At 62.9% G+C, this 54,713-nt stretch carries 52 protein-coding genes and 1 pseudogene (1 of these 53 running past the window's edge); 27 read left to right on the top strand and 26 right to left on the bottom strand.

Annotated features, from left to right (window positions below):
- Positions 1-185, top strand: partial view of a VOC family protein gene (locus HJB83_RS13930; protein ID WP_207583449.1) — the 3' end only. Its footprint begins 595 nt before the window's first position; 185 of the gene's 780 nt are visible here — the last part of the coding sequence; its start codon lies off the left edge, out of view; its stop codon occupies positions 183-185.
- 80 nt (positions 186-265) lie between these two features.
- Here HJB83_RS13930 and HJB83_RS13925 read toward each other — a convergent pair whose 3' ends face one another.
- The 3 genes from HJB83_RS13925 to HJB83_RS13915 all read right to left on the bottom strand — a co-directional run bounded on the left by HJB83_RS13925 (position 266) and on the right by HJB83_RS13915 (position 5,700).
- A complete protein-coding gene (locus tag HJB83_RS13925) occupies positions 266-1,792 on the bottom strand; it encodes an ABC-F family ATP-binding cassette domain-containing protein (RefSeq protein WP_221132150.1) in 1,527 nt (508 codons plus the stop codon).
- A 506-nt stretch (positions 1,793-2,298) separates the two neighbouring features.
- A complete protein-coding gene (locus HJB83_RS13920) occupies positions 2,299-3,894 on the bottom strand; it encodes an ABC-F family ATP-binding cassette domain-containing protein (RefSeq protein ID WP_221132149.1) in 1,596 nt (531 codons plus the stop codon).
- A 240-nt stretch (positions 3,895-4,134) separates the two neighbouring features.
- Entirely contained in the window at positions 4,135-5,700 is a 1,566-nt protein-coding gene (locus tag HJB83_RS13915; protein WP_221132148.1) for a helicase HerA-like C-terminal domain-containing protein, read from the bottom strand.
- Between the two features lie 222 nt (positions 5,701-5,922).
- On the opposite strand from HJB83_RS13915, the gene HJB83_RS13910 reads away from it, so the two are divergent.
- The 3 genes from HJB83_RS13910 (at position 5,923) to HJB83_RS13900 (ending at position 7,335) form a co-directional block, all read left to right on the top strand.
- Entirely contained in the window at positions 5,923-6,315 is a 393-nt protein-coding gene (locus tag HJB83_RS13910) for a hypothetical protein (protein ID WP_207583454.1), read from the top strand.
- Positions 6,316-6,421: 106 nt separating this feature from the next.
- The gene (locus tag HJB83_RS13905; protein WP_207583455.1) at positions 6,422-6,877 is read left to right on the top strand and encodes an NUDIX hydrolase; all 456 of its coding nucleotides are present in this window, start codon (positions 6,422-6,424) and stop codon (positions 6,875-6,877) included.
- Positions 6,878-7,008: 131 nt separating this feature from the next.
- On the top strand, positions 7,009-7,335 hold the full coding sequence (locus HJB83_RS13900) for a hypothetical protein (protein ID WP_207583456.1): 327 nt from the start codon (positions 7,009-7,011) through the stop codon (positions 7,333-7,335).
- A gap of 117 nt (positions 7,336-7,452) precedes the next feature.
- Here HJB83_RS13900 and zwf read toward each other — a convergent pair whose 3' ends face one another.
- The 4 genes from zwf to HJB83_RS13880 all read right to left on the bottom strand — a co-directional run bounded on the left by zwf (position 7,453) and on the right by HJB83_RS13880 (position 12,310).
- Positions 7,453-8,970 (bottom strand): glucose-6-phosphate dehydrogenase, encoded by a 1,518-nt coding sequence (zwf, locus tag HJB83_RS13895; RefSeq protein ID WP_207583457.1) that lies wholly within the window; start codon positions 8,968-8,970, stop codon positions 7,453-7,455.
- A 179-nt stretch (positions 8,971-9,149) separates the two neighbouring features.
- Complete coding sequence (gene tam, locus HJB83_RS13890) at positions 9,150-9,920, bottom strand: trans-aconitate 2-methyltransferase (protein ID WP_221132147.1); 771 nt, start codon at positions 9,918-9,920, stop codon at positions 9,150-9,152.
- Between the two features lie 71 nt (positions 9,921-9,991).
- Positions 9,992-11,266, bottom strand: coding sequence for a hemolysin family protein (locus HJB83_RS13885; protein ID WP_207583460.1), 1,275 nt, complete (start codon positions 11,264-11,266; stop codon positions 9,992-9,994).
- Between the two features lie 579 nt (positions 11,267-11,845).
- Entirely contained in the window at positions 11,846-12,310 is a 465-nt protein-coding gene (locus tag HJB83_RS13880) for a cupin domain-containing protein (RefSeq protein ID WP_221116993.1), read from the bottom strand.
- Positions 12,311-12,651: 341 nt separating this feature from the next.
- Here HJB83_RS13880 and HJB83_RS13875 point away from each other — a divergent pair, with 341 nt between their 5' ends.
- On the top strand, positions 12,652-13,470 hold the full coding sequence (locus tag HJB83_RS13875) for a sugar phosphate isomerase/epimerase (protein WP_221132146.1): 819 nt from the start codon (positions 12,652-12,654) through the stop codon (positions 13,468-13,470).
- A gap of 241 nt (positions 13,471-13,711) precedes the next feature.
- Here the strand turns inward: HJB83_RS13875 and HJB83_RS13870 are convergent, their stop codons facing one another.
- On the bottom strand, positions 13,712-14,755 hold the full coding sequence (locus HJB83_RS13870; RefSeq protein WP_207583464.1) for a zinc-dependent alcohol dehydrogenase family protein: 1,044 nt from the start codon (positions 14,753-14,755) through the stop codon (positions 13,712-13,714).
- Positions 14,756-14,995: 240 nt separating this feature from the next.
- Here HJB83_RS13870 and HJB83_RS13865 point away from each other — a divergent pair, with 240 nt between their 5' ends.
- Positions 14,996-15,883, top strand: a complete 888-nt coding sequence (locus HJB83_RS13865) for a branched-chain amino acid aminotransferase (protein WP_207583465.1) — start codon at positions 14,996-14,998, stop codon at positions 15,881-15,883.
- Between the two features lie 324 nt (positions 15,884-16,207).
- Here HJB83_RS13865 and HJB83_RS13860 read toward each other — a convergent pair whose 3' ends face one another.
- Positions 16,208-17,110 carry a LysR family transcriptional regulator gene (locus HJB83_RS13860; RefSeq protein ID WP_207583466.1) on the bottom strand — a complete coding sequence of 301 codons (903 nt, stop codon included), beginning with the start codon at positions 17,108-17,110 and terminating at the stop codon, positions 16,208-16,210.
- A 138-nt stretch (positions 17,111-17,248) separates the two neighbouring features.
- Between HJB83_RS13860 and HJB83_RS13855 the strand changes: the two genes are divergently transcribed.
- From HJB83_RS13855 to nadE, 4 genes are all read left to right on the top strand, one after another.
- Positions 17,249-18,490 (top strand): HlyD family secretion protein, encoded by a 1,242-nt coding sequence (locus HJB83_RS13855; RefSeq protein ID WP_221132144.1) that lies wholly within the window; start codon positions 17,249-17,251, stop codon positions 18,488-18,490.
- 78 nt (positions 18,491-18,568) lie between these two features.
- Entirely contained in the window at positions 18,569-20,182 is a 1,614-nt protein-coding gene (locus HJB83_RS13850) for an MDR family MFS transporter (protein ID WP_207583468.1), read from the top strand.
- Between the two features lie 30 nt (positions 20,183-20,212).
- Positions 20,213-21,418 (top strand): adenylate/guanylate cyclase domain-containing protein, encoded by a 1,206-nt coding sequence (locus HJB83_RS13845; RefSeq protein WP_207583469.1) that lies wholly within the window; start codon positions 20,213-20,215, stop codon positions 21,416-21,418.
- A 100-nt stretch (positions 21,419-21,518) separates the two neighbouring features.
- Positions 21,519-22,352, top strand: coding sequence for an ammonia-dependent NAD(+) synthetase (nadE, locus tag HJB83_RS13840; protein ID WP_221115353.1), 834 nt, complete (start codon positions 21,519-21,521; stop codon positions 22,350-22,352).
- 202 nt (positions 22,353-22,554) lie between these two features.
- Here nadE and HJB83_RS13835 read toward each other — a convergent pair whose 3' ends face one another.
- The 3 genes from HJB83_RS13835 to HJB83_RS13825 form a co-directional block, all read right to left on the bottom strand.
- Positions 22,555-23,505, bottom strand: coding sequence for an NADP-dependent oxidoreductase (locus tag HJB83_RS13835; protein ID WP_259669661.1), 951 nt, complete (start codon positions 23,503-23,505; stop codon positions 22,555-22,557).
- A 134-nt stretch (positions 23,506-23,639) separates the two neighbouring features.
- Positions 23,640-23,999 (bottom strand): nuclear transport factor 2 family protein, encoded by a 360-nt coding sequence (locus HJB83_RS13830; RefSeq protein WP_221132143.1) that lies wholly within the window; start codon positions 23,997-23,999, stop codon positions 23,640-23,642.
- Entirely contained in the window at positions 23,996-24,679 is a 684-nt protein-coding gene (locus HJB83_RS13825) for a glutathione S-transferase N-terminal domain-containing protein (protein WP_221132142.1), read from the bottom strand. The genes HJB83_RS13830 and HJB83_RS13825 overlap by 4 nt, the downstream gene beginning before the upstream one ends.
- A 128-nt stretch (positions 24,680-24,807) precedes the next feature.
- Between HJB83_RS13825 and HJB83_RS13820 the strand changes: the two genes are divergently transcribed.
- Positions 24,808-25,428 (top strand): TetR/AcrR family transcriptional regulator, encoded by a 621-nt coding sequence (locus tag HJB83_RS13820; RefSeq protein ID WP_207583474.1) that lies wholly within the window; start codon positions 24,808-24,810, stop codon positions 25,426-25,428.
- On the opposite strand, the gene HJB83_RS13815 is transcribed toward HJB83_RS13820, so the two are convergent.
- On the bottom strand, positions 25,387-26,664 hold the full coding sequence (locus tag HJB83_RS13815; RefSeq protein ID WP_207583475.1) for a multidrug efflux MFS transporter: 1,278 nt from the start codon (positions 26,662-26,664) through the stop codon (positions 25,387-25,389). The genes HJB83_RS13820 and HJB83_RS13815 overlap by 42 nt on opposite strands.
- Positions 26,665-26,781: 117 nt before the next feature.
- Between HJB83_RS13815 and HJB83_RS13810 the strand changes: the two genes are divergently transcribed.
- On the top strand, positions 26,782-27,123 hold the full coding sequence (locus tag HJB83_RS13810) for a nuclear transport factor 2 family protein (protein WP_207583476.1): 342 nt from the start codon (positions 26,782-26,784) through the stop codon (positions 27,121-27,123).
- A gap of 16 nt (positions 27,124-27,139) precedes the next feature.
- On the opposite strand, the gene HJB83_RS13805 is transcribed toward HJB83_RS13810, so the two are convergent.
- The 3 genes from HJB83_RS13805 to HJB83_RS13795 form a co-directional block, all read right to left on the bottom strand.
- Positions 27,140-27,871 carry a sulfite exporter TauE/SafE family protein gene (locus HJB83_RS13805; RefSeq protein WP_207583477.1) on the bottom strand — a complete coding sequence of 244 codons (732 nt, stop codon included), beginning with the start codon at positions 27,869-27,871 and terminating at the stop codon, positions 27,140-27,142.
- Between the two features lie 57 nt (positions 27,872-27,928).
- Positions 27,929-28,582: a class I SAM-dependent methyltransferase gene (locus HJB83_RS13800; protein ID WP_221132141.1), complete on the bottom strand. Its 654-nt coding sequence runs from the start codon at positions 28,580-28,582 to the stop codon at positions 27,929-27,931.
- 106 nt (positions 28,583-28,688) lie between these two features.
- Positions 28,689-29,015 (bottom strand): hypothetical protein, encoded by a 327-nt coding sequence (locus tag HJB83_RS13795; RefSeq protein WP_221132140.1) that lies wholly within the window; start codon positions 29,013-29,015, stop codon positions 28,689-28,691.
- Between the two features lie 209 nt (positions 29,016-29,224).
- On the opposite strand from HJB83_RS13795, the gene HJB83_RS13790 reads away from it, so the two are divergent.
- Positions 29,225-29,827 carry a superoxide dismutase gene (locus HJB83_RS13790; RefSeq protein WP_003546549.1) on the top strand — a complete coding sequence of 201 codons (603 nt, stop codon included), beginning with the start codon at positions 29,225-29,227 and terminating at the stop codon, positions 29,825-29,827.
- Positions 29,828-29,968: 141 nt separating this feature from the next.
- Complete coding sequence (locus HJB83_RS13785) at positions 29,969-30,811, top strand: metallophosphoesterase (RefSeq protein WP_221132139.1); 843 nt, start codon at positions 29,969-29,971, stop codon at positions 30,809-30,811.
- A 356-nt stretch (positions 30,812-31,167) separates the two neighbouring features.
- Here HJB83_RS13785 and HJB83_RS13780 read toward each other — a convergent pair whose 3' ends face one another.
- The gene (locus tag HJB83_RS13780) at positions 31,168-31,860 is read right to left on the bottom strand and encodes a YafY family protein (protein WP_221132138.1); all 693 of its coding nucleotides are present in this window, start codon (positions 31,858-31,860) and stop codon (positions 31,168-31,170) included.
- 129 nt (positions 31,861-31,989) lie between these two features.
- Between HJB83_RS13780 and HJB83_RS13775 the strand changes: the two genes are divergently transcribed.
- The 3 genes from HJB83_RS13775 (at position 31,990) to HJB83_RS13765 (ending at position 34,295) form a co-directional block, all read left to right on the top strand.
- Entirely contained in the window at positions 31,990-32,625 is a 636-nt protein-coding gene (locus tag HJB83_RS13775) for a LysE family translocator (protein WP_221115348.1), read from the top strand.
- Between the two features lie 143 nt (positions 32,626-32,768).
- Positions 32,769-33,209, top strand: a complete 441-nt coding sequence (locus HJB83_RS13770; protein ID WP_207583483.1) for a cytochrome c — start codon at positions 32,769-32,771, stop codon at positions 33,207-33,209.
- 171 nt (positions 33,210-33,380) lie between these two features.
- Positions 33,381-34,295, top strand: coding sequence for a cytochrome c (locus HJB83_RS13765; protein ID WP_221132137.1), 915 nt, complete (start codon positions 33,381-33,383; stop codon positions 34,293-34,295).
- 13 nt (positions 34,296-34,308) lie between these two features.
- Here HJB83_RS13765 and HJB83_RS13760 read toward each other — a convergent pair whose 3' ends face one another.
- Positions 34,309-34,803, bottom strand: a complete 495-nt coding sequence (locus HJB83_RS13760) for a GNAT family N-acetyltransferase (RefSeq protein WP_207583485.1) — start codon at positions 34,801-34,803, stop codon at positions 34,309-34,311.
- 280 nt (positions 34,804-35,083) lie between these two features.
- Between HJB83_RS13760 and dmeR the strand changes: the two genes are divergently transcribed.
- The 3 genes from dmeR to bla all read left to right on the top strand — a co-directional run bounded on the left by dmeR (position 35,084) and on the right by bla (position 37,393).
- The gene (gene dmeR / locus HJB83_RS13755; RefSeq protein ID WP_207583486.1) at positions 35,084-35,356 is read left to right on the top strand and encodes a metal/formaldehyde-sensitive transcriptional repressor; all 273 of its coding nucleotides are present in this window, start codon (positions 35,084-35,086) and stop codon (positions 35,354-35,356) included.
- A 23-nt stretch (positions 35,357-35,379) separates the two neighbouring features.
- Positions 35,380-36,375 (top strand): CDF family Co(II)/Ni(II) efflux transporter DmeF, encoded by a 996-nt coding sequence (gene dmeF, locus HJB83_RS13750; RefSeq protein ID WP_221132136.1) that lies wholly within the window; start codon positions 35,380-35,382, stop codon positions 36,373-36,375.
- A 127-nt stretch (positions 36,376-36,502) separates the two neighbouring features.
- On the top strand, positions 36,503-37,393 hold the full coding sequence (gene bla, locus HJB83_RS13745) for a class A beta-lactamase (protein ID WP_221115344.1): 891 nt from the start codon (positions 36,503-36,505) through the stop codon (positions 37,391-37,393).
- A 79-nt stretch (positions 37,394-37,472) separates the two neighbouring features.
- Here bla and HJB83_RS13740 read toward each other — a convergent pair whose 3' ends face one another.
- Both HJB83_RS13740 and HJB83_RS13735 read right to left on the bottom strand, forming a co-directional pair.
- Positions 37,473-39,812, bottom strand: a complete 2,340-nt coding sequence (locus HJB83_RS13740; RefSeq protein ID WP_221115343.1) for a glucose/quinate/shikimate family membrane-bound PQQ-dependent dehydrogenase — start codon at positions 39,810-39,812, stop codon at positions 37,473-37,475.
- 243 nt (positions 39,813-40,055) lie between these two features.
- On the bottom strand, positions 40,056-41,558 hold the full coding sequence (locus HJB83_RS13735) for a YdiU family protein (RefSeq protein WP_207583490.1): 1,503 nt from the start codon (positions 41,556-41,558) through the stop codon (positions 40,056-40,058).
- Positions 41,559-41,817: 259 nt separating this feature from the next.
- Here HJB83_RS13735 and HJB83_RS13730 point away from each other — a divergent pair, with 259 nt between their 5' ends.
- Positions 41,818-43,284, top strand: a complete 1,467-nt coding sequence (locus tag HJB83_RS13730; protein ID WP_207583491.1) for a DHA2 family efflux MFS transporter permease subunit — start codon at positions 41,818-41,820, stop codon at positions 43,282-43,284.
- Positions 43,285-43,318: 34 nt separating this feature from the next.
- Here HJB83_RS13730 and HJB83_RS13725 read toward each other — a convergent pair whose 3' ends face one another.
- Complete coding sequence (locus HJB83_RS13725) at positions 43,319-43,837, bottom strand: DUF1697 domain-containing protein (protein ID WP_207583492.1); 519 nt, start codon at positions 43,835-43,837, stop codon at positions 43,319-43,321.
- 99 nt (positions 43,838-43,936) lie between these two features.
- Positions 43,937-46,045 (bottom strand): S9 family peptidase, encoded by a 2,109-nt coding sequence (locus HJB83_RS13720; protein ID WP_221132135.1) that lies wholly within the window; start codon positions 46,043-46,045, stop codon positions 43,937-43,939.
- A gap of 252 nt (positions 46,046-46,297) precedes the next feature.
- Between HJB83_RS13720 and HJB83_RS13715 the strand changes: the two genes are divergently transcribed.
- Together HJB83_RS13715 and HJB83_RS13710 are read left to right on the top strand one after the other, a co-directional pair.
- A complete protein-coding gene (locus HJB83_RS13715) occupies positions 46,298-46,687 on the top strand; it encodes a DUF930 domain-containing protein (protein WP_007626817.1) in 390 nt (129 codons plus the stop codon).
- A gap of 104 nt (positions 46,688-46,791) precedes the next feature.
- Positions 46,792-47,589 (top strand): polysaccharide deacetylase family protein, encoded by a 798-nt coding sequence (locus HJB83_RS13710; RefSeq protein ID WP_207583494.1) that lies wholly within the window; start codon positions 46,792-46,794, stop codon positions 47,587-47,589.
- Between the two features lie 225 nt (positions 47,590-47,814).
- Here the strand turns inward: HJB83_RS13710 and HJB83_RS13705 are convergent, their stop codons facing one another.
- From HJB83_RS13705 to HJB83_RS13695, 3 genes are all read right to left on the bottom strand, one after another.
- Complete coding sequence (locus HJB83_RS13705) at positions 47,815-49,107, bottom strand: FAD-binding oxidoreductase (RefSeq protein ID WP_221132134.1); 1,293 nt, start codon at positions 49,105-49,107, stop codon at positions 47,815-47,817.
- A gap of 18 nt (positions 49,108-49,125) precedes the next feature.
- A complete protein-coding gene (locus tag HJB83_RS13700) occupies positions 49,126-50,292 on the bottom strand; it encodes an AI-2E family transporter (RefSeq protein WP_221132132.1) in 1,167 nt (388 codons plus the stop codon).
- 262 nt (positions 50,293-50,554) lie between these two features.
- Positions 50,555-51,520: a VOC family protein gene (locus HJB83_RS13695; RefSeq protein ID WP_221132131.1), complete on the bottom strand. Its 966-nt coding sequence runs from the start codon at positions 51,518-51,520 to the stop codon at positions 50,555-50,557.
- 186 nt (positions 51,521-51,706) lie between these two features.
- Here HJB83_RS13695 and HJB83_RS13690 point away from each other — a divergent pair, with 186 nt between their 5' ends.
- The 4 genes from HJB83_RS13690 (at position 51,707) to HJB83_RS13675 (ending at position 54,351) form a co-directional block, all read left to right on the top strand.
- Complete coding sequence (locus tag HJB83_RS13690) at positions 51,707-52,126, top strand: universal stress protein (RefSeq protein ID WP_207583498.1); 420 nt, start codon at positions 51,707-51,709, stop codon at positions 52,124-52,126.
- Positions 52,127-52,251: 125 nt separating this feature from the next.
- Positions 52,252-52,920, top strand: coding sequence for a PAQR family membrane homeostasis protein TrhA (gene trhA / locus HJB83_RS13685; RefSeq protein WP_221115337.1), 669 nt, complete (start codon positions 52,252-52,254; stop codon positions 52,918-52,920).
- A 99-nt stretch (positions 52,921-53,019) separates the two neighbouring features.
- A complete protein-coding gene (locus HJB83_RS13680; RefSeq protein WP_207583500.1) occupies positions 53,020-53,529 on the top strand; it encodes a GNAT family N-acetyltransferase in 510 nt (169 codons plus the stop codon).
- A gap of 120 nt (positions 53,530-53,649) precedes the next feature.
- Positions 53,650-54,351, top strand: a complete 702-nt coding sequence (locus HJB83_RS13675; protein WP_207583501.1) for a pentapeptide repeat-containing protein — start codon at positions 53,650-53,652, stop codon at positions 54,349-54,351.
- 159 nt (positions 54,352-54,510) lie between these two features.
- Here the strand turns inward: HJB83_RS13675 and HJB83_RS13670 are convergent.
- Positions 54,511-54,713, bottom strand: a pseudogene (locus HJB83_RS13670) (IS110 family transposase); the annotation flags it as partial.

Genomic DNA, 54,713 nt, shown 5'->3' with positions numbered 1-54,713 from the left:
ACATCCCGATGCCGTTCTGGAGCTATTATTTCATCGTGCCGACCCTCGATGCCGCGATTGAACGCGTCACCTCAGGCGGCGGCAAGGTCGTCCACGGCCCGATGGAAGTCCCCGGCGGCAGCTGGATCATCCAGGCCATGGACCCACAAGGCGCCTTCTTCTGCCTGGTCGCACCGAAGCGGTAGTTTTGGGCTGCTTTTGGCGTCGTGCCACCGGCCCCCTCATCCGCCCTCACGGGCGGCTGAGGGGGCTGCACGGCACACCCTCAAACCCCACTCGCCACCGATGCAAAAAAACCTTCCGGGCTCCCCATCTCCACCAGCCGCTTCCTCTCGATCAGCCAGAACCGGTTGCCTACCGCCCGCACGAAACTGCGGTCGTGCGATACCAGCAGGCAGCTGGCTTCGTGCGCCATCAGCTCGCTCTCCAGTGCTTCCTGTCCCTCGATGTCGAGGTGGTTGGTCGGCTCGTCGAGCAGGGTGAAGTTCGGTTCGGTCAGCCTCAGCACCAGCATGCCGAGCCGCGCCTTCTGGCCGCCGGAAAGCTGGCCGATCGGTTTTGCCTGCATGTCGATCGTCATGCCGGCACCGGCAAGCAGCGCGCGTGCCCGCTGATCGCCGACATCGAAGCGGCGGATAATCGTGCCGATCGGCGTGTCGGTGTCGGCAAGATCGGCAAGCGCCTGGTCGCCATAGCCGAGAACCAGCGACGGCGTCGCCTTGATGCTATCGCGCGCGGTCTCCGGTCTTTCGATCGCCTGCTTCAGCATCAAGACCAGCCGCGACTTGCCGGCGCCGTTCAGGCCGAGCAGCACGATCCGGTCGCCCTGGCAGATGAATTGCCGGCCGGTCTTGAACAGCAGCGTTCCATCCGGCGTCGTCACCGCCGCATCCTCCAGCGTCACCAGCACCTTGGCATGCGTGCCGCGGTTGGTAAGCCGGATGGCGCCGGCCGAGCGCTCGAGATGCGCCGGTTTTGCTGCATCCTCCAGCTTCTCCGCCCGCTGTTTCAACTGCTTGGTCTTGACGACGAGCAGGTCGCTGCCGGAGTTGATGCCGATATTGTTGAGCTTGGCCGCCTGCCTGCGCAATTGCTCCGCCACCTTGATGTCACGCTCATAACGCCGGGCTTCGGATGCGTCGGCCTCGTCGAGGGCGGCGCGGGCCCGGGTATAGGGCAGGGCGAAGACCGGCGATTGCTCCGGCCGCAGGAATAGCGTCCGGTTGGTCGTCGCATCGAGGAAGGCGCGATCGTGGCTGGAGAGGATAACCGGCACGTCGCGGGGGAGCGCATTCAGCCAGCCCTCCAGCTGCGCGATCTTTTCGAGGTCGAGATGGTTGGTCGGCTCGTCGAGCAGCAGCACGTCGGGTTCGCTGACCCAGCTGTGGGCAAGCATGGCAAGCCGCTGCCAGCCGCCGCTCAACTGCTTCAGCGGCCGCCGGCGCATGACCTCCGGCACCTCGAGCGATTCCAGCACCACGTCGACGCGCCAGCTTTCGCTTTCGGCCTGATCGGCAGGCAGCGCCTGCAGCACCGCATCGTAAAACGGCGTATCGAACATTGCGGGCGGCACATTCTGCGCGACATGGCCGATAGTCAGCCCTCGCGCTTTGGTGATCTCGCCCTCGCTTGGTTCGAGCGCGCCGGTGATACAGGCAAGCAGCGTCGATTTTCCCCGCCCATTGGCGGCGACAAGGCCGATGCGGTCGCCGGAATTGACGACGAGATTGAGTTTGGAAAACAACAAATTGCCCAGCGTCACGCCGAGATTGCGGATAGCGATGAGTGTCATGATCGTTCTCTGGTCCTGATCGGGTATCGCGCGCGACCCGGGGCGTTCAACCATCACGGGATTGCGGGAAATTGGCCCGGGAAATTACAGGAATGCGCGCTCGAACCTTAGGATACGGCGCCGCATTGGCCACGAAGGGCAGACCACGAGGAGATGTCGAGAAACGGTCTCTGGTCAGCCCTGCAAACGCATTTGCAGGGCGTTGACGGGACCACGCTGGCGATTAAACCGAAAATAATATTGCATTACGTGATCCTCCTTTCTCGAACGGTTGCAGGATTGAAATAACATCGCCCGCAGAAAGAGGCAAGAGAACCGCAGCAGCCGGGATTTCCGGTGGCGCTGGCGGCGTCGGTGATCGACGCCAACGCGAGCCTCATCCTGAGGTGCCCCGCAGGGGCCTCGAAGGACGAGGCGGGTGCACTGGCGGTTGTGGACACAAGGAGCAGCGGCGAGCGCGTCCTTCGAGGCTTCGGCCTTCGGCCTGCGTGGCTGTCTCTCTGCGACTACCCCACCAGATCACCGCCCGCCAGCTCCAGCCGCCGTTCTATCCCGATGCTCTCGAGAAACGTTTCGTCATGGCTGACGACCAGCAGGGCGCCGTCATAGGCGCGCAGTCCGGCTTCGACCGCTGATATCGAGTCGGTGTCGAGATGGTTGGTCGGCTCGTCGAGGATCAGCAGCGGCGGCGGTGCTGAACCGAGAACGCAGGCAAGGCCGGCGCGCAGCAATTGCCCGCCGCTGAGCGTCGAAACGGCCTGCAGCGCCGCATCGGCCCGGAACATGAAGCGGGCAAGGGCGGCCCGGCAGGTGTTTTCATCGGAATGCGGATTGATCCGGCGGAAATTATCGCGGATCGAGGCTGAGGGATCGAGAAGGCTGACCTTCTGATCGAGCATCGCAAAGTCGGTCAGCACGGTGACCGTGCCGGCCCAGGGCTTGAGTTCGCCGGTGATAAGCGAAAGCAGCGTCGTCTTGCCCGAGCCGTTGCGGCCGGTGACGGCGATCCGTTCAGGCCCCGTCACATCGAAGGAGAGATCGCGGATGACGGGGTCGCCCGGCCGATAGCCGGATGTCACACGATCCACCCTCAGCACCATCTTGCCGGCCGCCAGTCCGGTCGGCGGCAGGGTCACCGACAGGGGCTGCAGGATCTCGATTTTCTCGCGCGCAGCCTTTCCCTCGTCCAGCGCTTGGGCGCGCCGGCGCTCGGCAAGGCGGACATTGTCGCCACCCGTCGTTTCGCTGCGCTCCTTCATGCCGCCGAGCATAATGCGCGGGATGCCGCCCTTGGCGGCCATTTTCCGCCCCGTGCTGTCCCGATGCGCCTGACGTTCCACCGTCGCCTGCGCCTTCCTCGCGACCTCGGCCATGCGTTTCTCGGCATCGGCGAGATCGTGCTCCGCCGCCGCAAGCTCCAGCGCTTTGCGCTGGCGATAATGGCTCCAATTGCCGCCGTAGCGCGTGGCACTAAGCGATGTCAGTTCGACGATCGCATCGACGCTTTCAAGCAGTTCCCGGTCATGGCTGACGATGATCGCGCCGGCCCGCAAGCTCGAAATCAGCGCGATCACCGCCTCGCGGCCATCGCGATCGAGATTGTTTGTCGGCTCGTCGAGCAGCAGAAAATCCGGTTCGGTGAAAACAAGCGCGGCAAGCCCGGCCCGCGTGCGCTGCCCGCCGGAAAGCGCGGCAAGCAACGTCTGCGGTGGCGCGTCGAGCCCGGTGCGATTGAGTGCTGCGGCAATGCGCGCTGGGAGCATCCAGTCCGCCGATACAAGCTCGTCGGCCGTTGCCTCACCGGCTTCGGCGCGCTGGAGAACGCCAAGCGCATCCGTCACGCCGAAGAGATCGGCTATGGATTCATCGGCCGCCACCTGCACGCTTTGGCGCAGGATGCCGAGGCTGCCGCCGACCGATACGGTTCCCGAATGCGGCTTGATCTCACCGGAGACGAGCTTTAGCAGCGTCGTCTTGCCGACGCCGTTGCGCCCGACGAGACCGATGCGCTCCGCCCCGAAACTTAGATCGAGATCGGAAAAAAGCGGCCGCCCGTCAGGCGCGGACCATGAGACTTGGGAGAGGGTGATTGATGCAGGCATGGATATGGATTTCTCCGTTGGCAAGGCGAACTGGCGTTGCGATCGGGTTGAAATCCATTGCGGCACACATCCTGTTGAAATGGTCGATGGCAGGTAATCTAGGGAATAAACGCTTCCGAATCAAGGCGGGGAACGATCTTGCCTCCCTGCTGGCGGGCGTCCGAAGGACGGGTCGAGACCCGTGGCTCGACCCCGGTCGGTGCCGGCAGGTGGATGAGGGCCATGTCGCCCGTGAAAACCCTACCGCTTCAGGCTCCCCAATATCCCGCGCACCAGCGCCCGGCCGACTTGCGTCGCCACCGTGCGGGCCACGCTCTTCATTGCCGCTTCCACCACCGTTTCGCGTTGGTAACCGGAGGCTCGGCCGCGCGATTGGCCGCGGTCCTTGTCGTCGTCATTGCTGCCGCCGAAGCCCGGCAAGGTCCAGCCGGAGGTGGTGGTGCCCGGCTGCTCATGGGCGGCGTCGTCTTGCGCCCGCTTGGCGGCATCGGCATCGGCCGCTTTCCTGGCGCGCGCGGCCAGTAGCTCGAAGGCGGATTCGCGATCGATGTCCTCGTCATAGACGCCAAGGACCGGGCTCCGGTCCATGATCTGCTGGCGCTCGGCATCCGTTACCGGCCCGACGCGGCCGGATGGCGGGCGGATCAGCGTGCGCTCGACGATCGAGGGGGCGCCCTTGGCCCCCAGCGTCGAGACCAGCGCCTCGCCGGTGCCGAGATTGGTGATGACGGTGGCGCAATCGAAGGCCGGGTTGGGGCGGAAGGTATCGGCCGCCGTTCTCACCGCCTTCTGCTCGCGCGGCGAATAGGCGCGCAACGCATGCTGGGCGCGGTTGCCGAGCTGGGCGAGCACCGTTTCCGGCACGTCGAGCGGGTTCTGCGTCACGAAATAAACGCCGACGCCCTTGGAGCGGATCAGCCGCACCACCTGCTCGACCCGTTCGGTCAGCACCTTCGGCGCGTCGTTGAAGAGCAGATGCGCCTCGTCGAAAAAGAAGACCAGCTTCGGCTTGTCCGGGTCGCCGACTTCGGGCAGTTCCTCGAACAATTCCGATAGCAGCCAGAGCAGGAAGGTGGCGTAGAGTCGCGGGTTCATCATCAGCTTGTCGGCGGCCAGCACGGAGATCTGGCCGTAGCCGTTATTGCTGGTGCGCATGATGTCGGAGATCTTCAGCGCCGGTTCGCCGAAAAAATGCTCGGCGCCCTGCTGTTCGAGAACGAGCAGCGCCCGCTGGATCGAGCCGACCGAGGCCTTGGAGATCAGCCCGTACTGATTGGAAAGCTCGGTGGCATTCTCGCCCATATAATTCAGCAGCGAGGTGAAATCCTTGAGGTCGAGCAGCGGCAACCCGCCCTGGTCGGCGATCTTGAAGGCGATGTTGATGACGCCTTCCTGCGGTTCGGAAGCATCCATCAGCCGGGCGAGCAGCAGTGGCCCCATCTCGGCGATCGTGGTGCGCACCCGGTGGCCCTTCTCACCGAACAGATCCCAGAAAATCACCGGAAACTGATCGAATTCATAGTCGGTGAAGCCGATCTGCTCGGCCCGCTTGGTGAGGAAATCCTTGGGCTCGCCCTTGGCGGCAATGCCGGAAAGGTCGCCCTTGATATCGGCGGCGAAGACCGGCACGCCGGCCCGCGAGAAGCCCTCGGCCAGCACCTGCAGCGTCACCGTCTTGCCGGTACCGGTGGCGCCGGTGACGAGGCCGTGGCGGTTGCCGAACTTCAAGTCGAGATATTCCGGCTTGTTGATGCTGTCGTCGGGATTGCGGCTCGCGCCGATGAAAATCTTGCCATCCTCGATCATCCGCAAATGCTCCCTTCGGCTATGCCGGTCTTTGTTGAGAAGGCTGGCTCCTGCCGCCTTCATCGAACCATCGTTTCCCTGTTATAAGCAGGCTGGCGGATGCGGACAACTGTTTGCATCGAAAGCAAAACTGGACAATGTGCCGCCGTGCGCGCCCGGCTTGAGTTGCGCTCGAATCTCGAATAACGTTGACGTTAACGTCAAAATAACAGGAGGCTGACGATGAATGAAATTGTGACCCAGATCGCCGATCGTGTGGGCATTGCGCCTGATCTGGCCGAAAAGGCGCTCGGCATGATGCTCGGCTTCCTGCAACGCGAGGCCGCTGATGGCCCTGTCGCCCGGATGATCGAAGCAATCCCCGGCGGCGCCGATCTCGTCGCCCAGTACAATGGCGCAAGTGCTGGCGGTGGCGGTCTGCTCGGCGGGCTGATGAGCTCGCTCGGCGGCGGCGGCATCATGGGTCTCGGCCAGCAGCTGATGGGCGAAGGCCTCGGCATGGGCGAGATCACCTCGCTCGCCAAGGAAACCATCGCCATCGCCAAGCAATATGCCGGCGAAGAGGTGGTCGACGAAGTCGTTGCCTCCGTCCCGGGCCTCAGCCAGTTCGTCTGAGACGAGAGATCGGCAGGAGCCTCGCTTCGTTGCGGGGCTCATTGCTCTCGTGCCGGAAAAACCGGGGTGAACAGCAACGTTGCCTCTCGAATGGAAGGAGAGCCGGATGACCGTCTGGCGCCCGTCGCAGCAGATCAGGGTGAAGGTGATCGGCCTCGCCTGGCGGGAAGACCGGTTGCTCGCCGCGGAGGTCGAGGAAGATAGCGGCCGCATCAAGGGTGTTCGCCCGCTCGGCGGCGCGATCGAATTCGGCGAAAGCCGCGAAGAAGCGCTGCACCGCGAATTTAGCGAGGAACTTGAGACGGCGATCCGCATCGTCGGTCCCTGGCTCCTGCTTGAAAACATCTACGAGCATCATGGCGAGACCGGTCACGAATTCATCTTCGCCGCCGAAATCGAACTGGCGGATGCATCGCTCTATGAGCGCGACGAAATCCGCTATTCCGAACTTGACGAGACGGCGGCGACGGCGCGCTGGTTCGGCCGCGATACACTGCGTGACGCCGGCATCGATCTCTATCCGACAGGCCTCGACAGACTGCTGTCACGCTGGCGCGATTGAGCTGGAAACACCGCCGGTGCAAGGCTCCCATACAGCGCGCCAAACTTTGATCGTCAGTGACGGTAACGAAGGAACAACGAGGTCGTATTCGCTGTTCTATCAGCATCGCTGAAATCAGAAGGAATAGCATCATGCGCAGGTTTATTGCAGCAACGACGATCGCTCTCCTCAGCCTCTCCGCCCCGGGTCTTGCCCAGTCGAACATGGGCATGGACGCCAGCGGCCGGATCGACGGCACGCCGCCGCTCGGCACCGCGCCGGGCGTCGAAACACAAAGCGGACTGATCATCCCGCTCGACTCGATGGAAACCGGCAGCATTAACGACAATGGAACGTCGAGCGGTCGCGTCGACTGGGCGCGCTGCCCGCCGCGCAAGACCCGTGGAGCGCTTGCGACCGAGGGCGGCAACAGCGGCGCCTCCACCAGCGCCGCCTGCCGTGACAACGGAAAGCAATAGAGAAATTCCAGCAAAAGTGTGAAGCGGTTTTGCGTTCGGAATTGCGTAAAACAAAGAGCTAAAGCGCGTCGCATGAATCACGTTAACTGCGACGCGCTTTAGCGTTGGGGAAGGGCGCTATTTACCGTCCTTCTTGTCATGGTTCAGGATGACACCGAGTTCATGCCACCGCCGCCCGTCACGCTGGATAAGCTGGTCGGCGCAGGCCGGTCCCATGCTGCCCGGCGCGTAGGCCTCGGGCACGCTCTCATCCGTCTCCCAGATGTCGAGGAAGGGCTGCACCGCCGCCCAGCCGGCCTCGATGCCGTCGGCGCGCTGAAACAGCGTCTGGTCGCCGATGAAGAGATCGTAGAGCAGCGATTCATAGCCGGTGGTCTTGCCGATATCGAACTTGTCGGCATAGCGGAAGTCGAGAGAGACCGGCGTCGTATCGACCGAAAGCCCCGGCGACTTGATCGAGATTTCCATGCTCATGCCCTCGTCCGGCTGCACCTGGATCACCAGCCGGTTCCGCGGCAGGCGGCTCTGGACGTCGGTCTCGCGAAACTGCGCGAAGGGCACAGGCTGGAAGGTGATGACGATCTCGGTGTCGCGCGCCGTCAGCGCCTTGCCGGTCCTGAGGTAGAAGGGCACACCCGCCCAGCGCCAGGTATCGGCATAGAGCTTCAGCGCCACATAGGTCTCGGTCCGGCTGTCGGGCGAAACGTCCTTGCTATCGCGATAGGCCGGAAGCGCAGCACCGTTGAGCGGGCCGGCGGCATAGGCGCCGCGAACGCCATGTGTCTTTGCCTCCTCGGGCGTATAGATGCGCAGCGCCTTCAACACCTTGCTCTTCTCGTTGCGGATCGCTTCGGCATCGAAGCTGTTCGGCGGTTCCATGGCGATCATCGCCAGGAGCTGGAACAGATGGTTCGGCACCATGTCGCGCAGCGCGCCGGTCGCATCGTAGAATTTGCCGCGGCTGCCGACATCGACGATCTCGGCGGCAGTGATCTGCACATGGTCGATGTAGCGGCTGTTCCACAAAGACTCGATCATCATATTGGCAAAACGCGCCGTCATCAGGTTCTGCACCGTCTCCTTGCCGAGGAAATGGTCGAGCCGGTAGACTTGGCTTTCCGCGATCTGGGCGAGGATTTGCGCATTGAGCGCCTTGGCGGAGGCGAGATCGGTACCGAATGGCTTTTCGATGGCGACGCGACGGAAGGTGCCGTCCTTTTCATCGGTCAGGCCATGGGCGGCGAGCTTTTCGACGATCGAGCCGAAAAAGGATGGCGGCACCGCCAGATAGAAGGCGGCATTGGCATCCGGCCCCAGCCGCTTGCCGATCTCGGTGAAAATTTCGACCTTGGTGAAATCGCCCGCCATATAGGAAATGCGCCGGCGCAGGCTTTGCCAGGCCTCGTCTTTCACCGTCGGCTGTTCGCCACTGAGATGATTGAGAAATTCGTCGAGCCGCCCGCGCAGAAACGCGTCGTCGCCCGGTTCGATGCCGACGCCGAGAATATGAAGATCGTCGCCGACGAGGCGCTCACGCGTCAGGTTGATGATCGCCGGCACCAGCAGGCGGCGCGTCAGGTCTCCCGTGGCGCCGAAGATGACGAGGGTGACCGGCGGGGTAGGGGCAGCGTTCATGTGTGTCATCTCCTGAGATTTTCGGGCCGACTATTTCGGGCCGACTATAATGCGCATCGGTTTCGCCGCAACATATGAGGGCGGGGATAACAGGCATTTGACACTATCTGAGGCGGCCTGGGTGCCGAGGCTCCTCATTCGGCTGCGGTCCGAACCGGAGAGCAATGATTAGCCTCCGGTTACCCCTTCACCGCCACTATGAAAATCCGCGGAAACCGCAGCAGCACCCGACCATCCGACATCTTCGGATAGGCCTTTTCCACCCGCGCGAGATAATCCGCCAGGAAGGCCTGGCGATGCTTTTCGCCGGCATGGGTGAGATAGGGCATCAGCCCGGTGCCCTTCACCCATTCGACGATCGCCGCCGCATCCGCCATCGGATGATTGTAGGTGGTGTGCCAGATATCGACGCGCGCGGCTTTGGCGATCAGCTTGGAATAATAGGCCGAAGGCGGGGCCAACGCCTGGCGGCGCACGCTCTTTTCCTCGAAGGCGGCCTTCCAGGCCCCCGCATGCGCCGTCTCCTCCATCATCAGATGCGAGGGTTCGCCAAGATTGTCGGGCATCTGCACCGCCAGCACGCCGCCTGCGGAAAGCCCGTCCATCAGCCGGTCGAAAATATCGAGATGATCGGGCAGCCATTGGAAGACCGCATTGGCAAACAGCAGGTCGGCCGGCTCCGTCGGCTGCCAGCTGCCGAGATCGGCTTCGACGAAGGCCGTGCCTGGAAGCCGCTTGCGGGCCGCCTCCAGCATGTTCATGTCGCTATCGAGACCGGAGACGCCGTCGGCCCCATAGCGCTCGATGATCAGTTCTGTCGAATTGCCCGGCCCGCAACCGAGGTCGACAGCGCGGCGAAGGCTTTGCAAAGGCACCTGCGCCAGAAGATCGCGCGCCGGTCGTGTGCGCTCATCCTCGAATTTCACATATTGATGGGCGGACCATGCCATGGGCGGTACCTCCTGATGTTGTGGCCGTCGAGCTTGACGATCTTATAGGCGATGCAAGCGCCCGCCGACCTTCACTCCGCAGACACAAGTATTTTGTCCACGCGCCTTCCGTCGAGATCGACGACTTCGAAGCGCCATCCGCCTCTCGTGAAGCTCTCACCCAGCTCCGGCAGATGTTTCAACTCTTCCAACACCAGGCCAGCCACGGTCTGATATTCGAGATCGTCATCGAGCTTGAGATTCAAGAACTCGGCGAATTCGTCGATCGGCGTCCAGCCGGACACCAGGTACGAACCGTCGTCTCGACGAGCGATGGCCTGCTCGTCGATAGGTCCCTCCTGGAGCGCCCCCATGATCGCTTCCAAAATGTCACCCGACGAGACAATCCCCTCGAAATGGCCGTACTCGTCAAAAACCAGCACCATGTGGACTGGCGATTTCCTGATGGCTTCAATCACATTGATCGCCGTTGAAAGGTCTGAAACCACCGGGACGTCTTGCGTCAGAGCCTTGATATCGGCAGTGCCGTGTTCCGACATCGAGTCGTAAAAGTCCTTGACCGGAAGGATGCCGATCACCTCGTCCGAACTGCCTTTCCGAACCGGCAGCCGAGACCGTTTCGTCCGGTGCAACTGAGTTCGAATTTCATCAAGGCTGTCGTCGATATCGATAATTTCGACGTCTCGTCGCGGCGTCATAAGCGCTCGGGCGGTGCGGTCCGCCAGGCGCATAACGCCGGATATCATCGCGGACTCTTCGCTTTCGATAACGCCGGCCGACTGCGCCTCGGCCAGAACAGTTTTGATCTCTTCGTCAGAGACGTTATCGCCACCTTTTCCGGCTTGGCCCAAGAGCTTGAGCACAAGATTTCCGGAGGCGTTCAGAAGCCACACGAGCGGCAGCGCGATTTTTGAAAGCACCGCCATAGCCGGTGCGACCTTCGCTGCAACGGCTTCGGGTTCTCGCAACGCGATCTGCTTTGGAACAAGTTCGCCGACAATCAAAGAAAGATAGGTGATTGCCACGACGACTGAACCGACGCCAATCGCGTCGGCGACCGTCGATGACATTCCCTGTGTCTCCAGCCATCCGGTCAAGCGGCTGCCGAGCGTGGCCCCTGAGAAGGCGCCCGAGAGAACACCGACCAGTGTGATGCCAATCTGAACCGTAGAGAGAAAACGACCGGGGTTTTCGGCAAGTTTGATTGCTTGCGCTGCACCCTTGCTCCCATGGTCAGAGAGAACCTTGAGGCGGGCTGTTCGAGAAGACACAACAGCCAACTCCGACATGGCGAGCACACCATTGACGATGGTGAGAAACGCCACAATTCCAATTTCCAGAAACACAGGGACCCTATTCGTTGAGGTTTCAATGCCGCATCGACAAGGCGACGCAGCGAGGTGTTCGACGAGGCGCTACATACGCGTCGCCCATCGTCATTCCGTCGTCGTATTACATCAGTGTCGCTTCCATCGGTCCTCAGAATTCCGTGAGGCGGCAAGCCCGACCCGGGTGGAAGGGTCGGAAATGCGGTCGAAAAACATCCGTGATTCGGCAAGAGCCGGCTATGCGGCGGCGCGTCGTTCGCAATGATCTGGAAGCAGGCCGCTCTCTGCGGGATGTACCCTGGGCGGGGCGGACACGAAGCCGCCTACAGTGGTCGCCAGCTTCCTCGGCCGGAAGATCTCGGCTGGAACGGGCGGAACTTGTACTGGATGGGTCGCTGTCAGGCATGTCGCAATTTTGGCGGTGAAACGGTGCCGGCGCAAGAGGCACCGGGCAAAAATCCTCATAGCCTACTGATGTGACAGTTTTGAAAACGGCGGCAGTACCGCGTTCTGATTGAAGGTTTTAAAAGTATTGTTCGTGTTTCCGCATGATGCCGAAAGCCGCTCGAAGCGGCCCGGCATCACGCGCTCGCGCCATCAAGCCGCCAGAATGGTGATCCCGTAAGCATTGGCCGCCGCGGTCATGCGGGCGATGGTCTCAGGCGAGGGGGCTTTCAGCGGCTCGGTCGTGCCTTCCGCTTCGATGAATTCGGCCATGTCGCGATCGACGATCGCGGAAAAGACAGCCGGGGCTGTCCCGCGGTTGGAATAGCCGTGCACCATGAAGGGCGGAATGGTGACGATATCGCCCGCGCCGGCCTCGATCTCTTCGGGGCCGTTGTCGGTGAGCCGCCAGATCGTCAAACGTCCCGCGAGGATGCGAAACACTTCCGGGCTCGCATGCGCGTGTTTCGGGGTGCGGCTGCCGGGCGGCACGGTGACGTCGAAGATGTTGAGCCAGGTTCCGCGGATACGGACCTGTCGCTCGATCCGGTCGCCGAGGACGAAAAAGCGCTTCGCGCCTTCGCCGGCAGGCATTGTCACAAATGAGTTGGACATCATGTCCCTTTCTTTTTTCGGGCTTTTCTCCCGGGGCTTTTTCTTGCGGGCGCAGCCGTTAGACCTTTGCACCGCCTTTGACAACAGCCTTGTTACCGAAGGCACCGTCGCCACATAGCTCGGGCATGGGACATGCCTCACGAAGCTGAGAGGCTGATATCGGTGCGACGGATCTATTTCGCAAGGTCCGCCAGCGCTGTGCCAGCCGTGCGGAAAGACAGGGCTGCGGCGTTTCGAAAGGCTCCGCGCCTGTAATACCGCCGACACAGAAGGGGCGCATAGAACGCGGCGGCTGTTCCGGCCGTCCCTTCACGCCGTCACGGCGTCATCGATGGAGCGCATCCATGTCTTCTCTTCCCGTCGTCGGCGCCGCCATGACGCTCGTTGAGCTCGAGCTTCACCGAAGCTGGCTCTTCGAAAAGTCCCGCGATCTCGAATTGCAGAGTTTCGTCGATGCCGAGGTTCTGAACGGCGACTGGGCGCCGCTCGCTGCGCGCGCCCGCAGGCTTCTCGACGGCCATACCGGCCGCCTCGGCATTCACGGCCCGTTCTGGGGTTTTACCATCGCCTCGGAAGATCCGGATATCCGCGCTGTCGTCACCCGGCGGCTGCTGCAGGGCCTCGACGTCTGCGCCGCCATCGGCGCGACGCAGATGGTCGTCCACAGCCCTTACACCTCGTGGTCTTACAACAATCTCGACAACAATGACGGTGCCCGAGGGGATCTGGTCGAGCGCGTGCATCTGACGCTGCGTGACGCCGTCAGACGCGCCGAGGATATCGGCTGCACCATGGTCATCGAAAACATCGAGGACAAGGATCCCAGCATCCGCGTGGCGCTGGCCGAAAGCTTCAATTCGCCCGCCGTCGCCGTCTCGATCGATACCGGCCACGCCCATTATGCCCATGGTTATACCGGCGCGCCGCCTGTGGATTATTACGTCAAGGCCGCCGGCAACCGCCTGCAGCATGTCCATCTGCAGGATGCCGACGGCTATGCCGACCGCCACTGGAGCCTCGGTGAAGGCTCGATCCACTGGCACGCCGTCTTCGCAGCCCTCGCCAAGCTCGAAAGCAATCCGCGCCTGATCATCGAGATCAAGGACAAGTCGAAGATCCCGGCTTCCGCGGCCTATCTCGCCTCGATCGGCTTGGCCGAATAGGGTTCGTTGTCCGCCCATTCCCTCTTCTCCCCAGCGGGGAGAAGGTGGCCCGAAGGGTCGGATGAGGGGGCCGCACGGCACGCCATTCATGATTGCCCTTCGCATCCGCTCCGTGCATTCGCGGCTTCGCCGCTCACCCCCTCATCTGCCTGCCGGCATCTTCTCCCCGTTGGGCAGAAGGCAATCGTGGCGGCACCTTACTCCCTCCTGTGCTTGCCACAGGCGAGAGGGTGGAATTCCCTCATGAAAACCGGGTGATCACACTGATCCCCGTCGCCTCTGCCTTGTCGAGCGCCATCAGCGCCGGCACGGCCTCCTCCAGGCTGACCCGACGTCCGATCAGCTTCTGCGGCGCGATCTTGCCGGCGGCGAGCATCGACAGCATGGCGTCGTAGCGCCAGGCCTGCATGCCGTGGCTGCCGTAGATCTCCAATTCGTGGCCGATCACCTGCGCCATCGGAATCTGCGGCGTGGCATGTTCGCCGAGCATCAGCCCCACCTGCACATGCCGGCCGCGCCGGCGAAGATTCTTGATCGAGTTGAAACAGGTGGCGGGATGGCCGAGCGCGTCGATCGAGACATGCGCGCCACCCTTGGTGATCTCGCGCACCGCCTCCGCCACGTCGGCGACGCCTGAGGCATCGACCGTTGCCACTGCCCCGCATTCTCTGGCGAAGGCAAGTTTCTCCTCGGAGATGTCGATGCCGATCGCATTCGCCCCGAGTGCGGTGGCGATCATGATCGCCGACAGGCCGACGCCGCCGCAGCCATGCACGGCGATCCATTCGCCGGGTCCGGTCCTCGCCTGGTCGGCGACGGCTCGAAACGAGGTGGCGAAGCGGCAGCCGAGGCTTGCCGCCGTCGCATCGTCGATCGTATCGGGCAGATGCACCAGATTGGTGTCGGCATAATCGATCGCCACATATTCGGCGAACGATCCCCAATGGGTGAAGCCCGGCTGGAACTGGTTGGGGCAGACCTGCTGGTTGCCGGAATGGCATTCGCTGCAATGGCCGCAGCCGGAAACGAACGGCACGGTCACCCGGTCGCCCATCTTGAAACGCATCACGCCGCGGCCGGTGGCGACGATCTTTCCGGCAAGCTCGTGCCCCGGCACATGCGGCAGGCGGATATCGGGGTCGTGTCCCATCCAGCCGTGCCAATCGCTGCGGCAGAGCCCGCTGGCGCCGACCGATATGACGACGCCGTCCTCGGAAGGCGTCGGATCGGGCAGGATGCGAATCTCGGGCGCCTGTTCAAAGGCTTCGTAGAACATGGCTTTCATCGGTGTCTTCCTTGTTCAGTGATTGCGCCCATGATGCATCCGCCAAGCTGCCATTCCAACATCCATTCCCATCACTTTTGCTGATGCACCCATCGCTCAAGTCACCGTTGTCGCGCACGAAAATTGCGGCCAGGCGTCATCCTCCGGCATTTTCTTGCTTCCATGTTTCCGGTCTGGATTTATCCTTGACCCGGCTTGCCGACGGGGTTTTTGCTCAACCAGCTTTTTAGGGAGGGCAGCATGGCCGTCGATACATCACCGCGTTCAACCACCTGGACTCACGTCGACGGGGAATGGCTCCCCGGCAATCCGCCGCTGATCGGGCCGACCTCGCATGCCATGTGGCTGGGCTCGACGGTCTTCGACGGCGCCCGCTGGTTCGACGGCATTGCGCCGGATCTCGACCTGCACTGCCAGCGCATCAACCGCTCGGCGCTGGCCATGGGCCTGAAACCGGTGAAATCGGCTGAGGAAATCGCCGCACTCGCCTGGGAGGGTGTTGCCAAATTCGAGGGCGCGACGCCGATCTACATCAAGCCGATGTATTGGGGCGAACATGGTTCGCCGGGCAGCGTCGTTTCCGTCGATGCGGAATCGACCCGCTTCGCACTCTGCCTGTTCGAGGCGCCGATGGGCGGCCATGGCGGCACCAGCCTCACCGTCTCGCCCTATCGCCGCCCGTCGCCGGAAACGGCGATGACCGAGGCGAAGACCGGCTCGCTCTATCCGAACAGCGGCCGGATGATCGCCGAGGCCCGCAGCCGCGGCTTCGACAATGCGCTGGTGCGCGATCTCAACGGCAACGTCGTCGAGACCGCCTCCTCGAATGTCTTCCTGTTGCGTGACGGCGTGGTGATGACGCCGGCCGCCAACCGCACCTTCCTGGCCGGCATCACTCGCGCCCGAGTCATGGGCCTTTTGCGCAAGGCCGGTTTCGACGTCGTCGAAGCAACGCTGTCGGTCGAGGACTTCCTCGCAGCCGACGAAATCTTCACCACCGGCAACTATTCCAAAGTCGTCGGCGTCACCCGCCTCGACAGCCGCGATTTTCAGGAAGGCCCGGTCACCCGCAAGGCGCTGGACCTCTACATGGACTGGGCCCACGGACGAAGCGAGAGTGAAGAGTGAGAAGTCGCTGCAATCGATCCAGTCAATCGATTGCAGCGACGAACGCCCGAAGCGCAAGCGACGGGCTGGCGCGATCCCGCCGGCAAATCCCAGCCTGCGTCCACCCCCCTCTGCCCTGCCGGGCATCTCCCCCACAGGTGGGGAGATCGGCAGGAGGTCATGCCTCGCTCTAAAATGACGACGTCTGTAAGGCCCGTTGTCTGGGGAAACCATCGCCCCATCCGATCTCTCCCCTTGTGGGGAGATGCCCGGCAGGGCGGGGGGGGTGCCATCGACCCCCGAGCCCATTCTAAAAAAATGTGAGAGCAGGCCTGCTTCAGGCCCTCACGTCATCCACTTCCGATGCTCCGCAAATCTCTCCGCCAACAGATCGATGAACAGCCGGACCTTGGTCGGCAGGTGGCTGCGGTTGGGGTAGACGGCGTTGATGTTGAATTCCACCGGCCGGTAGTCGGGCATGATCTTCACCAGCCGCCCTTCGGCGATGTCGTCGAACACCACGAAGCTCGGCGCCAGGAAGATGCCCTGCCCATTCAGCGTCAGGAAACGCAGCATTTCGGCGCTGTTGGAGACGACGTTGCCGCCGATCTTGACACTCTCCTGCTTACCCTCGCCATCCTCGAAGCGCCATTCGTCGCCATAGGGGTAATAGGCATATTGCAGGCAATTGTGATCGGCGACCTCGGCCGGGCTTTTCGGCATCGGGTGGCTCTCGAAATAGGCCGGCGAGCAGACCAGCATATGGCGCCAAGGCGTCAGCTTGCGGGCGACCAGCGACGAATCCGGCGGCGGCACGGTGCGCATCACCAGGTCGTAGCCGTCTTCGATCATGTCGACCATCCGCTCGCCGACGCTGAAATCGAGCGCGATCGACGGGTAAAGCTCCATATATTCGCTGACGACAGGCAGCAGGAACCGCACGATGGCGCTGCTGGTATAGACCTTCAGCGTGCCGCGCGGCGTCGTGTTCAGCGCCCCAGCCGTCCGATCCGCCTCGTCGAGTTCGGCGAGGATCTGCGACGAGCGCTCATAGTAATATTTGCCGGTTTCCGTCAGGCTGACCTTGCGTGTCGTGCGGTTTAGCAGCCTGACGCCGAGCCGGTCCTCCAGCGATTGCACGTGATTGCCGACCATGGTCACGGACATGTTGAGCCGGCGCGCGGCAGCGGAAAACCCGCCGCATTCCACCACGCGGCCAAAGACGGCGAGGCTTGTCAGTCGATCCATATTGTCTCCGGATTATCCGCTGAGAGTTGATGATCCTTCCCGATATAAGCAGATTATCAGAATGATTGGCAGGGTGCATTTTCCTTCGCATCGAACAGGGCCCCGCAGAAACGGGGCGACAGACGAAGGAGAAGGACGATGGTCGAGTTACCCCGCAAGGATGTTTTCGAAACTGCCGGACAGGCCGAGTTGATCTTGGCTGACGAAACCGCCCGGGCGCCCGTCGCCGAGGCGGCTCCCATGCCGGTCGCCGAAGCGCCGGTTTCCGACGCTCCCAAAAAGGCCGGCCGCGCGATATTCAAGCGCGCCGTCGTTGCCGCCGCGCTGCTTGCCGGCGTCGCCTTATCAGGCGATTTCGGCTACCGCTACTGGACGGTCGGCCGCTTCATCGAATCCACAGACGATGCCTATGTGAAGGCCGATTACACCACCGTCGCCCCGAAGGTCGCCGGCTATATCAGGCAGGTTCTGGTCAACGACAACGACGCGGTCAAGGCAGGCCAGGTTCTTGCCAGCATCGACGATCGTGATTTCCAGGCCGCACTTTCCCAGGCGAGAGCCAATCTGAAGGCGGCCGAAGCCGCCATCGCCAATATCGATGCCCAGATCTCCCTGCAGCAGTCGGTCATCGGGCAGGCGAGGGCGACGATCGATGCTTCGCAGGCCTCGCTGGATTTTGCCGTCTCCGACGCCGCCCGCTCGGCCCGCCTCATCAGCAATGGCGCCGGCACCCAGTCGCGCGCCGAACAGACCCAGTCGGCCCGCGACCAGGCAGCTGCCGCCGTCGAGCGCGACCGGGCGGCGCTCGTTGCGGCGGAGAACAAGGTGCCGGTGCTCCAGAGCCAGCGCGAACAGACGGTCGCCGAGCGCGACCGGGCAGCTGCGGCGGCCCAGCAGGCCGAACTCAATCTGTCCTATACTGATATCGTCGCCGCCGTCGACGGCACGGTCGGCGCCCGGTCGATCCGTGTCGGCCAGTATGTCACCTCGGGCACGCAGCTGATGGCGGTGGTGCCGCTGCATGCCGTCTATGTCGTCGCCAATTTCAAGGAAACGCAGCTGACCTATGTCCGTCCCGGCCAGTCGGTCGAGATCAAGGTCGACAGCTTTCCCGATATATCGATCAAAGGTCATGTCGACAGCGTTTCGCCGGCAAGCGGCCTGGAATTCTCGCTGCTGCCACCGGACAATGCCACCGGCAACTTCACCAAGATCGTCCAGCGCATCCCGGTCAAGATCGTCATCGACGACCAGGCGCTGAGCGGCCTGTTGCGCTCCGGCATGTCGGTCGAGCCCGAAATCGATACCAAGGCTGCCCAGAGCGGGGCTGTTCAGGCGTCCAAGGCAGCCGAGGGGGGATTATCCAGCCACGCTGGATGATCCTTCTCCAAATTCCCGAATTATCACCCGAACCTCGTCATGAGACAGTTTTCCGCAAGAGCCGGAAGGAGATACGTCATGGCCACTCTTCAGATCGCCGCCAACAGCAATTCGCGCAAGCCCGCCGCTGCAGCGCCCGTGCCCGCAGCCCTGAGCCCGCTTCGCATGTGGACGGCCGTTGTCGGCTCGACGCTCGGCGCCTTCATGGCGGTGCTCAACATCCAGATCGTCAATGCCTCGCTTGCCGATATTCAGGGCGCCATCGGCGCCGGCAGCGATGACGGCGGCTGGATCTCGACCTCCTATCTGATTGCCGAGATCGTCGTCATCCCCTTGAGCGCCTGGCTGGCGCGGGTCTTTTCCCTGCGCAACTATCTGCTTGTCAACGCCATCCTCTTCCTGATCTTCTCCATCGCCTGCGCCTTTGCGGCCAACCTGCAGCAGATGATCATCCTGCGCGCCATTCAGGGCTTTTCCGGCGGCGTGCTGATCCCGATGGCCTTCACCATCATCATCACGCTGCTGCCCAAGGCCAAGCAGCCGATCGGCCTTGCCCTCTTTGCCCTGTCGGCCACCTTCGCGCCGGCGATCGGCCCGACGATCGGCGGTTACCTCACCGAGAACTGGGGCTGGGAATATATCTTCTACGTCAACCTGGTGCCGGGCGCGCTGATGGTCGCCATGCTGTGGGCCTCGCTCGACCGGGCGCCGATGAACCTGAAGCTGCTTGCCAAGGGTGACTGGCCCGGCATCGCCACCATGGCGATCGGGCTCGCAGCCCTGCAGACCGTGCTGGAAGAAGGCAACAAGGAAGACTGGTTCGGCTCCGATTTCATCCTCCGCCTGTCGGTTATCGCCGCCGTGTCGCTGACCCTGTTCATCGTCATCGAGCTAAGGGCGGCCCATCCGCTCCTCAACCTGCGCCTGCTGCTGCGCCGCAACTTCGGCTTCGGCATCGTCGCCAACTTCCTGCTCGGCATCGCGCTCTATGGTTCGGTCTTCGTGCTGCCGATCTATCTGACCCGCATCCAGGGCTATAATTCCGAGCAGATCGGCATGGTGCTCGCCTGGACAGGCATCCCGCAGCTGCTGCTGATCCCGCTGGTGCCGCAGCTGATGAAACGGTTCGACGTTCGGCTGCTGATTATCGTCGGCTTTGCCCTCTTTGCCGCCTCGAACTTCATGAACGTGCATATGACCGGCGACTATGCGAGCGACCAGCTGTTCTGGCCGAATATCGTCCGCGCCATCGGCCAGGCGCTGGTCTTCACCCCGCTCTCGGCGATCGCCACATCAGGCATCGAGCAGGAGAATGCCGGTTCGGCTTCGGCGCTCTTCAACATGATGCGCAATCTCGGCGGCGCCGTCGGCATCGCCTCGCTGCAGACCTTCCTGTCGAAGCGCGAACAGTTCCACTCGAACATTCTGACCAACTCGGTCTCGGTCTTCGAGGAAGCCACCCGCGATCGTATCGCCAGGCTCACCGGCTACTTCATGAGCCACGGCGTCAGCGACCAGGCGCTCGCCGGCCACAAGGCCGTCGTCGCCATCGCGCTCAAAATACGCAAGCAGGCCAATATCATGGCCTTCAGCGACACCTTCTTCCTGCTCGGCGTCGCCCTCGTCGTCGCCCTGGTTGCAAGCCTGCTGCTCAGGAAACCCGGTCAGCTCTCAGGTGGCGGTGCTCACTAACCCCCGCGCGCCCTTAAGGAGGACAACGCCATGATATCAGCGATCCATGCTCCCGATCTCGATCGGTTTCAGCCAAAGGCCGCCGGCCATGCCGTCAGCGCCGGGGCGCTGCTCTCGATCATCGAGTGGCTTTCCGGCGATGAGTGCCATGCGCTCGACGAAGCGGGCCTCGTCTCCGGCCTCGGCCGCAGGCTTCAGGCGCTCGGCCTGCCGGTCGACCGGTTGACCCTGCATCTGATGACGCTGCATCCCGAGTTCATCGGCCGGACCATCGCCTGGGCGCCGGGCGAGCCGGTCGAGATCCACGACCGGGAACACGGCGCGCGGGTCGCCATCGCCAATACACCGCTGCGCAAGGTCATGGAAACCCGCGAACCGCTGGTCGTCGATACAAGAGACAGCGTGCATGGCCGCTGGCAGCATATCGATGTTTTCGCCGATCGCGGCCTGATGCAGCTTGTCATCGCGCCGCTCTGCAATGTCGACGGTCCGGTTAGTGCCGCCGTCTTCGGCACCAGGCGACCGGGCGGCTTCACCGCCTCGGAGCGGCAGCTGATAGAGCGCATCCTGCCGGCGCTGCGCAACACCAGCGAGCTGCGCATCCTTCGCCAGGTCGAGCTCAGCCTGCTCGATACCTATATCGGCCCGCTGACGGCCAGCCGCATTCTTGCCGGCCGCATCCGCCGCGACGAGATCGAATCGATGGAGGCGGCCCTGCTGCTCTGCGATCTGCGCGGCTTTACCGAACTGTCGAATCGGCTGCCCGGCAGCACCGTGCTCGGCCTGCTCAACGCCTATTTCGACAGGATCGTGCCGGCCATCACCCGCGAGGGCGGCGAACTGCTGAAATTCATGGGTGATGCCGTGCTCGCCTTTTTCCCGGGTTGCGACGCGGCCAATTCCTGCGGCGCCGCTCTTGCCGCGGCCCGTGCCATCCTCAATGAGATCGACCATTTCCAGTATGAGGGCATCGCCGTAAAGGCCGGCATCGCCCTGCATTACGGTGAGGTCAGCTACGGCAATATCGGCTCCGGCCGCCGCCTCGACTTCACCCTGATCGGCCGCGACGTCAACCTGGTCAGCCGCATCCAGACCGCCTGCAGCGAGTTGGGAGAGGTTTTGCTGATGTCGGAGCCGTTCCGCCAAGAGGCGGGGGCAGGGGATGTGGTGTCCGTCGGGGCGCATGGGCTGAAGGGGTTTGCGGAGCCGGTGGAGTTGTTCACGATCGTGCGGTAGGTGTGTGGTAGGACCCCAGGGCAGGGGGTGCCACACCTCTCACCCTTCCGCTATCTTCCTCCCATACTGCGCCAACCCCACAACACCGAGGAAGAATCCCATGACAGTACTGTCCGACGAACAAGGCGAGATTATCCGCGAGTTGGGCGTCGCCGCCGATATCGATCCCGATCACGAGATCGAGCGGCGAACCGATTTCCTCAAGGATTATCTCGTGGCCTCGGGCCTGCGCGGCTATGTCCTCGGTGTCAGCGGTGGCGTCGATTCGCTGACGGCGGCCCTGATCGCCCAGAAGGCCGTGCGCGAGCTGCGTGACAGCGGCCATAAGGCCGAGTTCATTGCCGTGCGCCTTCCCTATGGTGTCCAGGCCGACGAGGCCGATGCGGAGAGGGCGCTTGCCACGATCGGCGCCGATCGTTCGATGGTGGTCAACATCAAAGAGCCGGCCGATGCGATGCTTGCCGCGGCCCGTAGCGGCGGCCTTGCTTTTGCCGATGCCGGTCGCCAGGATTTCATTCTCGGCAACATCAAGGCCCGTCAGCGCATGATCGCCCAGTTCGCCCTTGCCGGCGCGCTCGGCAGTCTCGTCATCGGCACCGATCATGCCGCCGAGGCGGTCATGGGCTTTTTCACCAAGTTCGGTGATGGCGCAGCCGATATCCTGCCGCTCGCCGGCCTCAACAAGCGCCGGGTGCGCCTGCTGGCAAAGCGGCTCGGCGCGCCGGATGAGCTGGTGTTCAAAGTGCCGACCGCCGATCTCGAGGACCAGCGGCCGTTGCGCCCCGACGAGGAGGCCTATGGCGTCAGCTATGACGAGATCGACGATTTTCTAGAGGGCAAGCCGGTCGGCGAGATCGCCCGCCGCCGCATCCTCGCCGCCTATCGCGCAACCGCCCACAAGCGCGCTCCGCCGGTTGCCGTCAACGCGCTGTGAGGGCAGGCCTGAGATCGGGATGCCGGGTTTGCCCTTGCCCTAAGCGGTCCGCGAACATGCCGGCAAGCCCCATACGGGAGATTGAGACGGCAAGCTGCCGTTAGAGCATGATGTCCTCCGAAAACTGTGAGCGGTTTTCGGAGGACATCATGCTCTGTCTCCCTAAAGGGCCGGGACGATGCCCGGCCTTTGATTGTTTGGTTCATGCGGTAACGCTAAGAACGATCTTGCCCTTGGCGTGCGGCCGGGTTCCCTCCAGCATCTCATGCGCAGCAATGGCTTCGGAAAGCGGCAGCACGGTGCCGACTTGGGTCACGAGCGCGCCTGATTCCACCATCGCCGCGATGTCGGCGAGCTGTGCCGTCGTGACCTCGACCAGGAAGAAGAGGGCCTCGACGCCGTGCGCCTTGGCAAGCTCCTGGTCCGGCTGTGATACTGCGGAAACCAACCTGCCGCCGCGCTTCAGCACCGCAAAGGAGCGCGTCTGGGTTTGCCCGCCGACCAGATCGATGACGGCGTCGACCTCGTGGCTCAAATCCTCGAAACGCTGGCTGCGGAAATCGATCACCGTATCGGCGCCGAGTTTGCCGACCATCTCGACGTCGCCGCCGCTGGCCGTCGCAATGACGGTAAGCCCGGCTTTGCGGGCAAATTGCACCGCATAGGCGCCGACATTGCCGGCCGCGCCATGGATCAGCACGGTCTGCCCAGCGTCAAGCTTCGCATGGTCGAAGAGCGCCTGGCGCGCCGTCACCGCGATCACCGGGATCGATGCCGCCTCGATGTCGCTGATCGTCGCCGGCTTGCGGGCGATCATGCCGGTGGCGGCAATGGCATACTCTGCGTAGGCGCCGACAAAGCGCTGATTGGTAACGCCGTAGACGGCATCGCCCCGCACCACATGGGTGACATCAGGCCCGACGGCTTCGACGGTGCCCGAGAGGTCGGAGCCGAGCGTCAGCGGCAGCGGCTGGGGCAGGGCGCTGTGGCCGGAGCGGATCCAGCCGTCCCACGGTCCGACACCGGCTGCCTTCACCTTTACCAGGACCTCGCCTGCAGCAGGCATCGGGCGTTCGATTTTTTCTGGTACAATTGCCTGCGGCGGGCCAAAGGCATGCACTCTATAGGCCGTCATCGTCTGGCGCATTGTCATCTCCTATCGTTGGGGAGCCGGCTCTTCGGCTATCACGGGAGGCAAGATGCAGTCGGCGCAGCCTTTCGATAATCCGGGAAGTTCGAGAAGGATCATCCGGCGCCGGCGGATAATCGCCGGCGCCGGCAATGCCGTCAATTGCCTTTCACGTAGCCGAGCGCCTCGACGATCCTGCCGTCCGCCACCCGCATCAGATTGACGCCGCGCACCGATTGCCCTTCGTCCTCTCCCCAGCAGAAGCGCCAGAGGAGGATACCGCGTTCGCCGGTGACGATCATGTCCTCGGAAACGAACCAGGTGCCGGGGGTGGTTGCGATCCAGCTCCAGAGTTCGATGCAGGCCGCGCGTCCGACATGGCGGGATCCGTTCGGCGCCGGCTGCGTGTTCTCGACGATGCAGTCTTCGCCGACAAGTTCATCGAGTGCTGCGGGATTGTGCGACAGGAACACATCGTTGAACCGCCGCAGGATCGTCTCGGTCGAAGCCGCGTTCATGGCCGCACCGGCGATCCCGTTCGCCCCGACGAGGCGACATAGGCATGCGGCGCGAAATAGACGCCGTCGGCATCGAAGGCTTCGAGATCTTCGGCCTGCATCGCCTCGCGCACCTTCCGGCGTTCCGCCACGCGGCCGAGGAAGCCAAGCAGCGCCGGCCATTTTCTGAGATCGACATCGATCCAGGGCGACCAGTTCAGGCAGACGAAGAGATAGGCGTCCGCCACCGTGAAGGCATCGCCGGTGAGGTAGGGTCCGGCAATGCGGCCGTTCAGCCAGGTGAGCCGCTTTGAGATTAGCGCGCGGATCTCCGCATGGACGCTGGCATAAAGCGGGTTGAACAGCATTACCATCGGCTTGTGCAGTTCGGCGGTGATGAAATTCAGATAGGATTGCACCTCGTTGCGGCTGATATTGCCGACCTCGGGCAGCATGGCTGATCCCTGCGGCACGCTGTCGGCGAGGAATTGCACGATCGCCGGCCCCTCGGTCAGCACTTTGCCGTCGTCGAGCAGCAGCGCCGGGACATAACCGTTGCCGTTGATCGAAAGGTAGTCCTGCCCGTCGCTCGTTCTGTTGGTTTGCCGGTCGACCTCGACCAGTTCGATATCGAGCCCCAGCTCCCGGCAGACGATATGCGGCGACAGCGAGCAGGCAGCGGCGTTCATATAGAGTTTCATGGCGATTTCCTCTCTCAGTTCCTCTCTTGGCGCAGCCGGTCGATGCCGGCTGTTCATGCCATTGAACATTTGTACTGTTTCGCATAAAATAACGTTCGTCAAGAATTTAATGCGAAACGGTACAAAATATGAAGGATGAAAAGAAGCGCGGCCGCCCGAGGGGTTTCGACGCCAAGGCCGCACTCGCCAAGGCGCGGGATGTCTTCTGGGACAGGGGCTTTACCGCCGCCTCGCTCGACAATCTGAGTGCCGCGACCAAGCTCAATCGTCCGAGCCTCTATGGCGCCTTCGGCGACAAGGAGGATCTCTATCTCGATACGCTGGAGGGTTACCGGCAGGACGGCATGGATGCGCTGGCTGAGGCGCTCGATCCGTCACTTCAGCTGCGCGACAATCTCGCACGCGTCTATGCCGGCGCGTTGGCGGTGTATCTGCATGGTGAAACCGCCGCGCGCGGCTGTCTCCTGATCGGCACGGCAACGGTCGAGGCGGTCGAGCATGAGCGGGTCCGCGAGGTGCTTGGCCGCAGCCTCAGCGATTTCGACGGCGAGATCGAAAAGCGCATGCGCCTTGCGGTTCAAAGCGGCGAGCTTCCGCAAGGCGCCGATCCGCAGATGCTGGCAATGCTCGCCTCCGCCGTCATGCATTCGCTCGCAGTCCGCGCCCGCGCCGGCGACAGCCGCGAGACGCTGGAAGCGATCGCCAGCTCAGGCGTCGAGCTGATCTGCGGGAGCGTCCAGCGAAGCTGACTGGGGGTCCGTCTCGGCATCCCGCGGCCGCACCATCCAGGCATAGGCAGCACCGCCGAGAAGCAGCACCGAGGTGCCGAGGAAAACCGCCCGCATGCCGATATGGCCGCCGACAAAGCCGCCGAGGACCGGACCGGCCACCTGGCCGATATATTGCGAGGAGATGGAAAGCCCGAGAATGCTGCCGGCCGCGCTATCCGGCACGCTGTGGCGGATGACGGCGGCGATGCAGGGCAGGAGCCCGCCGAGTGCTGCGCCCATCAGGAAACGCAGGACGATCAGCTGCCAGGAACTGGTGACGAAGGCCTGCGGGATCAGCAGCAGTCCGGCGACGGCGAGCGCGCCTGAAATCACCGGCCAATGGCCGATCCGGTCGGCAAGCTTGCCGAGCCGCGAGGCGGAAAGAATGCTGCCGAGGGCGGCGGCCGACATGACGATGCCCGAAATCATCGTGACTTGGTCCGCGACCGGCACGATCTGCGCGACATAAACGGTGATGATCGGCTCGATCGACATATTGGCGAACATCAACAGCATGCCGGTCGCCAGCATGGCGATGACAGGCCGTTTGTCGCCGATGGATTTCCAGCCGCCGCTGGCCTTGGCCGCCTGTTTGCGGGCCGGCGATTTCTCCTCCTTGATCAGCAGGATCGTGGCGAGAAAGGCGAGGAAGATCATGCCGCCGGCCGCCAGAAACGTGGCGCGGATGCCGATGACCGGCGGCAGCGCCCCGCCAATCAGCGGCCCGACGAGATTGCCGGCCATGATGCCGGAAGAGAGAACGCCGAGCGCCCAGGCCGAGCGGTCCTTCGGCGTCTGCGTCGCCACCAGCACCATCGAGCCGGAGGCATAACCGCCAGCAAGGCCGACGAAGAGGCGCAGCGCCACCAGCTGCCAGACATTACCGGCCATGCCCATCAGCGAGATCGCCACCGTCATGCCGAGGCTGGCGCGCACCAGCATCAGCTTGCGACCGTAAATATCACCGAGCCGTCCCCAGATCGGCGCGACGAGAGCCGCGGCCAGGAAGGTGGCACCATAGGCGATACCAGACCATTGCACGATCGCCGCATGGTCGCTGACGCCGAGTTCCTCGACATAGAGCGGCAGGAAGGGCAGCAACAGCGTCATCGCCACGATCGTCGTGAAAGAGCCGACCAGCGAGATCGCGAGGTTGCGCTTCCAGTAGATCGAGCCTGCCCTAGCGCTCGCCGCGTCCAATTGAGTATCGGTCATTCCTTGCCTCGGCGTCGATCATGAAGGCGCAGTTGCGCGGCAATCTGGATCATCTCGGATAAAAGTGTTAGATATAACTGATTGCATAATGCAATCGGATAATCGGAGGATATTGCCATGAACGATATGCGCACGAGGCAACAGACAGTCCGCGATCTCTACGCCGCCTATCTCGAAGACCGCAAGGATAAAGTCGACGCCATGCTGGCGGAAGATTTCACCTTCTCCAGTCCGCGTGACGACCATATCGACCGGGCCACGTATTTCGAGCGCTGCTGGCCGAAGGAGCCGTTCTTCCGTGCTATCCACATCGAGTTCCTGGCGGTCGACGGCGACGAGGCTGTTGTTCGCTACCGCGCCGAAAAACTCGACGGCGGCAGCTTCTGCAACATAGAAAGCCTTCGTTTCCGCGGCGACAAGATCGCCGCCGTGGAAGTCTATTTCGGCCGCAATCTCTGATCGCGGCTGGCGCGGTTTACAGGATCCGAATTGCCGACGTGACGATGATGACCATCGAGACCGCCACCATCAGCGGCCGCACCGGCAGCCGCTTGACGAGGACGGCGCCAAAGGGGGCGGCAATGACGCCGCCGATGATCAGGCCGATCGCCGAATTGAGCTCCGACCAGCCGAGCGTCAGGATGAAGGTCAGCGAAATCGTCAGCGTTACCGCGAATTCGGTGAAATTGGTCGAGCCGATCACCCGCTTCAGGTCATGGCCGCGCCCGATCAGCGTGCTGGTGACGACAGGTCCCCATCCGCCGCCGCCGATCGCATCGAGCACGCCGCCGCAAAACCCGACGGGCGGCACGGCCCAGTCGCGCACCTCGCGTTTTGCCGGTGGCCGAAAGGCCTTGTAGAGAATTAGCAAGCCGATCGCGATCAGGTAGGCCGACACGAACGGTGCGATCACCCTGCCGTCGATATTGGCCAGCAGATAGGCGCCGATCGCGCCGCCGATCATGCCGGCCGGTGCCAGCCGCCCCACCAGGCGCCAGTCGACATTGCGATGATAGGCATGCGAAATGCCCGACGCGGCCGTGGTGAACATCTCAGCCACATGCGTCATCGCGCTGGCATTGGCCGCCGGCACCCCGAAGGCAAGAAGACTCGTCGTCGACAGCACGCCGAAGGCCATGCCGAGTGCTCCGTCGACGATCTGCGCGCAGAAGCCCACCACGATGAAGAAGAAGATATCCGATGTCATGCGGTCCCCTCAGACGAACGGTAGCATCAGAATCCGCGATGCGGAAAAAATCTTAATTCAAGCGGAAAGTCCGCGCTGTTTCAGCCGAACAATTTTGAAGAAGCCGTTCGGAAAGACCGGCAGGATTTCGACGGCGGAAAAATCGCCACGCCGCTCGGCCCAGGCGAGGATACGGTGGATGCGGAAGGCGGAGGACCAGCCGATGTGACGCACCAGCGGCGCCACCGCCGCCTCGATCGCGCCCTGCAGACCGGCGCCGTCTCCAAGCTTGCTGGCCAGGATGATTTCGCCGCCCGGCCGCAGCACCCTGGCGCATTCGTCGAGCGCCCGCTCGGGCTCGGGGATCAGGGTGATGACGAAGGGCAGGCAAACCGCATCGAAAGACCTGTCGGCAAAGCTCAGCGCATGCGCATCCATCACGTCCAGCGCCTGGACGTGCTGCAGATCCTCGCGTTTCGCCTTTTCGCGCGCCCGGGCGAGCATGTGTTCGGAAATGTCGATGCCGGTCACCCGGCAGCGGCTGGCATAGTGCCCGAGCGTCAGGCCGGTGCCGACGCCGACCTCCAGAACATCGCTGCCGGCTGCGGCGGCAAGCGCCGCCAGCTTGCGGTGGCCATCACGGAGAATGCCGCGACTGACGCGGTCATAGACCGGTGCCCAGCGCTGATAGATTTTCTGTTGATCTTCCGCGCTGCTGCGAAGCTCCGACATGCCGCACCTCCCTGAAGCCCAGGCCTCAACTCCTAAGGGTAGGTTCCGGTTCCGCTCGGATTGTGACCGAAGGCACAAATCGCCTGGCAGGCCGACCCGCGGCTGCCTATTTTGCCGGCATGAGCCCAAGCTCTTTGGCGTCCAGCTCGCTGCCGATCTCGACGGTTTTCTTTTGTTTGTCGTAGACGCAGATCTGGACGATCAGCCCCTTGGCGCCCTTCGGTTTCCCCGTCAGCAGGGCAAGCCCGTAATGGGAAGTGCCGAAGGGATCGACGGCGGCATTCGGATTGTCGATGGCGACAGCCGCCGTCTTGCACTTGGCCTCCACGTCAGCCGCCATCTGTTTCCAGGCCTCATCCGAGGATGCGTGCGCCGCAGCTGAGAGCAAGGGAAACGTGGCCATCGCCAGCAGCGGGATTATATTCCTGTTCATATCGGGTCTCCATTGAGGTCAATCGCGGGGAAGCGGTTTTCGGTGCGGATATCCCAAGCAATTTGCAGGCGCGATTCCATCGCGGCAACTGAGGCAAATTTTCCTCCGACGGATCGTTTTTTGATATTTCGCCGGTTGCCTCTCCCCCTTTCCCCTCCTATGTTCCGCCTCACCTGCCGATGACGCAATCTATTGCAAGGAGATCTGATATGGCTTTCGAATTGCCTGAACTTCCCTATGATTACGAAGCGCTTGCTCCCTTCATGTCGAAGGAAACGCTGGAGTTTCACCACGACAAGCACCATAAGGCCTATGTGGACAACGGCAACAAGCTTGCCGCCGAAGCCGGTCTTTCGGATCTCTCGCTCGAAGACGTGGTGAAGAAGTCGTTCGGCACCAATGCCGGCCTCTTCAACAACGCTGCCCAGCACTACAACCACATCCATTTCTGGAAGTGGATGAAGAAGGGCGGCGGCGGCAACAAGCTGCCGGGCAAGCTCGAAGCGGCCTTTACGTCCGATCTCGGCGGCTACGACAAGTTCAAGGCCGATTTCGCCACTGCCGGCGCCACCCAGTTCGGCTCCGGCTGGGCCTGGGTTTCCGTCAAGAACGGCAAGCTCGAAATCTCCAAGACCCCGAACGGCGAAAATCCGCTGGTTCACGGCGCCACCCCGATCCTCGGCGTCGACGTCTGGGAACACTCCTACTACATCGACTATCGCAACGCCCGCCCGAAATATCTCGAGGCCTTCGTCGATAGCCTGATCAACTGGGACTACGTCCTGGAACGCTACGAAGCAGCCACGAAGTAAGCGGCCCCGGACTCGCAGCCCACGGGCGGCGATGTCAGTCAGCCTCTTCGAACTTGGCACCCGGCGCCTCAAACGCCGGGTGTTTCGTTTTGAAAGACAAGCCGTCACATCCCTGTCATCGGCCGCTCCTAATCACGCCCCATGTCTTTTTCTGCTCTTCCCCTGTTCCGCTTCGGCATCATCGCCGACCCGCAATATGCGGCAATCCAGCCGCATGCGGCCATGGACCGCTATTACGCCAACAGCCTCGCCAAAGTTGCCGAGGCGATCGAGGTCTTCAACGGCGAGGAATTGAGCTTCGTCATGACGCTCGGCGATATCATCGACCGCAGCTTCGCAAGCTTCGACGATATCCTGCCGGTCTACGGCAAGCTGAGGCATGAGGCGCTCTTCCTGCTCGGCAATCACGATTTCTCGGTCTCCTCCGGCCATCTCTCCGAAATCGCCGCCCGTCTCGGCATGCCATCGCCCTATTACAGCGTCTCGCGCCACGGCTGGCGTTTCATCGTGCTCGACGGCAACGAAGTCAGCACCTTCGCGCCGCCCGAAGACCATCCGCATCGGGCGCTGGCCGCACGGATGCTGACCGTGCTGCAGGAGCAAGGCGCCAGAAATGCCCATCGCTGGAATGCTGCGCTGAGCGACGAGCAGTTCACCTGGCTCGGCGATGAAATATCAAGCGCAGCCGCGGCCGGCGAGAAGGTGATCATGAATCACTATCCCGTGCATCCTCCCGGTGAGCACGACATGTGGGATTGCGACCGCATCGTCGCGCTGCTCGCCTCGCACGACAATGTCGTCGCCTATCTCAACGGTCACAACCACGTCGGCAATTACGGCAAAGCCGGCGCCTGCCACTTCGTCAATTTCAAGGGCGTGGTCGACACCGAGACCGAAAACGCCTTCGCCATCGTCGAAGTCTACCCCGACCACATTGAAATCCGCGGCTTCGGCCGCGAGGAGAGCCGGACGTTGGCTTTTTAGGCTGGGACGGCTGTACGGCTCTTTTGTGCTGCTCGGTTTATCCTGCGCAGGGATCGTCAGAGGTAAGCCGGGTGCGCCCTCGATGGAGCACCTAAGCGCCAGTGCGAGTCTGGTGCAGCGCGCCCACACCCTCCGTCATCCTCGGCCTTGAGCCGAGGATCCATGCGCGCTGCTGATAGAGGCCAACGTGGATCCTCGGCTCAAGGCCGAGGATGACGGAGGAGGGATAAATGTCGGCAGTCCTTTGGCGGCGTCGAAGATGTGCCAGGCACGAAAGGCGCTTCACCAGGCTCATGACACTGACCCCTGCTCGTGGCTCAAACGCCGCCAAACGTGTTCGCACAAACGCCCGGCTATTACGCCAACACGGCCTTCTCCGTCCAGCCGCTGGTCCACAACTCCCGCAGTCGGTCGCCGTCGCCCTTGAAGAAATCCTCGCTTGCCGCGCAGTACTCCACCCGGTCGCTGCGGAAATTGCGAATCGCCTGGCGCAACTCGCACCAGGCGACGATATTGGCGGTCTGCGAATAATAGATCAGCGCGATCGGCTGGATCGTCCGTTCGCTGGCCCGACCAACCTCGTCGCGGTAGTCGAGCATCAGCTTGCGTTCGTCGCGGATCGCCCGGCGCACGATCGCAAGATCGAAGCCAGCTGGCTGGGCGATCGAGCCCCAGGCATAGAGCGCTTTGCTGTCCATTGCCTGGCGCAGCGGTGCCGGCACAGCGCCGGCAATCTTCTGGTTGACCCGGCGCGCGGCCTGCTTCAGCTCCTCGTCGGCCGTCCGTTCGAGCAGCGCCAGCGACAGCACGATCGCCTCCATCTCTTCGATCGAGAACATCAGCGGCGGCAGGTCGAAGCCCGGCCGCATGATATAGCCGATGCCGCGCCCGCCCTCGATCGGCACCCGCATCGCCTGAAGGGCGGCGATGTCGCGATAGATCGAACGCACGGTCACCTCAAGCGTCTCGGCGATAACAGCCGCCGTCATCGGTTTTCTGGCGAGCCTCAGGATCTGAATGATCTCGAAAAGCCGCGAGGCCTTGCGCATTTTGCCTCTCCCATCCCTCACGCTCCTGACAATACACTGTCAGTTGGGTTCCCGTATAGAGCCGCCTATCGGATTGAAATCAATCAGGGTCTCTGAAAACGGCCCGCAGAACTCAAGGCGGTAACTGACATGAACTACCACGAAAACCTCTGGCTTTTCTTCGTCCTTCTCTTCGGCATCATCATCGTGCCGGGCATGGACATGCTCTTCGTGCTCGCCAATTCGCTGACCGGCGGCGTCAGGCGCGGGCTTGCGGCGACCGGCGGCATCATGGCCGGCGGCGCCGTGCATTCGGCCTATGGTGCGGCCGGCGTCGGCGTGCTCGTCACCATGCTGCCGCAGCTTTTCAACGTGCTGCTTGTTGCCGGCGTCGCCTATATGATCTGGATCGGCATTTCCTTGATCCGCAGTTCGATCACCGTCGAGGCGGTCGGGCCGGGGACGGCACGCTCCGGCTGGCGCGCCTTCCGCCAGGGGGCCGTCACCTGTCTGGTCAATCCCAAAGCCTATATTTTCATGTTCGCCGTCTATCCGCAGTTCCTCAAGCCGGAATACGGCCCGGTCTGGATGCAGGGCCTGATCATGGGCGCCATGACCGTCGCCACCCAGTTCGCCATCTACGGCACGCTGGCGATGACGGCCGGCCGCAGCCGCGACCTGCTTGTCGCAAATCCCGACGTCACGGCCTTCGTCGGCCGCTTCGCCGGGCTGCTGCTGGTTGCGGTCTCCGCGCTCAGCCTCTGGCAGGGGTGGAAAAGCGCTTGAGACACCTGTACCTATCACATTGTTTTTATGATGATCCGGCAAAACGTGACTGCCCGAATGGCATGGATTTTGTCATCCTCCCGGTGCAGATTGGCCATGGCCACCTTGGCCCCGGAAAATGCAGAAGAGAAATGGAGAGGAATATGAATTGGAAAGCAGTAGCTGCCGCCGCGGCGATGGCCGGCATAGCCTTCGGTTCGGTGAGCGCCGCCGACGGCACCCATGATTCGCGCATTGCCCTGATGAAGCAGATCGGCGGGGCGGCAGGCGCCTTGGGAGCTATCGCCAAGGGCACCAAGCCCTATGACGCCGAAGCGGTGAAGGCGGCGCTGACGACGATTGCCGCAACGGCCAAGGTTTTCCCCGATCAGTTCAAGCCGGGCACGGAAACGGGCGACGAAGAAGCGAGCCCGAAGATTTGGGAAAACATGGATGATTTCAAGGCGCGCGCCGCGAAGCTCTCCGCCGATGCCGAAACCGCGCTCGCCCAGCTTCCGGCCGATGAAGCGGCTGTCGGCGCCACGGTCGACACGCTCGGCGCCAGTTGCGGCGGCTGTCACAAGGCCTATCGCCTCAAGAAGTGAGCGATAGGTCGTTTTGATCAAGAGCAATTCCAGCAAAAGTGTGCAGCGGTTTTGCGTCCGGAATTGCGTAAGCAGAAGATACCCGATCCTCGATCCGCGCTGGCTTTGCCGCCCGTGCGGGTCGTCTTATTCTCGGCGCGGGAAAAATTCGACAAAAAGGGGAGGCGGAGCATGATCCGCAGGTTCATCCGGTTGCTGCTCTGTCTGATCGGCGTCGCCGTGCTCGGCGGTGGCGCCTTCTATCTGGTGACCGCGCCCGATCCTCTGCCGGAAAGCCATTGGGCGGGTCTCGGCGCCCCGGATCCGGCCAACGGCCAGATGGTTTTCTGGGCCGGCGGCTGCGTCAGCTGTCATTCAGCCCCCGGTTCCGAAGGCGATGCCAGGCTGACGCTGTCAGGCGGGCTGGCGTTGAAGAGCCCGTTCGGCACATTCCACGTGCCGAATATCTCACCCGATGAAAAGGCCGGCATCGGCGGCTGGACGCTGGCCGAGTTCGGCAATGCGATGAAGCGGGGCGTCGGACCGGGCGGTCAGCATCTCTACCCTTCCTTTCCCTATGGCTCCTATGCCCGCATGAGCGACAAGGACGTCAACGATCTCTTCGCCTTCCTGAAAACCCTGCCGAAGAGCGCAAACGTCGCGGCCCCGCATGAGCTGCCGTTCCCGTTCAATATCCGGCTGGCGCTCGGCGGCTGGAAATTTCTCTATTTCAACGACCAGCCGCGCGTCGCCCTGGCAAAGAGCGACGACAAGATCAAGCGCGGCCAATATCTCGTCGAAGGTCCCGGCCATTGCGGCGAATGCCATACGCCGCGCGATGCGCTCGGCGGCTTCCAGGCAGATCAGTGGCTCGCCGGCGCCCCCAATCCGGAAGGCAAGGGCCGCATACCCGATATCACCCCGGCCTCCAAGAGCATCGGCGGCTGGAGCGAGGCCGATATCGCCAGCTACCTCGAAACCGGCTTCACGCCAGATTTCGACACAGCCGGCGGCTCGATGGTCGATGTGCAGCAGAACATTGCCCGTCTGCCGCCCGCCGACCGCGAGGCGATCGCCGCCTATCTGAAGGCCGTGCCGGGCCGTTAGAGCATGTCGCTGTTTAAGCGATCGACTGCATATAGCGCATGCCGGTCACCGGACGCGGGGTGAAATCCATCTGTTCGTAGAAGCGGTGCGCCAGCACGTTTCCGGTCGCGGCGCTGACGGAGAGGTAGCCGCAGCCGGCATTGCGCGCGGTCTCGCGGGCCCGGTCGACGAGCAGCTGGCCGGTGCCATGACCGCGATGGCCGTCGCGCACGAAGAGATGGTGCAGGTCCATGCCGCGCTTTCCCTCTTGCGCTCTGTAGAGCGGCACCAGAATGGCGTAGCCGATCAGCCCTCCGTCGGTTTCGGCAACGAGCGCCGTGATCCACGGCAGCGGGCCGAAGAGGTCGCGCTCCAACTGCTCCGGCGTCGTTCCCGCCGCATCGCCGTGATGGGCGGCAAGCAGGGCAATCATCGCGTTGAGTTCGGGCAGGTCGCGCGGCTTGGCGGCGCGGATCGTCACCACCGATGGGCGCATCAATGAAATTTCGCTGTCTTCGATTTCGGTCATGGTCTTCGCGTCCTTTGATAGTCTGCCGTCAGGACGCTGCCGATACAACAAAGCCGCCTGACGGCGGCTTGTTGACAATATGATCTTGTCCAGCCGCCCTTTACAGGTACAGCCAAAAATACGAGCGGCTCTGGTGCGCGTTTTTGATCATGGGTCATCAATCGTCGGAAACGCGGCGTTTGTCAATGGCGTCGGAGCCGGACGCTGAAACACGCCATCGGCCTTGATATCGGTCAAGCCCATCGATAGTATACCCCCCTATTCTATATGAGGACTCACCGTGTCCCACACCACTCTGCAGAAAAAGAAGCTCGTCGCCCGTGTCAGCCGCCTGAAGGGGCAGATGGAGGCGGTCGAGCGGGCGCTCGAGGCCGAGCGCCCCTGCGGCGAGATCCTGCAGCTGCTTGCCTCCGTCCGCGGCGCTCTGACCGGGCTGACCGGCGAGGTTTTGGACGATCACCTGCGCGAACATGTGCTGAATGCTGCCGACGACGCTGCAAGGGCGGAGGCGGTCGAGGAAATATCGGAAGTCTTGCGAACCTATATCCGCTGATTGCCGAGACGAAGGAGCCTGTAATGAGTGCCGGAATCGGGAAAGCTGCAATGAATACCTTTGAACACGACCATGTCTTCCTCGGCGCGGATCATCAGCGCAACGAGCGGCGCATCTGGCTGGTGATCGCGCTGACGGCGGTGATGATGGTGGCGGAAATCGCCGCCGGCACCGTCTACGGCTCCATGGCCCTGGTCGCCGATGGCTGGCACATGTCGACCCATGCCAGCGCTCTGCTGATTTCGGCGCTCGCCTATCTCTTCGCCCGCCGGCAGGCGCGCAATCCGCGTTTCACCTTCGGCACCGGCAAGCTCGGCGACCTCGCCGGCTTCGCCAGCGCCATCATCCTTGCGCTGATCGCCCTGCTGATGGCCTGGGAAAGCCTGTTGCGCCTCTCAAATCCCGTGCCGATCGGCTTTGCCCAGGCGATTGCCGTCGCCGTGATCGGCCTTGCCGTCAATCTCGTCAGCGCCTGGCTGCTTTCCGGCGGCGGCCATGCCGCGCATGGCAATCATGCGCACGCGCATCACCATCACGGCGACCACGCCCATCATGGTCATGGTCATGGTGATCACGGTCCCGGCCACGCAGAACCGGGCGACAACAATATCCGCGCCGCCTATCTGCATGTCATCGCCGATGCCTTGACCTCCGTGCTCGCCATCGCGGCGCTGACGCTCGGCAGCCTCTACGGCTGGCTCTGGCTCGACCCCATCATGGGCATCGTCGGCGGGCTGGTCATCGCCAATTGGTCCTGGAGCCTGATGAAATCCTCGGGCGGCGTCCTTCTCGACGTCGTCCCGCACGGCGAGACTTTGCCGGCGGAGATTCGCGAGGCGATCGAGACGGAGGAAGACCGGATCACCGATCTGCATGTCTGGCAGGTCGGCCCCGGCCACCATGCGGCGATCGTCGCGGTCGTCACCTCTGAGCCGCGCGAGCCGGCCTTTTACAAGGGCAGGCTTTCGGCGCTGACGGAATTGTCGCATGTGACGGTCGAGGTCACCCGCGCCGCGTGATCGGCGTGCGGCCGACAAAGTCGCTCGGCGAACAACAAGGTTGCTCGGCGGACGACATTGTCGCCGCGGGGACGAGATGCCGCCGCAATCGCCCCTTAGCTTTGTGTTCCTCACCGCCGGAGGAATCATGGATCTCAGTCTTACCCGCCGTATGCTGATAGGCTCGGCATTGTGCCTGCCTGCACTAACGCTTCCCGTCAGAGCCCAAGAGAAGAGCGAGGAAGACAACGACAACATCGAGCGGCGCCTTGCCGCGTTGGAAAAACGCACCGGCGGCCGTCTCGGCGTCTCGGTGCTCGACACTGAGACGAGCATTTCCTTCAACTATCGCGGCAGCGAAGCCTTTCCGATGTGCAGCACCTTCAAGGCGCTGGCAGCCGGCTTCGTGCTCGCCCGTGCCGACAAGGGCGAGGAAAGCCTCGACCGCCGGGTGACCTATGGAAAGGACAAGCTGGTCGACTATTCGCCGCTCAGCGAAAAACACGCCGGCACCGATGGCATGACGGTCGCCGAACTCTGCGAGGCGGCGGTGACCGTCAGCGACAACACGGCCGGCAACCTGCTGCTCGAAAGTTTTGGCGGTCCGGCGGGTTTGACCGACTGGCTGCGTTCGATCGGCGACGGCACGACGCGTCTCGACCGCACCGAACCGACGCTGAACGAGGGCAGGAAGGACGATCCGCGCGACACGACGACACCGGATGCGATGCTCGACACGCTCGGCAACCTGACGCTCGGCTCGATCCTCACCGAAGCCTCCTCAGACAGGTTGATCGCCTGGCTGGTGGCCAGCACCACCGGCGGCGAGCGGCTGAGAGCCGGCCTGCCTAAGGAGTGGAAAGTCGGCGACAAGACCGGTACCGGCCCGAACGGCTCCCTCGGCGATATCGCCGTCATCTGGCCGCCCGACCGCGGCCCGATCGTCGCGGCCGTCTATATCGCCGAGGCGACCGCGCCGGTGAAGGAGCTCAATCCCGTCTTTGCCGAAGTCGGCCGGATGATCGCCGAGATGGTTTGAGCGGGAAAATGCGAAGGGCATAATCGACAGCTGTCTGGTTCGCGGGTCTTTCTTCTGCAAGGAGAGGGCACCCTCTCCATCACGGCAGCGTATAGGCGATCACATAGTCGCCGGGCTTGGTGCCGACCGACCCGTGACCGCCGGCGACCATGACGACATATTGTTTGTTGTCATCGGCCGTATAGGTCATCGGCGTCGCCTGGCCGCCGGCGGGAAGCCGGGCCTGCCACAGCTCCCGGCCGTTGGTCACGTCGTAGGCGCGCAGGTAATTGTCGACCGCAGCCCCGAGGAAGGCGACGCCGCCCTTGGTCAGCATCGGTCCGCCGATGCCCGGCACGCCGACCTTGAAGGGCAGGGGTAGCGGCGTCATGTCGTGCACGGTGCCGTTCTTGTGCATGTAGGCGATCTTGCCGGTGCGCAGATCGACGCCGGCGACATAGCCCCATGGCGGCGCCTGGCAGGGGATTTTGAGCAGCCCGAGGAACGGACCCATGAAGACGCCGTAGGGCGCGCCGTCATTGCGGTTGAGCCCCTGTTCGCTGCCCTTCTCGTCCTGGCCGCGCGGCGGAATGTCGGCGGCCGGCACCAGGCGCGAGGTGAAGGCGAGATAGGTCGGCATGCCGAACATGATCTGCCGCTCCGGATCGACCGCGACCGAGCCCCAGTTGAAGGTGCCGAAATTGCCGGGATAGACGATCGTGCCCTTCAGCGACGGCGGAGTATAGCGGCCCTCGTAGCGGTAACGATGGAAGTCGATGCGGCAGGCGAGTTGGTCAAACAGCGACACGCCCCACATATCCTTCTCCTTGAGCGGGTCGGGCGAGAAGGTTAGATCGGAGATCGGCTGCGTCGGCGAGGTGTGGTCGCCGGAGACCGCACCATCAGGCGCTGGAATCTCCTTGACCGGGATGATCGGCTCGCCGCTGCGCCGGTCGAGCACATAGAGATCGCCTTGCTTGGTCGGGCCGACCAGGGCCGGAACGACGCTGCCGTCCGGTTTCGTCAGGTCGATCAGCGCCGGCTGGGCCGGCACGTCCATGTCCCAGAGATCGTGATGCACTGTCTGGCGCACCCAGCGCAATTGGCCGGTGGCGATGTCGAGGGCGACGATCGAGGAGGAGAATTTCTCGACATTGTCGCTGCGGTTGATGCCGATCTGGTCGGGCACCTGGTTGCCGAGCGGGATGTAGACCAAGCCGAGGCCCTCGTCGACGCTGAAGACCGACCAGCTGTTCGGCGAATTGGTCGTATAGGTCTGGCTATCGGTGATCGGCATCGTCACGTCGGGATTGCCGGAATCCCAGTTCCAGAGCAGCGCGCCGGTATTGATGTCGAAGGCGCGGATGACGCCGGATTGTTCCTCAGTCGAATAGTTGTCGTTCACCGCGCCGCCGACGATGATCTTGCCTGCCACGGCTACCGGCGGCGAGGTGGAATAATAATAGCCGGCCGGGTTGTAGCGCATGCCGGTTTCCAGATGCAGCACGCCCTGATCCGCAAAGCTGGTGCACACCTTGCCGTCCGCCGCGTCGAGCGCGATCAGCCGGGCATCGGAGGTCGGCAGGTAGACGCGCTCGGCGCAGGGCTGGCCGGCGGCCACATTGGGATCGGCATAATAGGTGACACCGCGGCAGGTCTGATGCTGCCGGTTGGGGTTCATCCCGGAATTGGCGTCGTATTTCCATTTCTCCTTGCCGGTTTTGGCGTCGAGCGCGATCGCCCAGTTGTGCGGCGTGCAGAGATAGAGCGTGTCCTTCACCTTGAGCGGGGTCACCTGATAGGTCGTCTCGCCGACATCGTCCGGGCGTTTGACGTCGCCGGTCTGGTATCGCCACGTCTCCTTGAGGGTGGAGACGTTCTCGGCGGTGATCTGGTCGAGCGGCGAATAACGCTGGCCGAAGGGCGTGCGCCCATATTGATGCCATTCGCCGTCGGGGACGCTGCCGCCGAAGGCGGGGTTGGCGGCGACCTGATCCTTCGGCAGTTCGCCGGCAAGATCGTGCGGGTCTGTCGTCATCGAATAGAGCGCGACGAGGATGGCGAGAATGACAGGCACGGCGAGCGGCCAGGGATTGGCGCCGTAGGTGATGCCCGTCGGGCTGCGAAAGCCGAGCGGCCGGCGGATCCACGGCGTCAGCAGCCAGAGCCCGAGCAGGATGATCATGCCGCCGCGCGGGCCGAGCTGCCACCAGTCGAAGCCGACCTCCCAGATCGCCCAGGCGAGTGCTGCGACGACGAGCACCGCATAGACCCAGAGCGCCACCGCCTTGCGCATCAACAGCAGCCCGGCGGTGATGAGGAACATCAACCCGGCGAACAGATAAAATATGCTGCCGCCGAGCGTGACGAGCCAGAGCCCGCCGCCGCTAAGCGTAAGCCCGATGATGATGAAGAACACGGAGGTGATGACGATCGCCATAAGGGCTGTCTCCCGCTGAGGTTAGCCGGGGTGAAGGATCGGCGGAAAAGTCCCGCCGATCAGGCAGATAGCGCGAAGGAAATGCCTTTCAACGGCCATATTTGCCGCAGGCTGCGGCGGCCATTGGACATGCACGGACCAGGCTCGATACAGCCTGGCATAGCGCTTTTAGGCTCAGCAACCGTTGTGCCAGCCGGATGAAGCCGATCGCTGTGAGGCGGCCACTGGAAGGCAAGACCGCAGTTACGTCCCGCAGAAGGTCGCGAGCACCCGTTCGTCCGGCTTCGGCGGTTCCATATAAGCGGCAAAGCCCGGCTGGTCTTCATAGGGTTTCGAAAGCACGGTCAGCAGCGCCTCGAACAGCGAGAAATCGCCGTTCTCGACCGCGGCCTCGATCGCCTGTTCGACCCGGTGATTGCGCGGAATGAAGACCGGATTGACGCTGCGCATGGCCAGAGTGCGCTGAGGCGCCGTCTGCGGATCGCGCGACAGTCTCTCGCGCCACTGCGTGAGCCAGGTGCCGCAGGCCTCCGGTTCGCGAAAACTCGCGGCAAAGGCAGGTTCCACAGCGCCGTCGCCGGCAAGATCCGACAGCCGCCGGAAAGCCAGGGTGAAATCGGCGCCCTGCGCCTGCATCAATGACAGCAGCGCCTGCACCAGGTCGAGATCTCCGTCCTCTTCGCCGGCAAGACCGATTTTCTCTCGCATGCCGGCCAGCCACGCAGCCTGGAACCGTTCGCCATAGGCTCGGATCACCGCATTCGCTTTGTCGACCGCGCCGTCGGGCTCTTCGTCGATCAGCGGCAGCAGCGTTTCGCCGAGCCTTGCGAGGTTCCATTGGCCGATGCCGGGCTGGTTGGCATAGGCATAGCGGCCATGCTGGTCGATCGATGAGAAGACGGTGGCCGGATCATAGGTATCCATAAAGGCGCAGGGGCCGAAATCGATCGTCTCGCCGGAAACGGTCATATTGTCGGTGTTCATCACCCCATGGATGAAACCGACATGCAGCCAACGGGCAATCAGCGCCGCCTGCCGCTCCGAGACCGCCGAAAACAGTGAAAGATATGGATTGTCAGCCGTTTTCAGGGTGGGGTAATGCCGGTCGATCACATAGTCGGCCAGCGCTCGCACGCCGTCGGCATCGCCCCTGGCTGCGAAGTACTGGAAGGTGCCGACGCGGATATGGCTTGCCGCGACCCGGGTGAAGACCGCGCCCGCCAGCACCTCTTCCCGGTAGACCGGCTCGCCTGTGGTCACCGCCGCCAACGCCCGCGTGGCCGGAATGCCGAGCGCAAACATCGCTTCGCTGATGATATATTCGCGCAGCACCGGCCCGATTGCCGCCCGCCCATCGCCGCGGCGCGAAAAAGGCGTGGGTCCGGCGCCCTTCAGCTGGATATCGAAGCGCCTGCCGCTGCGGTCGATCACCTCGCCGAGCAGGATCGCCCGCCCGTCGCCGAGCTGCGGCGAGAAGCCGCCGAACTGATGGCCCGCATAGGCCATCGCCAGCGGTTCGGCACCTTCGGGAACCAGATTTCCGGAAAAGATCGCCGCGCCGTCGCGCCGCAACGCCTCGACGTCGAGCCCGAGCTCGGCAGCCAGCGGCTCGTTGAGCTTGATCAGCGAGGGCTCCGCCACCGAAGTCGGCGTCTGCGCCGCAAAGAAGCGCTCGGGCAAGCCGGCATAGCTGTTGTCGAACGGAAAGGCCGCGGCGGCCCGGTTTTTCTGCAGGGTGGAGGTCATGCTTCATAGGTAGGGCCGGGGTGCGCTTGGCGCAAGCCGGTTTGGTTGAAGACCCCAAAGCCCTTCACGAAGAACAGGCCGATGCAAGGAATCGTGATCTGCCTTTACCTCTCGTCAAAGCTGGTTTGCCATAAACGACATAGCGCCGCCATGATCGGGAGCGTATAGCAAATCGTCTGCCCTTGGCTTTGCGCCATGTCATCCCCGCGGCCCTGCTGCCTGCTGTGCTCCGCCGCGCCACCGCGAGTGATTCCGGACGATGTCGGATCAGATTTACCAGGCGCCGATGGTTCGGCGCGCCGCGCCCAATTTCCGGGTGATCGCGATGATTGTCGCGAGTGCGATGCTGATGGAAAATATCGACGCGACTGTGCTTGCGACCGCGCTGCCCACCATGGCGCGCGATTTCAGCGTCAGCGCGCCGGCCATGTCGATCGCCCTGACCTCCTATCTCCTCAGCCTGGCGATCTTCATTCCCGCGAGCGGCCGGATGGCCGACCGTTTTGGCTCTCGCACCGTCTTCCGCGCGGCCATATCCGTCTTCGTGATCGGCTCGATCTTTTGTGCGCTGGCGCCGACGCTGTCGTTCCTGGTGCTGGCGCGGCTGCTTCAGGGCATAGGCGGTGCGATGATGATGCCGGTCGGCCGCCTCGTGCTGATGCGCAGCGTCGACCGCAAGGATATGGTCAGCGCCATGTCCTGGCTGCTGGTGCCGGCGTTGATCGGGCCGATCGTCGGCCCGCCGCTCGGCGGCTTCTTCGTCACCTATCTCGACTGGCGCTGGATCTTCTACATCAACGTGCCGATCGGCATCATCGGCATGATCTTCGTGTCGATCTACATCGACGAGGTGAAGGGCAAGGCGAGCGGCCCGTTCGATACGCTCGGCTTCGTCCTTTCCGGCATCTCGCTCGGTTCGTTGCTCTTCGGCTTCGAAATGTCGAGCCACGAAGGCGAGGGCGCCTTCTCGATCTTCCTGATCGCTATCGGCCTGCTCTTCGGCATCGCCTATCTCCGGCACGCCCGCAAGCATCCGTCGCCGATCATGGATTTCTCGCTGATGAAGGTAGCGAGCTTCGGCACGTCGGTGATCGCCGGGTCGCTGACGCGCATCACCCAGGGCGCCCAGCCCTTCCTGCTGCCGCTGCTCTTCCAGATCGGCTTCGGCCTGTCCGCCGCTGCGGCCGGCCAGATCGTCATCGCCACAGCACTTGGCGCTCTCGCCATGAAACCGATGGCGAAGTTCGTCTTCCGCCGGCTGGGGTTCCGCCGAAGCCTGGTCCTCAACGGCATCTTCGGCACGGTCGGCTATGGCCTCTGCGCCGCCTTCCGGCCGGATTGGCCGATGCCGCTGATCTTCCTCGTCCTGATCCTCAGCGCCTTCTTCCTGTCGTTCCAGTTCACCGCCTACAACACCATTGCCTATGACGAGATCGACAAGGAGCGGATGAGCTCGGCCACGAGTTTCTACACCACCTTCCAGCAGCTCATGCTGTCGCTCGGCATCTGCATCGGGGCCTTAGCGCTGCACGGTTCCATGGCCTTTAGCGGGGCTGAAACGCCTGCGCTTGGTGATTTCTCGGCCGCCTTTATCGTCGTCACGATCATCTCGATCACCGCCACCTTCTGGAACCTGCGCTTCTCGCCGACCGCCGGCGAGGAGATCAGCGGCTACAAGGTGAAACGGACGAAAACTGATGCGACATGCATAAAAACAAAGGCTTGAAGCCCCTCGCTTGAATCAAATTCTGCGCCGGACTTCAGCCCTCCATCGCTGCCGCCATGTCCGCGAGCTTGCGCACGGTGTTGAGGTTGCGCGACGTTCCTGGCTTCAGCGCCGGCAGCTTCAGCTTCGAGCGGCCGGACCCATTGGGGTAATGCACATAGATTTCGCGGGCCGCGAGCTTTGCCTCCTCGCCATCAGGCGCCACCATTTTATCAAGCGCATCGGCAGGCGGTTTTTCGGGCAGGAAATAGACGAGCAGGAAGTTCGGTTTGGCCTTGGGAAAAGGTGCGTTGGCGGCAATGGCGTCGAGCTCGTTGCGGCTTCGCACCATCACCCCCGGCCGCTTGCCCATCTTCTGCCCGAGCGCTGCGTCGAGCTTTTCCTCTACGGTCGTTTCGGATTCGTCCGAGCGGAAGAGTACATTGCCGCTTTGGATGTAGGTTTTCACGTCGGCAAAGCCGAGGCCTTCGCAGATAGCCTTGAGCTCAGCCATCGGGAGCGACCCGGTGCCCCCGACGTTTACGGCGCGGAGGAGGGCGATGTAGACTGCCATTTCTTTCTCCCTCGACTGTCGTGCCGTTCCAGCCCCCTCTGCCATGGGGGAGATGCCCGGCAGGGCAGAGGGGGGCGACCACGGCGCTCCCTAAAGATTTCACATCTTCCCCGCCACCTTGATGGCAAACGCATACTCGAACGCAATCTCTTCCAGCCGCTGAAACCGCCCCGACGCGCCGCCGTGGCCGGCGTCCATGTTGGTCTTGAGCAGGATCGGCGCCTCGCCGGTCGTTTCCTCACGCAGCTTCGCCACCCACTTGGCGGGTTCCCAATAGGTGACGCGCGGGTCGGTCAGGCCGCCGAGCGCCAGGATCGGCGGGTAGGCTTTGGCGCCGACATTGTCGTAGGGCGAGTATGAGGCGATCTGCTCGTATTCTTCCCGACTGTCGATCGGGTTGCCCCATTCCGGCCATTCCGGCGGGGTGAGCGGCAAAGTATCGTCGAGCATCGTGTCGAGCACGTCGACGAAGGGAACGGCGGCGATGATGCCGGCAAACTTCTCCGGCGCCATGTTGGCAACCGCCCCCATCAGCATGCCGCCGGCCGATCCGCCCTCGGCGATGATCTTCGCGTAAGAGGTGAACTTCTGTTGATTCAGATAGTCGGCGGCAGCGACGAAGTCCTTGAAGGTATTCGTCTTCTTGTCCATCTTGCCGTCTTCGTACCAGGAAAACCCCTTGTCCTTGCCGCCGCGGATATGGGCGATGGCATAGACGAAGCCGCGATCGGCGAGCGACAGGCAGTTGGTGTTGAAACCGGCCGGAATGGTGATGCCGTAGGCGCCGTAGCCATAGAGCAGGCAGGGCGCGCTGCCGTCGAGCGCGGTGTCTTTGCGATAGAGCAGGGTGACCGGCACTGTCTCGCCGTCCCATGCCGGGGCGAAGACGCGGCGGGTGATGTAATCGTCGGGATTGTGACCCGACGGCACCTCCTGCGTCTTCAGGAGCGTGCGCTCGCGGGTCACCATGTTGTAATCATAAAGCTGCGACGGCGTCGTCATCGACGAATAGGAGAAACGAACGACATCCGTGTCGTATTCCGCCGCGCCCGAGAGCCCGAGCGAATAGGCTTCCTCGGCAAAGGCGATCGCATGTTCCTCGCCGGTCCTGCGGTCGCGGATCATGATCTGCGGCAGTCCGTCCTTGCGCTCCAGCCACAGAAGATTGCGGGCATAGGCCATGTGGCTGATAATCAGCGTGCCGGGCTTGTGGGCGACCACTTCGCGCCAGTTTTCCTTGACCGGATTGTCGGCCGGCGCTTGCATGATCTTGAAGTCCTTGGCGCCGCCATCATTCGTCAGGATGTAAAAGACGTCGCCGCCCTCGGTCAGCGAATACTCGATGCCTTCCTCGCGCGCCGCCACCAGCTTCGGCTCGGCGGTGAGATCCTTGGTCGACAGCAGCCGGTATTCGCTGGTCTCGTGGTCGTGAATATCGATATAGATGAAGTCGTCGAGCAGCGAGCCGCCGACGCCCATGAAAAAGCCGGCATCGGCTTCCTCATAGACCAGCTGGTCTGCCGATTGCGGCTGGCCGACAATATGGTGGAACACCTTCGAAGGCCGGTGGTTCTCGTCGAGCGCCGAATAGAAGAAGCTCTTGCCGTCGGGCGCCCAGACGCCGCCGCCGCCGGTATTCTCGATCCGGTCTTCGAGGTCTTGTCCGGTCGCGAGGTCGCGCACCTTCAGCGTAAAGAATTCCGAACCCTTATCGTCATAGCCCCAGATGCCGCGGCTATGGTCGCTCGAATGGTCGAGACCGCCGAGACGGAAATAGGCCTTGCCTGATGCCTCCTTGTCGCCGTCGAGCAGCACGGTGCGGATCGTCTCGTCGGCGACGTTGCCGTCGCGGGCGATGCGGAAAAAGCGCGGCTGTTCGCCGCCTGTGACATAAAACGTGCCGTAGGCATAGGCGCCGTCCTTCATCGGCACCGAACTGTCGTCTTCCTTGATGCGGCCGCGCATTTCGGAAAACAGCACCTTCTGCAGCGGCTTGGTGTCTTCCATCGCCGCATTCATATAGGCGTTTTCAGCTTCGAGATGCCGGCGGATCTCGGGATCGAGGATCGAGGGATCTTTGAACATCGCCTGCCAGTTGTCGGCGCGCAGCCAGGCATAGTCGTCCGTGCGGGTGATGCCGTGGCGCGTATCGGAAACGGGCTTTTTCGGTGCGGCAGGCGGTGTCGGCAGGCTTTTGAAAACGGACAAGGAATGGCTCCGGTGGGAATGTCGGGTTGGCAAGAGATAGAGGCGCACTGGTCCCGGATCAAGCGTCAAAGGTGCGCCAAGGGTGCGGGTGGCCTTCCACAAGCAAGGAGGCGGCTCCGCCCGCCTTGCCTTGATGTCACCACAATATTTAAGAATGTCCGCTCTCACAGAGCGAAAATTGCACGCGCCAAGCCTCCGGCAAGCTGCCTGCGGCAGGGTGAAAAATGGACAACAGCAAGGGATTTCTCCGCAATGCCGAAACGTCTGCTCCTGTTTGTATCCCTCGTCAGCCTTGCTGCCCCTGCCTTTGCCGTCGATCCCGCCATCAAGAAGCAACTTGAAAAACTCGATCCCTCGACCCGTCTGGAACAGAGCTGCGACACCGAGGCGATGAGCCGCATCAACCAGGAAAGCGCCGGCTTCAAGCCCGACAAGGTGATCGCCTATACCTTCAAGGACCCGATCCCCGGCGATAATTCGCTGCAGGCCCCGGGCGCGGTCTTCCGCAGCAAGGGCGATTGGTATCATCTCTCCTACAATTGCATCACCGGCCCGCAGCATATCAACGTGCGCGAACTCGACTACCAGATCGGCGACAAGGTGCCGCGCGAGAAGTGGGACAAGTATTATCTCTACGATTGATGCCCTTGGCTTTGTTCGGGCGGCAGCGGTGACATCCGGCCACATGGCGCCATGCAAAAGCATCCGCTAAAATCTGTCGAAACCGACTTGTAGAAGCCTCTGATATGAACCGCATCCTGCTCGCTTCGGCGTTCCTTCTGACCACCATCGCTCCCGTACTGGCGGACGAGCTACCGTCAGCGCTGCCAGCCTCGGCCGCTGTGAGCGCGGCCCCGAGAGCGCCGGTGGCAAAGCTCGTCGAGCCGCATCTGCATATCGCCCGCTCCAACCTTGCTGGCCATGCCCGCATTGCGCTGACCTTCGATGCCTGCATGGGGCAGGCAGATGAGCGCATCCTGTCGACGCTGGTGCGCGAACGCATCCCGGTGACGATCTTCGTCACCGCCCGCTGGCTGAAGCATAACCCTGCCGCGGTTGCCGTGTTCCTGCAGAACCCCGATCTCTTCGAACTCGAAAATCACGGAGAGAACCATATTCCGGCCGTCGACACGCCGACGCTGATCTATGGCATCGCCTCGGCGGGCTCGCCGCAGGCGGTAAGGCAGGAGGTCGAAGGCGGCGCTGCCGCCATGGTCGCGGCCGGGATTCCGGCGCCGCGCTGGTTCCGCGGCTCGACCGCCAAATATGACCTTTCCGCCATCGGCGAAATCCGCGCCATGGGATATCGCATCGCCGGTTATTCGGTAAACGGCGACGGCGGCTCGCTGCTTGGGGCTGCGATTACCGAAAAGCGCATCGCCTCGGCCAAGGATGGCGATGTCGTCATCTCCCACGTCAACCAGCCAACCCATGCCGCGGGCGAGGGCGTGGCCAAGGCGCTGGTCGACCTGAAAGCCAAGGGCGTGCAATTCGTCCGTCTCGAGGACGTCGAGGATATGGGCGACGACAAAACGACGGAGTAGTTTTGTAGGGCGTGCCGTGTGAGCCCCCTCTGCCCTGCCGGGCATCTCCCCACAGGTGGGGAGATCACAAGTGGCCAAACCTTCGCGCTCGTTTACCGCTCCGGCGGGCTGCAACGCCAGTTGTTTGGGGAAGCCGTTGCGTCCAGCCAATCTCCGCACCTGTGGGGGAGATGCCCGGCAGGGCAGAGGGGGGGCTGGCACGGCACAACAGTCCATCCGAAGCCTTTACCGCAGTTCACTCCCAGCCCCCAACCTATCCTCTCCAAACCGCCGCAGCCCCGGCCCATCCCTGTCGAGCGCGAAATCCTCGAACCAGTCGCGATGCATGCCTGCGAGCATCGCCCCGATCATCTGGGCTGCGAGATAGGAAAAGGTGATGCCGTTGCCGCCGTAGCCGTAGGCGGCGAGCACATGCGGCATCTCAGGCACCGGGCCGATCAGCGGCAGGCCGTCGGTCGTTTCGCCGAAGGTTCCGCACCAGGCGTGTTCCACCCGCGTATCAGCCTTCGGCCATAGCCGCCTTACTTTCTCCTGGATCGCGATGGTCTTGGCCGGCAGCTTGCGGTCGCGGGCTTCGGGATCGGCCGTGCCGTCATCCTCGCCGCCGGCGACGATGCGATTATCCTCGGTCGTGCGCAGGTAGAGATAGGGGTGGCTATCCTCCCAGATCAGCGCCCTGTCGCGCCAGAAATTTGCCGGGTCCTGAGGCACGGTGGCGAGCGCCCAGCTCGAGCTGGTGCGGTGCAGCTTCGGCATGTCGATGCCCGGCATCGAATAGCCGGTCGCAAGCACGGCGCGCCGCGCCTCGATGATATGGCCTCCGTCCGTCTCCGCCGTGACGTGATCGCCTTCGCTGTGAAGTGCTGTGACGGAGGCGCTCACCAGTCGCGCGCCGCGCCGGACGGACATTTCGATCAACGCCCAGGTCAGAAGCAGCGGGTCGCACTCCGCCGAACCCGGTGAATAGATCGCCCCATCCCGGTCGAACTCAAATTGCGTGAAGAGATCGGGATGTTCGAGATAGACGCCGGGCAGGCCGGCCCGGCGGCGAAGCTGGCGCTCATCGAGGAGATTGCGTGCCCCTTCGCGACCCTCGGCGAGATAGAGCGTGTTGCGCGGCCGGAAGCCGCAGGCAATCCCGTTTGCGGCGATCAGCTTGGAAAGGCCGGCGACCGCAGCACCGCTGCGGCGATAGATGCCGGCGGCGCGTTCGAAGCCGTAATAGTCCTCAAGCTCGATGAGCGTGCTGTCGATTTCCCATTGCAGCATCGCCGTGCTCGCCACGGTGCTGCCGAAACCGGGCTTCTCCCGGTCGATGATAACAACGGAAAAACCGCGCGCCGTCAGGTGTTCGCCGACCAAAGCGCCAGTGATGCCGCCGCCGATCACGGCGACGTCGGTGGAAAAGCTTTGCTCCATCGGCCGCCACTCCGGCCGTACGCCGCTTTTTCCCCAGAGAGAACGGCCGCTGACCATCTGGTCGTGATCGGATTCGTCGAGATCGAGATCAGAGGCCACGCATGTCTCCCCGGTTGATCATTTCGGCAGTTGCGGCTGCGGCTTTTCCTCGATCAGCAATTCCTCGATGATCGTGATGACGATCAGCGACAGCGGCAGCGCCAGCATAGCGCCGACGGCGCCCCACATCCATGTCCAGAACAGAATGGCGAGAAAGACGACGAAAGGGTTGATTTCCAGCCGCCGTCCCATCACCGCCGGGAAGATCAGGTTTTCCATGAGAAGATGCACGGTAAAGAAGGCCGCGGCCGGTATCAGGCCAATGACGAGGTCATCATGGGAGAGAATGCCGGCGACCGCGACGGCAAGCGTCATCAGCGTGATGCCGAGGTAGGGAATGAAGCTCGACAGGAAGGCGAAGAAGCCCCAGAGCACCGGCGCCGCCAGCCCGCCCGTATAAGCGATGACAGTCATGACGACGCCGAGCCCGATATAGATCAGCGAGGCTGTGGCGAAGTAGAAGCCAAGCACCTGCTCGACGGCATTGATGACGCGGATTGCCGCCAGGCGTTGCGTGCGGGTGCGGAAGGTCATGATGATCGTCTTGCGCAGGTTGACCCGGCTGGCCAGGAAGAGCAGCAGCGCCGCAAAGAAGATCATCCCCTGCACGACAGCCGGCGTCAGGCTGGTCGTCACCACATGCAGCACGTTGCCGGTGTTTTCGAGCAGCGCACCGATCGACATCGGCCCGCTTTCGAATGTCGCCGGCGTGATATGCAGCCATTGGATGCGCTCGAGATAAGGCATGACGCGGTCGATGGTCCGCTCGGCAAAGGCCGGCCCCTCATTGGCAAACGTCATCAGCGGGCCGGCGAGCGAGTTGATCACCAGGAAGATCACCAGCGCCACGCCGCTTGACAGCATGAAGGCGTTGGCCAGTCGCGGCACGCCCATCCTGCTGAGTTTTTCCGCCGCCATGCCGAGGATCATCCCGACGACGACGGCAAGTGTGATCGGAATGAGGATCAGCGACATCATGTAGACGGCGGCAAGGCCGAGAATGCCGAAGATGCCAATGATCGCCCAGGCCATGCTGATATCGAGACCGTCCTTTTCCAGCCGGTGCAGCGGTGGCGGCGGCAGCTCTTCGGCTGCCTCCTTCAGCGTCTGCGCCCAGGCGCTGGTGCGGCGTTCGCCGATCGCGATCTTCTTTGCCTGTTTGCGGATGCCGTTGGCGATGCCCATGCGGTGAGGTCCCCGAAGCCTCATTGCTTCGTCACGAAAACGCGCCGATGCGGTTCCGGTTCCGTGGGGGCCTCCAGGGCGCTTGCCGCGTGTCTTCGCGCATGGAGCATTCCATGCGTGAACGTCTCCAGTCGCTAAAGCGCGTCGCATCAAATTTGATGCATGCGACGCGCTTTAGTCATTTGTTTGTATGCATGTCGCCCGGAAACACCGGGCACTTCTGGGCGACATGCATCAAGGCTGATCTGTCACGGCAAGGAAATTACGCCAAAAGCGTCAGGCCGATGCCCCACGGGTCCCTGAGGAACACGCCGCCATCGCGCTTCTCGCTCTTGATCTCCAGCGCGTCGAGCTTGGAGATCGCCGCATCCAGCGTCGCCTTGTCGTTGAACCGGACCTTGTAGTCCGAAAGTCCGGTCATATTGTCGGCGCGTGCGACAGCACCCCTGCTGTTCCAGATATTGGCGGCGATATGATGATGGTAGCCGCCGGTCGCAAAGAAACTCGCGCCGGGTCGACTCGCCATCAGCTTGAGGCCGAGGACGTCGCGGTAAAAGGCGTCGGCCTGAGGGATGTCGCCGACCTGCAGATGCAGGTGGCCGATCGCCGTTCCCACAGCCATGCCGCTCCAGTGCTCATCGGCCGCGCTGTCATAGAGCGCCTGCAGGTCGAGGCGCAGCGTTGCCATGTCGACCATGCCGTCCTGATCGAATTTCCATTGTTCGTGCGGCCGGTCGGCATAGATTTCGATCCCGTTGCCTTCGGGGTCGGACAGATAGATTGCCTCGCTGACGAGATGATCCGAGGCGCCGTCGAGCACGACGTTATTGTTGGCGGCATGGCGTAGCCAGCGTGCAAGTTCCGCCCGATCCGGCATCAGGAAGGCGGTGTGGAAAAGGCCGGCGGCATTGCGCGGCGCGATTGCGGCATCCTTGGCAGTCGTCAGCGTCAAAAGCGGCAGATCCCCGACACCCAGCACTTGCCCGCTCGCCGTCTTCTCGATGACCTTCAGCCCGAGCATCGATTGATAGAAGCCGGAAACGACAGTGAGGTCGGTCACCACGAGATGCGACTGGTCGATATAGGCTGGCCGCGTCAGCGCATAGGAAGTTTCGGTCGTCATGGATTGTTCTCCTGCTCCTGATCTGGCCTGTAGAATGGACGGCGCGCCGGCGGTGGCGGCGAATGTGCCGCGCATGGCAAGGCCGAGAAAGCTTCGTCGATTCATCCGCCTCTGCCTCCTCTGGGCTGCCGTACCTGATCCCTATATGGCGGATTCCGATTGTTCACAGAAGATCCGTTTTTGAAGATGAAGCGTTGAGCAGGTGTTGACGATGACGTCCACTTGATCGCGGTCAAAGTGTCCATATCTTCTTTAGAGGAAGCTTATGCATCTCAGTCATGGAGGGAAGCCATGTACAGGAAGATCATCGTGGCGATCGCGCTCGGCGGCATCGAAAAGGGAGGCACGATCCTCCGCAAGGCCGCGTCCCTGCTCGACGACGGCGGCGAGATCGTAGCGCTCAACGTCATCGAGGATGTGCCGACCTATGTCGCGATCGAACTGCCGGCCAATATGGTCGAGGACGCCATGCAGGACAGCCGCGACACGCTAAAAGCGCTGATCGCCGCAACCGGAATTGCGGCAACCGTCGAGATCCGCAACGGCCCACCTGCCAAAGCGATCATTTCGACCGCCGAAAGCCACGGAGCCGACCTCATTATCGTCGCCTCGCATGTTCCGGACTTTTCCAATTACTTCATCGGCGCCACCGCCGACCGGGTCGTGCGCCACGCCAAATGCTCGGTGCTGGTCGACCGGCAGAAGGTTTGATGCGTAGCTGCTTCGCCGTCAATCAGCCTGTCACGAAGATTTACCGCCCGTGCGCTTTGCCGCAGTTGCGCACCCGTCGGTTCGATGCGACGATTGCAGTCGGGGTCTGAAACGGATTGGCGGGCATGGCCGAGTTCAACGGCATTCGCTGGGCTTACGACAGATATGAACTAATCGCCGATGGTATCGTCCATGGCGTCGGTCTCGTGCTGGCGCTGATCGGGGCCACCGTGCTGATCTTCTACGCCACGCTCTGGAGCTCCTACGGCGCGCTCGCTGCCGCCTGGATCTATGGCGTCGGGCTGGTGTTGACGCTGGCCATTTCCTTTTCCTACAACGCCTGGCCGGTCTCGCGCACCAAATGGTACCTGCGCCGCTTCGATCATTCGGCGATCTTCCTGTTGATCGCCGCCACCTACACGCCCTTTCTCGAACGCGGCGCCGACGACCCGCTGCTCTTGTTCATGCTGGTTGCGATCTGGCTGTTCGCCGCCGCCGGCATTATCCTGAAATGCGTCTTTCCCGACCGTTACGACCGTGTTGCCATCCTGCTTTATCTCGCCATGGGCTGGAGCGGCGTGCTGGTGGCCGGGCCTGTCGCTTCGCGCATTCCCTCCACCTCGATGCTGCTGATCGTCATCGGCGGGGTCATCTATTCGCTTGGCGTCATTTTCCATGTCTGGGAGAAGCTGCGCTTTCAGAATGCCATCTGGCACGGTTTCGTCGTCACCGCCGCGGCGGTGCATTATTCGGCCGTCTTCACCTGTTTTAGCCTGCCGGGGCCGGGCCTCTAATCACGGCCGTGCCCAAAGTCGCCGGTATTTCGCATCCGCCGTTTACATCGTTCGAGGCCGGGCGTATGCCCCTTTCGCAGACAATACGAACGGGCAATCATGACAGACGCTGTCCTCCTCCGCGATGCCACCGAAGCCGATCTCCCAGCCATCCGCGATATCTACAATCACGCCGTCGAGCACACGACGGCGATCTGGAACGATACGCTGGTCGATCTCGAAAACCGCCAGGAATGGATGAAGGCGCGCAAGGGCCGCGGGTTTCCGGTCATCGTCGCCGAGCTGGCAGGCAGGGTCGCGGGCTATGCCTCCTATGGCGACTGGCGCTCCTTTGATGGCTACCGCCACACCGTCGAGCATTCCGTCTATGTCGACAAGGATTGCCGCGGCGCCGGCATAGGCGAGCGCCTGATGCGGGAACTGATCACCCGTGCTGCGGCAGGAAATATCCACGTGATGATCGCCGGCATCGAGGCGGAGAACACCGCTTCGATCAGGCTGCATGAAAAGCTTGGTTTTCGCATTGCCGGCAGATTTTCCGAGGTCGGCACCAAGTTCGGCCGCTGGCTGGACCTCACCTGCATGGAGCTTCGCCTGCCTCTGGACTGATCCGGCATCCCATTGTGAAGGGCGCGCCATCTTTTTATTGTAGTCTGAGCTGTGTAAGAAAGTGGAGGCAGCCTGCTTCGCGCGAGGCGGCCTCAGAATGGTATGGAGGTGAACAGTTCAATGGCAATGCACGGATCGTCGCTCGGTCTCCTTGCCCTCGTCCTTCTGGCATTTGCGCCGGTTGCCGCCCCGGCGGCCGATTGCGGCAGCCTGGCCTCGCCGAAGCTCGACTGGCAGGAATGCACCAAGAAGAACCTGATGCTGCAGGGCAGTGATCTCGAAGGCGCCGACCTCGTCGGCACCGATTTCTCGCTGACGGATCTCGCCGGCGCCAACGTCAAATCCGCCAATCTCGAAAAGGCAACTTTGGTGCGTGCCTCACTCGAGGGCGCCCACGCCGAAGGCGCCAACTTCGCCAAGATCGAGGCCTATCGCGCCAGTTTCGCCAATATTGCCGCCGACGGCGCCTCCTTCGCCGGCGCCGAACTGCAGCGGGCCAATTTCGCCGGCGCCACGCTTGCCGGCGCGAGCTTCGAAAAGGCCGAGCTCGGCCGCGCCGATTTCGACAAGGCGGTGCTGACGGGCACGAAATTCTCGTTCGCCAATCTCTCCCGTGCCGATCTCTCCGGCGCCACCTTCGAAGGCCCGCCGATATTCGAGCGCGCTTTCATGTTCCTGACCCGCATCGAAGGCCTTGACCTCTCGGCCGCAGCCGGGCTCGAACAGGCGCAGATCGATCTCGCCTGCGGCGATGCCTCGACCAAGCTGCCGGCCGGCCTTTCGGCGCCGACAACCTGGCCATGCCCTGCCGAACACGAGTGATTGGGCGGGGGCCGGTTAGCGCCGGACGCTGCCCCTCACCCTAACCCTCTCCCCGTAAACGGGGCGAGGGGGCTTGCCATACGAGAGGTTTGTGGGGAACGGAGAGGGTGCGGCACACCACCTTCACCCCGCAAGCGGGGAGAGCGACTGTCTTATTTGTCAAGCGTTTTGCCATGGTCGTCCGTCCCTGATGATGGCATTGAGGATGGTGAGCAGCTTGCGCATAGTTGCGACGGTTGCGACGATCTTGGGCTTGCCGGCCGCGACCAGACGGTCGCGGAAGGCCTTGAGGTCGGGGTTGTACCGACTGGCGACGAGGGCGGCCATGAACAGCACAGCCCGCACCTTGCCGCGGCCGCCGC

Origin of the sequence: Rhizobium sp. NZLR11, from assembly GCF_019685115.1 — a bacterium.
Classification (GTDB): domain Bacteria; phylum Pseudomonadota; class Alphaproteobacteria; order Rhizobiales; family Rhizobiaceae; genus Rhizobium.
Note: the sequence above shows the minus strand (reverse complement) of the source record. Positions and strands in the feature narration are given on the sequence as shown.

What these genes read in the sequence shown, in the direction of transcription:
- HJB83_RS13925 (WP_221132150.1), bottom strand. Translation starts at nt 1,792, where the DNA reads ATGACACTCATCGCTATCCGCAATCTCGGCGTGACGCTGGGCAATTTG.
- HJB83_RS13920 (WP_221132149.1), bottom strand. Translation starts at nt 3,894, where the DNA reads ATGCCTGCATCAATCACCCTCTCCCAAGTCTCATGGTCCGCGCCTGAC.
- HJB83_RS13915 (WP_221132148.1), bottom strand. Translation starts at nt 5,700, where the DNA reads ATGATCGAGGATGGCAAGATTTTCATCGGCGCGAGCCGCAATCCCGAC.
- HJB83_RS13910 (WP_207583454.1), top strand. Translation starts at nt 5,923, where the DNA reads ATGAATGAAATTGTGACCCAGATCGCCGATCGTGTGGGCATTGCGCCT.
- HJB83_RS13905 (WP_207583455.1), top strand. Translation starts at nt 6,422, where the DNA reads ATGACCGTCTGGCGCCCGTCGCAGCAGATCAGGGTGAAGGTGATCGGC.
- HJB83_RS13900 (WP_207583456.1), top strand. Translation starts at nt 7,009, where the DNA reads ATGCGCAGGTTTATTGCAGCAACGACGATCGCTCTCCTCAGCCTCTCC.
- zwf (WP_207583457.1), bottom strand. Translation starts at nt 8,970, where the DNA reads ATGAACGCTGCCCCTACCCCGCCGGTCACCCTCGTCATCTTCGGCGCC.
- tam (WP_221132147.1), bottom strand. Translation starts at nt 9,920, where the DNA reads ATGGCATGGTCCGCCCATCAATATGTGAAATTCGAGGATGAGCGCACA.
- HJB83_RS13880 (WP_221116993.1), bottom strand. Translation starts at nt 12,310, where the DNA reads ATGATGTCCAACTCATTTGTGACAATGCCTGCCGGCGAAGGCGCGAAG.
- HJB83_RS13875 (WP_221132146.1), top strand. Translation starts at nt 12,652, where the DNA reads ATGTCTTCTCTTCCCGTCGTCGGCGCCGCCATGACGCTCGTTGAGCTC.
- HJB83_RS13870 (WP_207583464.1), bottom strand. Translation starts at nt 14,755, where the DNA reads ATGAAAGCCATGTTCTACGAAGCCTTTGAACAGGCGCCCGAGATTCGC.
- HJB83_RS13865 (WP_207583465.1), top strand. Translation starts at nt 14,996, where the DNA reads ATGGCCGTCGATACATCACCGCGTTCAACCACCTGGACTCACGTCGAC.
- HJB83_RS13860 (WP_207583466.1), bottom strand. Translation starts at nt 17,110, where the DNA reads ATGGATCGACTGACAAGCCTCGCCGTCTTTGGCCGCGTGGTGGAATGC.
- HJB83_RS13855 (WP_221132144.1), top strand. Translation starts at nt 17,249, where the DNA reads ATGGTCGAGTTACCCCGCAAGGATGTTTTCGAAACTGCCGGACAGGCC.
- HJB83_RS13850 (WP_207583468.1), top strand. Translation starts at nt 18,569, where the DNA reads ATGGCCACTCTTCAGATCGCCGCCAACAGCAATTCGCGCAAGCCCGCC.
- HJB83_RS13845 (WP_207583469.1), top strand. Translation starts at nt 20,213, where the DNA reads ATGATATCAGCGATCCATGCTCCCGATCTCGATCGGTTTCAGCCAAAG.
- nadE (WP_221115353.1), top strand. Translation starts at nt 21,519, where the DNA reads ATGACAGTACTGTCCGACGAACAAGGCGAGATTATCCGCGAGTTGGGC.
- HJB83_RS13835 (WP_259669661.1), bottom strand. Translation starts at nt 23,505, where the DNA reads ATGACAATGCGCCAGACGATGACGGCCTATAGAGTGCATGCCTTTGGC.
- HJB83_RS13830 (WP_221132143.1), bottom strand. Translation starts at nt 23,999, where the DNA reads ATGAACGCGGCTTCGACCGAGACGATCCTGCGGCGGTTCAACGATGTG.
- HJB83_RS13825 (WP_221132142.1), bottom strand. Translation starts at nt 24,679, where the DNA reads ATGAAACTCTATATGAACGCCGCTGCCTGCTCGCTGTCGCCGCATATC.
- HJB83_RS13820 (WP_207583474.1), top strand. Translation starts at nt 24,808, where the DNA reads ATGAAGGATGAAAAGAAGCGCGGCCGCCCGAGGGGTTTCGACGCCAAG.
- HJB83_RS13815 (WP_207583475.1), bottom strand. Translation starts at nt 26,664, where the DNA reads ATGACCGATACTCAATTGGACGCGGCGAGCGCTAGGGCAGGCTCGATC.
- HJB83_RS13810 (WP_207583476.1), top strand. Translation starts at nt 26,782, where the DNA reads ATGAACGATATGCGCACGAGGCAACAGACAGTCCGCGATCTCTACGCC.
- HJB83_RS13805 (WP_207583477.1), bottom strand. Translation starts at nt 27,871, where the DNA reads ATGACATCGGATATCTTCTTCTTCATCGTGGTGGGCTTCTGCGCGCAG.
- HJB83_RS13800 (WP_221132141.1), bottom strand. Translation starts at nt 28,582, where the DNA reads ATGTCGGAGCTTCGCAGCAGCGCGGAAGATCAACAGAAAATCTATCAG.
- HJB83_RS13795 (WP_221132140.1), bottom strand. Translation starts at nt 29,015, where the DNA reads ATGAACAGGAATATAATCCCGCTGCTGGCGATGGCCACGTTTCCCTTG.
- HJB83_RS13790 (WP_003546549.1), top strand. Translation starts at nt 29,225, where the DNA reads ATGGCTTTCGAATTGCCTGAACTTCCCTATGATTACGAAGCGCTTGCT.
- HJB83_RS13785 (WP_221132139.1), top strand. Translation starts at nt 29,969, where the DNA reads ATGTCTTTTTCTGCTCTTCCCCTGTTCCGCTTCGGCATCATCGCCGAC.
- HJB83_RS13780 (WP_221132138.1), bottom strand. Translation starts at nt 31,860, where the DNA reads ATGCGCAAGGCCTCGCGGCTTTTCGAGATCATTCAGATCCTGAGGCTC.
- HJB83_RS13775 (WP_221115348.1), top strand. Translation starts at nt 31,990, where the DNA reads ATGAACTACCACGAAAACCTCTGGCTTTTCTTCGTCCTTCTCTTCGGC.
- HJB83_RS13770 (WP_207583483.1), top strand. Translation starts at nt 32,769, where the DNA reads ATGAATTGGAAAGCAGTAGCTGCCGCCGCGGCGATGGCCGGCATAGCC.
- HJB83_RS13765 (WP_221132137.1), top strand. Translation starts at nt 33,381, where the DNA reads ATGATCCGCAGGTTCATCCGGTTGCTGCTCTGTCTGATCGGCGTCGCC.
- HJB83_RS13760 (WP_207583485.1), bottom strand. Translation starts at nt 34,803, where the DNA reads ATGACCGAAATCGAAGACAGCGAAATTTCATTGATGCGCCCATCGGTG.
- dmeF (WP_221132136.1), top strand. Translation starts at nt 35,380, where the DNA reads ATGAGTGCCGGAATCGGGAAAGCTGCAATGAATACCTTTGAACACGAC.
- bla (WP_221115344.1), top strand. Translation starts at nt 36,503, where the DNA reads ATGGATCTCAGTCTTACCCGCCGTATGCTGATAGGCTCGGCATTGTGC.
- HJB83_RS13740 (WP_221115343.1), bottom strand. Translation starts at nt 39,812, where the DNA reads ATGGCGATCGTCATCACCTCCGTGTTCTTCATCATCATCGGGCTTACG.
- HJB83_RS13735 (WP_207583490.1), bottom strand. Translation starts at nt 41,558, where the DNA reads ATGACCTCCACCCTGCAGAAAAACCGGGCCGCCGCGGCCTTTCCGTTC.
- HJB83_RS13730 (WP_207583491.1), top strand. Translation starts at nt 41,818, where the DNA reads ATGTCGGATCAGATTTACCAGGCGCCGATGGTTCGGCGCGCCGCGCCC.
- HJB83_RS13725 (WP_207583492.1), bottom strand. Translation starts at nt 43,837, where the DNA reads ATGGCAGTCTACATCGCCCTCCTCCGCGCCGTAAACGTCGGGGGCACC.
- HJB83_RS13715 (WP_007626817.1), top strand. Translation starts at nt 46,298, where the DNA reads ATGCCGAAACGTCTGCTCCTGTTTGTATCCCTCGTCAGCCTTGCTGCC.
- HJB83_RS13710 (WP_207583494.1), top strand. Translation starts at nt 46,792, where the DNA reads ATGAACCGCATCCTGCTCGCTTCGGCGTTCCTTCTGACCACCATCGCT.
- HJB83_RS13700 (WP_221132132.1), bottom strand. Translation starts at nt 50,292, where the DNA reads ATGGGCATCGCCAACGGCATCCGCAAACAGGCAAAGAAGATCGCGATC.
- HJB83_RS13695 (WP_221132131.1), bottom strand. Translation starts at nt 51,520, where the DNA reads ATGAATCGACGAAGCTTTCTCGGCCTTGCCATGCGCGGCACATTCGCC.
- HJB83_RS13690 (WP_207583498.1), top strand. Translation starts at nt 51,707, where the DNA reads ATGTACAGGAAGATCATCGTGGCGATCGCGCTCGGCGGCATCGAAAAG.
- trhA (WP_221115337.1), top strand. Translation starts at nt 52,252, where the DNA reads ATGGCCGAGTTCAACGGCATTCGCTGGGCTTACGACAGATATGAACTA.
- HJB83_RS13680 (WP_207583500.1), top strand. Translation starts at nt 53,020, where the DNA reads ATGACAGACGCTGTCCTCCTCCGCGATGCCACCGAAGCCGATCTCCCA.
- HJB83_RS13675 (WP_207583501.1), top strand. Translation starts at nt 53,650, where the DNA reads ATGGCAATGCACGGATCGTCGCTCGGTCTCCTTGCCCTCGTCCTTCTG.